This is a genomic window from Acuticoccus kandeliae (assembly GCF_003073115.1).
On the sequence record NZ_QBBV01000004.1, the window covers coordinates 172696 to 230366 of the forward strand.

Sequence of the window (57671 nt, forward strand, 5' to 3'; positions counted from 1 at the left end):
AAACTTGGAAACGGATATGACAAGGCATTCGGGGACGAAGATGACGACATTTTAGATGGAGGGAAAGGGAATGACACACTTTATGGTGACGATGGTGGCGAATTTAGCCGATATGGACGTGATACTTTAAGTGGAGGTCCAGGACACGACCACCTTGACGGAGATCTAAACAACGATGTTCTCGATGGTGGGCCGGGAGATGACTATATCTACGGAAACGGGGGAGAGGACCGGATTTCGGATCCGTCAGGTGACAATATCTTGTATGGCGGCTCCGGAAACGACAACATACTTGGCGGTGTCGGCGCTGATCTAATCGCAGCAGGCCTTGCGGACGACTTCCGTACAGAGAATCGAGACACTCTCGCTGGCGGCGATGGAAATGATACAATCTGGGGTGACAATGGGGACGACATCATCAATGGGGGGAACGGCAACGACATTGTTTATGTGGGCCGCGGTGACGACAAAATAACACTTGGATCAGGGAACGACACTGTCGCTGGTACCGATTACCCCGGAAATTCTTTCTATGCCGGTGGAAACGGAAGAAATATTGTCAATGCCGGTGCGGGCAATGACGTCATTACTACTGTATCCGGAAACCTAAAAGGTGGCAGTGGTAATGATACGATCATTGGCCACGGTGACTTCGCTGACAAGTTGTTGGGTGGAAAGGGGGCCGATCTATTGTATTTCGGCCGCAACGATGAGGACACTCTTATCGGAGGCGGCGGCAAAGATACGTTCCAATACAACAATGGAGACGGCACACGTTATAAAACCGAAGTTGACGTGATCCAAGATTTTTCTCATCCTCAAGATACCATTTCGTTTGATGGTACTAAAATTGAAGGATTTGATCGACTTAATTTTGAGAGAGGTCCAGGAGGTACATATATTCTTGACTACTATGACCGCTACCTGGTTCTCGTTAAAGGCGTCGGGCTCGCCGATATTCATGAAGGTATGTTTGATTTTTGAAAATCACTTCTTAACAATCAAACGCAACAAGCAACCGAATATAGACGCGGGGCCTGGCTATTGCCAGCCCCGCTTACAACGGCCTCATTCTGATTGCGAAGTGCTCCATTGGTACCGAGGCCCCATTCCCTTTCTCGACGGCTCAGTCCCGATCCGCCGGCCAAATGCACGCAGCACTTGGCTGACCGACGCCGAGCTCGATGCCGTAGTCGCCTTTCTCCGCACTCGAAGGTGACGACATCCCTGTCTGTAGTGCGGCGATCACGCCGCTCGTCCTCGTGTTCTATGCGCTCTGCACCAACGCGACTAAATACGGTGGGTTGGGTCAGTAGAGCGGCAGCCCCTCAGTTGCTGTCCGCACGGACAATTGCTCATCCGATGGGTGGAAACCGCCGATTTCGTTGTGACGAAGAGCGATGTGTCCAGCGGCTTTGTCACCGGATGTGCGAGTGGGCGATCAGACAGTCGCTAGGCGGCACCTTCGGGCGGGTGGTCGCTACAAGCGGCTCGACAGCGTTGCTCAACCTGGATTTGGCGAAAGCCACCGGTGGCGCATTGAAGCAAAAACAAGAACGACCCTAGAACGGACAAACTGGCGACGAGATAGGCGGCGTCACCTCTCGACTGAGCCCCGTCGAAGCTTGAGACGAACCTGGAGTGCCCGCGTGCCGGAGATTTCGGGTGCAATCCGGGCGAGCGGCCAAATCGGAGTAGAAGATGGATTTTGCGGGTGCAGCGGGTCGGGGGGGCGCAGCCGGCGGATCAGGCGCATCATTGTGATGCCCTTCCTCACCGATTGAGTGACGCGAACCTGCGGCACACTGACGGGCGAATTGAAGTCCGGCATGGTGTTCATGCCAAACAACCTACGGAATCTACCCCTTAACCAACGATTTCAGCCTCTCGGAGGCGTTTCGCAATCTTTGCGACGGTAGCTCGGGAGCATCGGGCGCCGTCCTGGATTTCCGTCCAGCTCATGCCTTTCTTGAGCATCTTCGCGATCGACGCGTTTCGGTTGGCATCCTCTGGCCGACCTTTGTAGCGGCCCTCCGACTTCGCCTTCGCTTGGCCCTGCGCCTGTCGCCGACGCCGGTCTTCGTAGTCCTTCCGCGCCACAGCTGCCAAGACATCGAACATCATGCTGTTGACCGCGGCAAAAATTCGGCCCGTGAAGTCATCTGCACGGAGGCTGAGCTGCGTCCAGCTCGTCGGAAGGTCAAGAGCAACCACCCGGAGCTGCCGAGCATCGATCTCTGTTCGAAGCTTCTGCCAATCGTCCGTCGTCAAACGCGAAAGGCGATCGACTTGTTCTACTAATAGAACATCGCCAGGGCGCGCGTCACTGAGGAGGCGGAACAGCTCAGGACGGGCTAGGGTCGCTCCAGATGCGCTCTCGACATACCAGGCGACGATGTCGACCTCATGCTCGGCGGCGAATGCGATGAGATCGGCTCGCGCCCGTTCGGCATTCTGATCTTCGGTCGATGCTCTGAGGTATCCCCTTACCGACATGTGCCACCTGGTTCATTTTGGATGGTAAGGAAATAGTCGGTCTGGTTTGGATGGTCAAGTATCTATATTGAGGATGGCCAGGGCCTGGTCTCCGAAGGGCATACCCAAATTGGACCGGGATTTTTGACATCGCTCGCCGGTTCTCGACACCCACCCCACAGTTCGGGGCACACTAGGCGGAGGATGGCAGATCGGCGTTCGTGCGGAACCCATCGTAGCGCTCGAAAACATGGTGGAACGCCGATGCGACCTTCTCTTCAAAGAGCGCCTCATCGTAGACGTCAGGGAGGCCGTCATCGAAGACCTGCTTGATCGCGACTTCCACCTGTCCTCGTGCTTGTGGCTTTAGTCGCCAGTTGGGAACGAGCTTGTCGCCTAAAAGCGACCTCAGGAGATCTCTCGCCACGAGCTTCACTTGCCGAGTGTCCGCGTCGGACAGGCTCGGGCCTGGGCGCGTCAGAATATCGAAGACCGCGAGCTCGTCCTCCGAGAGGCCCTCCCGGGATGCGCGTTGCTGCTCGTCGTCCAACGAGGCGGTGAACCTGAGCAGCTCGGCGAAGAATGCCTCGATGTTGACGCTTCCTTCGTTGTAGCGAGCGATCAGCGCCTGAAAGCGTTCCAGCAACTCCTTCCGGGCAGGGTTGCGCTTGACCATCGAATCGAGCTTCAGGTCGAGGAGGGCGCGAAGACGCTCTGCCTGCGTTCGCTTGCGGCCGTTCTCGAACTCCTTCTTCAGCTTGTCGAAGTCGATCTGGTTGAGGTCGAACGGTTCAGGTTCCTCGTCAGGTGGGAGCAAGTAAGGTTCCGGCGCAATGGATCGATCAAGGAGTGCCTCCACGTCTTCCATGACGCCGGAGATGTCTACCGGATCAATCCGTGCGCGGATCCGTTTTGCGATCTCTGCAATGATGATGGCGTCGTGCGCCACATAGTTGGCTGCAGGGTCGGGCAGCACCGCTTTGAAGAGCCGGCCCACCACGCTAGCGGCGGTCAGAAACTCCTTCTTGATCTCCGGAGTCTCAAGAAGGATCTCAACAGCGTCATCGACTTTGATGCTCTTTTCTGGCCAAGACGGCATCGTCGCAATGGTCTCAATGTCGATCTCATGTTTCGAGCAGAACGCCTTTGCTTCGGCGACGCAGCGCTTCAGGTGCTCCACAAGCTCGGATTTGTCCTCAATAGGAGCCGACCCTCCTGTACCACCTCCATATATAGCCAATGCATCTTGCAGGCTGCGGAACACCCCAAAATAGTCGACGATTAGGCCGGCAGCCTTGCCCGGGTAGACTCGATTTGCCCGAGCGATCGTCTGCATCAAAGTGTGGTTCTTCAGCGGCTTGTCGAGATAGATCGTCGAACAGCTAGGCACATCGAACCCGGTGATCCACATCGCGCAGACGAACACCAGCCGAAGTGGATCCTCCGGGTTCTTGAACCTCTCGTCGATCTTCTCGGCCTTCATCCGCTTTCGGTGAGGCGTGATGTTGAGCCCCTTTGCGGCGAGCTTCTCGCCCTCGTTCTGCTCTTCGGATACGACAACCGCCATGTCGAGCCGCTTCATGTCCGCCAGCTGGGCCTCGGCCGACTTTAGCTCGTCGTCCTCAAGCGCTTCGAGTTCGTCTTTGCGGCGACGGATCTCGGCATCCCACTTTGTGCGGACGCGGTCATACATTGCGACGGTGGTCGGCTTGTCGATGGCGACGAACATCGCCTTGCCCCGGAATCCGCGACCCATGAAATGCCGCACGAGATCTTCGGCAATGGCATCGAGTCGCTCGGGGCGGACGACGAGGTGGTACTGCCTGGCAAATTGGCGCTGGAGCTTCTCCTCCTGTGCCTCGTCGAGACCAGCGTCTTCGACGATCTCGGCCAACTCCTCGGCGAAATCGTCGTTCGTCAATTGGAGTTCGGGGATCCGGTTCTCATAATAGAGCGGGACAGTCGCGCCGTCCTGGATTGAGCGGCCGAAGTCGTAGATGGACACGTAGTCGCCGAACACCTCCTTGGTGCGCTCCTCGCCGGCGATCAGTGGTGTGCCCGTGAAACCGATGAAAGCGGCCTGGGGCAGGGCGTTGCGCATGTTGAGCGCCAGCGTGTCATATTGGCTCCGGTGAGCCTCATCAGTCAGCACGATCACGTCCCTGCGGTCGGAAAGCTTGGGGTACGCCTCGCCCTTTTCCGTGTTGAACTTGTGGATCAGGGTGAAGACGTAGCGGTCGTTCCGTTGAAGGAGCTCGCGGAGATGTGCACCGCTGGTGGCGACCGTGCGGTTGTCGCTCACCGCATCCACTGCGGCGAAGGTGCGGTAGATCTGCTCGTCCAGCTCCTGCCGGTCGGTGACGATCACGAACGTCCAGTTGCCCGGCACTTTCCTCAGGATCTTCTGGCAGAAGAACACCATCGAGAGCGACTTGCCGCTACCCTGCGTATGCCAAAAGACACCCAGGCGGCCAGCCTCTCCCTCAGGGCGCTGCTGGACGTCCGCGAGCGATGCGATGGCCTTGTTGACGCCGAGAACCTGGTGGTTCTTGCCAACCTTCTTCACGAGGCCGCCGCGGGCTTTCTCGAACACGGTGAAATTCTCAACGATGTCGAGTAGCCGGGACGGTTCGCAGGTGCCCCGGATCAACGTTTCCTGCCGGATCGAGCCCGTCTCGGCTTCGTCTGTCGCACGCTTCCAGTGTGCGTAGTGCTCCCATTCGGCGGTGAAGCTGCCGATCTTCGCCTCCGAGTCATTCGAGAGGACGACGAAGGCGTTGAAGGGGAAGAGCTGCGGTATAGCCCCACGGTAGTCGCGGATGTTGTCGTCTAGGGCAGACCGTAGCGTCTGGGACGGCCGTTTGAATTCGAAGACGACCAACGGCAGGCCGTTGACGAAGGCAACGACATCGCAGCGGCGCTTGTACAACTCCCCTTCAACTGTGAATTGGCGCGCCGCGAAGAAGTCGTTCTGGTCCGGATTCTGCCAGTCGATCACACGGGCTGCGACGGTTCGCAGTCGACCGGTCGCTTCGCGGACGTCAACTTTCACGCCGTCCTTTAGAAGGTTGTAGACGTCCTGATTGGCGCTGACGGGGATGTGCTTTGTGCGCGGCTCGGTGAGTTTGTCGATTACCTCGACGATGGCCGCGTCCGGAAGGTCCGGGTTCAGTCGACGGATGGCTGCTTCAAGGCGCCGGGGGATATGAACCTGCTTGCATGACTTCCGCCCCGTTATCCCGGGTGTTCCGTACTGCTCCGCGCTGAAGTCGCCGGTCTCCCATCCGAGCGCGCCAAGGAGTTCAAGCGCGGGAAGTTCGACCACCGAGTCCTCGTTGAAGCCACCGTAGGTGGACGGACCGGGTTCCGGGAAGCCACTGCCTGTCACGTGTCCTCCGGTTCGACTTCTTCGTCGTCGATCTCAACGGAGAGGTCTAGACGCTTCACGCGTTCTCCGAAGACTCTGCGCATGCGAGTGATGCGATCAAGCATCCAGGCATGGAGGTCGGGGTAAGTCGCGACGTTGGAGGGATCGACGTCGTGTCGGTAGACCACGACCCGGCTGGCGCGCTTTCCGGGCAGCTCCTGCCATTCGAGCGGTTCGCCGAACTCGGCCTCTATTGCGGTTCTTTCGGCCTCAAGCGCGCGTATCCCGGTCTTGTTGGCGTCATTGCGCAGATAGAGCTCAACCCCGATGCGCCGCTTGTCCGTGCTGACCGTCGCGCTGATGACGACGCCGCTCCGACCAATAGCAAAGGTATGCCACATCGTTTTGGTGTTCGGTCGGACTCTGAAACGTCCACCGGCGTCCTTCACGTAGTCAGCAAATGAGGTCCAGTAGCCGATGCGGACTTTGTGGCGCTCCGCAAGCTCACCGGCCGTGGCGGCTCGGGAGAGGGCGCCTACGCTGCGCGTCCAGTCATTGGGTTTCGCGACGAGTGAGAAGCGTGGGGCAGGAGGGCTGTCGCCGATCCTGAGGACCTCGATCTCGATGCCAACGAAGTTGAAGCGGTCGTTGGTGTTGGCGTTGAGCCAGTCGATGGCGGCGCGGTGCTCCTCGTGGAAGTGTGTCGCGATCCAGACGACAAGGGCGTCGCTCTGAAGGCCGGCAAGGTAGGTGATCACCTGGCCGAGGTGGCGGTGGTCGGTCGCCTCCAGCTGGTTCTCGATGAGGACGAGCATGCCGCTCGTGTCGCGGGCAACGATATCGGCGGAGAAGCGGCCGACATCGCGCTCCATCGCCTCGACCTCCACTTCGTCGAGGCTCAGCGCTTCGGCTAGGAGGGCGATGTTGTCCGGTTGAGCGAGCCAAGGGGTGAACTCCAACGCCTCATGGCGCCAGATCTCGCGCGGCGGCACGGAGGTGATGCGCGACAGAACCGTCATTCGGCGGCGACCGGGAGCGCCTCTTCCGTGGCGGCAACGTCGATCTCTCCGGAGATGAGCTTGGGGAGGAGGAGGTCGCGCTGAGCGCGGAGGTTGGCGTTCTGCTTGGCGAGATTTATGCACGCGAGGCGGTTTCGCTCGACGTTCGCCGCGAACGTCATCTGAATATTCCGCTGTGGCACGACGATGTCCACCTCGCCAATCCGAGTGCGCGACAATTCGGTCTGCCCGGTCGAGCCGACACCCGCGTCCTCGAAGAATGGCTGTAGAGCCAGCAGCGCAGCGCCGAAGTACCAGTGATCCACGTCGGCACGCGGCCGGACAATGGTAACGTGGGTGTCAACGGTCGTCTCCGGCAGCTCCTCCCAGACCTGCGCAACACGCCCGAGCGTCCCAACGCCGGTTGAGTTGATCAGCACGTCTCCCAGGCAGACCTGCTTCGCGTCGGGAATCGCGCGCTGCTGCCGCCGCGCAGGCCCGAGGCTCAATCTTTGATCCCGGATGCACTTCTGATTGATGACGAGTGACGGCCCATTTTCGGCGTACTTCGGCGCAATGCCGCGGTTCACGTACTCGGCGGCTTCTGAGACCTTACAGCGCTCCCACCCCTCCGGCAGAGGGCCGTTGCGGGTGTCGAGGATGGGGGTGCTCTCGTGGCCGGGGAAGCGGAAGTGGACGAACCACTCCTCGTAGAGCCGGCGGGCCATCTCCTCCAGGATCGCGATCCGCCGCGTGTTGTTCTCGATCAGGTCATCATAGGCCGACAGGATCCCCGCAATCCGCCGCTGCACGTCGAGCGGGGGGATGCGCACCGGCAATCCATGCACGTGGTTGCGGTTCAGCGTCGGGTTCGACGCACCTACGTCGTATTGCTCGAACCCCATTGTCTTCAGAAAATAGAAGCAGAAGCGGGGATCGTTCCCATGGAACGCCTTAACCCACAAAGTCGTATCGTGTGGCCAAAAAGGGGTTGCTGAATAGAAGACTGTTCCGAGACTGCCCTTACGGCCGATGATGACACCGGGACCCTCGACTTTGTATTCGGCGTGTGTGCTTTTGACGCCAGAGGAGGAGATGACCGGGTACGGCCCATCTCGCTGCTCCGCCTTCGTGATGTCGAAGCCACGTTGCAGCGTGACGAGCTCATTCAGCGTGCGTTCGTGCCACTGGGCGAACATTATCGCGCGCCTCCTAAGACGGCGGCCGAGTTCGCCGCGATCTCGTCCTCCAGCCCCCGCGCCTCCAGCGTCAGCTGCACCAGCTCCTCGTTCAGCGCCTCGAACCGCTCCACAAAGTCCACGTCCTCGTCCGCCCGGCTCGCCGCGCCGACATAGCGGCCCGGATTGAGGCTCCAGCCCTGCGCCTCGATCTCCGCCCGCGAGGCGATCTTGCAGAGGCCGGGGACGTCAACGTACCCCTCCCACAGTGCAAACTCCTTCATCAGCGCCTCGGCTCCGGCGACCAGCTCCGGCTCCTCGCCGCGCCACTGCCGCACGATGTTGGCGAGGAACTCGATCTGCGCCGGGGTGAAGTCGCGGTGCGCCCGGTCGATCTGGCGGAAGATCGCCCGCGCGTCGATGAACAGCACCTCGTCGCCCCGCGCCGTCCCCGCCTTGCCGCGGTCGAGGAACCACAGCGTGCAGGGCAGCGTCACCGTGTAGAAGAAGTTGGGGCCGACCGAGACGATCACGTCCACCGCTCCGTCCTCGATCAGCTTCTTGCGGATCTCCAATTCCGACCCGCGCGCATCACCGGCCGAGTTCGCCATCACGAACCCCGCCCGTCCGGTCTCGTTGAGCGCGGCGTAGAACTGCTGGATCCAGAGGTAGTTCGCGTTGTCGGGCTTCGGCATCCCGAACGGGAAGCGCGGGTCCTTCGTCAGCCGCTCCTTGTCCACCCCGGAGACGTTGAAGGGCGGATTGGCCATCACGAAGTCGAACCGCCCGCCGCTCTTCGTCACCGCCCGGTGCGGGTCCTCGTAGTACGAGTTCGCCACGACGACGTTGCCCGACAGCCCGTGAACCGCGAGGTTCATCTTGTTGAGGTTGACGGTGGTGTTGTCCTTCTCGACCCCGAAGATCGAGAGGCGCTCGTTGGCCGTCTCGTTGTGCCGCCGCACGAACTCGGCCGACTGCACGAACATGCCGCCAGAGCCGCACGCCGGGTCGAAGATCTCCCCGTGGAACGGCTCCATGATCTCGACGATCAGCCGGACGATGGCCTCAGGTGTGTAGAAGACGCCGCCCTTCTGCCCCTCGCGGAGGGCGAACTCGCCGAGGAAGTACTCATACACCTTGCCGAAGGCGTCGCCCGACAGCTCAACCGGGGCGAGGAGGCGGAGCAGCTCGTCGAGGACGCGGTTCTCGATCTGCGTGTAGTTGGTTGGCAACGCCCCGGCGAGGTCCTCGTTCTCCTCCTCGATGGCCTCCATGGCGGTGTTGATCGCCTTGCCGAGGTCCTCACCGGCCGGGAGGTTCTGGAGATGGGAGAACCGCGCCTCCGGCCGAAGGAAGATGACGCCCTTCGCCATGTAGTCGGCCTTGCCGATCTTGCGCCGGTTGCCGGACCCGACCGGCCCGATCTCCGCCTCGACGTCCGCGAACTTCTTCTCAGCGTAGCGCAGGAAGACCAAGCCGAGGACGGGGCCGGAGAACTCGGCGGGCTTCAACCCCGTGTTGGCCCAAAGCTGATCGGCTGCAGCCCACAGCCTCGTCGCGACATCCCCGGTGACCAATTCGCCCTCCCTGTCCGCTTCTCGTGCCAGAATGCACCGCTCGCACGGACAGGTGAAGGGGCGGTTGTGGTAGGGGTAAACGAGAGGCCGAAGTCCTAGAAAATTCGGCGATTTGCCGACCGGGGCCGTTTCACTGCCTCGAACCCATCCGCCATAGCCCCCACAATCACGTCGTTTATCGAGCTTGGCTGCTGCCTACCCGTGCGGCAGCAGTGAGCCCTGGCGCTCGATTTTCTGAACGACGACGTCGCCCGGCTAGTGGCCGCGACCTGGAGCGCCTTGGCGCTCAATAGCGTGATGACGCTCACGCTCCTGATTTTGCTGGTGCCGTGGCGAAACTTGTCTTGGAACCAGATTTTGCGGGGCTGCCTTGGGAAGGCCGTAACGCCGTGACCCATTGAGTTGTACTTGAATAGTATAAATTATAGATTTCTATGGATTTACTATGACTATCGAGATAGTCATCCAATTTATCCTTTGATCATGGAAAATATCACTTGACCCATATCTTCAAAATGGCCAGATATACGCCGCGATCAATTCCGATCGATTGAAGGATGATAATGACTAACCTTTCCGATTTAGCGTTCCAAGCTGCAACCCTTGCCCTCGCCGACGATTTCCGGCGCGTGACTGCCGAGCGTCTTGAAGCTTTGGGGCTCACGGCCTCGCCGGAGATGGAGGGCGAGATGAGCATCGCCGTGGAGGAGTTTGCGAGCGAGGCGATCGTCTGGCTGGGCGGCGTCTTTGTCGCCGAGCCTGATGACTCAGACGAAGACGCAATGGCACTGGCGGCCTGAGTGAAGTTGAAATGGCTCTCTCCGCCTCCGATGCCGCCGAATATCGTAGAACTAAGAAATTTTTCAATTGTATATCTGAAAATATATATTCACATAGTGAGCCGAATTTTACCAATGAAATGCGCAACAAGCACCGAAAAGGGAGACTCAAGTGACTAATTCTATTTCATCAAAGCTTCTTACCGAAAGTATTTCTAACGTGCTTCAACATCCGATTACGTTTACGACCCTCGAAAATTTGCCCGTTTGGGTTGCGTGTCGCGGTAAGGTGCCGATGAACCCGCACACCGGCAAACCGGCATCTACCACCGACCCCTCGACCTGGGGCACCCGGCGCGAGGTTCTCGGCCGCATCAACGCGTATGACGGTCTCGACGGTGTCGGCTTCGTCTTCCGCCAGGAGGACAACATCTTCGGGATCGATCTCGATGGTGTCGCAACATGGTCCGACGAGGGCGGCTGTAAGGTGATTGAGGTGCCCGATTGGGTGGACGAGATACTCGACCTCAACGAGACTGTAATAGAGCTGTCCAGCTCAGGCACTGGGCTGCACATCTATGCCCTCGGCAGTCACGAGACCGTCACCGTTGCCAATCCCGAGACGCCCGGCGGCACCAAACGCCAGGCGATCGAGATCTACAGCTCCGGCCGATACTTCCGAAACACTTTCGTCCCACCACGCAAGGGAATGACCGACGTTTTCGGCCCGGCGCCCCGGACAATGGAAATCATCCACCGCCAGCTCGCGAAATGGCGCGGGCCTGAGCCGGTGCGGCGGCCTAGGGGTGACCGCGAGTATAAGCCGGTCACCAGAGCGCAGGTGGAATCCGCCCTTCGGTACCTTGACCCCGACATGCCTTACCCCGAGTGGCGCGACATCGGCTTCGCGATCCACGAAAACTTTGGCGGCGATGATGATGGTTTCGACGCCTTCGAGAGATGGTCGAGCGCTGGGCGGTCATTCGAACCCGGGGCCTGCGAACGGATCTGGGGATCCGCTGCGAAGAAGCGCAATCACTCCAGCCCTGTGACGATCGGGACCCTCCTAGGCAGGGCGAAAGACGCCGGGTGGACCTGGCACGAGGGGCAGGAAGAGCAAGAGCGCGCAACCGTCGACGCGGTGCGCGCGGCACTGGCTGAGATCCAGGCGAGTGCGACGAAGGACGTCAGCACCGAGGTGCCCGAGCTTGCCGTCGCCCCCCTGGACGAAGAGCCGTACAGTTGGCGCGACCCGAGGACTCTACCCCTCACGCCCTGGCTCTATGGCGACAAGTTGCTTCGGGGCAAGGCGAGCCTGCTACTGGCACCCGGCGGCGTCGGTAAGACGTTCTTCACCGTCGCCTCAGGGCTCGCACTCGCGTCAGGGCATAACCTTCTGCACGATCACGTCTTTGACCGCCCCCAGCGCGTTCGCTTCTGGTCGCTTGAGGAAGACCGCGGAACGCTCGATCGCCGCTTACACGCCGCCGCGCTGCACTACGGCCTGCATGGCGATGATGCTGTCGCGGGGAACCTCTTCGTTACGACCGGGCAGCGCACCAACATCCGCATTGTCAGGCAAGGTAAGCACGGCGAGGTGGAGGTGGACGCGCCGGCGACGGACGCACTCATTGCGTCGCTGAAGCGCCAGAGGATCGACGTGCTGATCGTCGATCCCTTCGTGAAGTCACACGCTGTTGGCGAGAATGACAACGGCGCGATCGACGTGGTGGTGACCGAATGGAATCGGATTGCTGATGAGGCCAATTGCGCCGTCTGGCTTGTGCACCACACCTCGAAGCTCCGGGGAGATGAGGCCAACGTCGAATCAGCGCGCGGGGCGAAGGCGCTCGCCGATGGCGTCCGGGCGGCCCATGCGCTCAATCCCATGAGCGAGCGGACGGCGACCGACTACGGGCTTGCCAACCACTTCGGCTATCTGCGATGCGACAACGTCAAAGCTAACTACGGCAGGCGCACCCAGGCGGCTGAATGGTACGCGTTCGGCGAGGTTGACCTTGGCAACGGTGACCTGCCGGTCGGCGTCCTGACGCCCTTTAAAGTGGAGGGGCCACCGGACCTGGGCGCCGTGGACCTAGACATGGGCGCGGTCTGGGCTGACGTAGAGCGGACCGGGCATCGGGCAGAGAATGCGCAAGCGCGAGATTGGATCGGGCATGTCCTCGCTCAGCACCTTGGCGCCGACATCACCACGCCGGTTGGCAAGCGAGCCGTCAGGGAGAAACTGAGCGCCATGATCGCCGCCAGGCATGTCGTGGTGGTAGACGAGCAGAAGAATGGGCGGGCGCGCAAAGTTTGTCAGCGGCCGCACCAGAACGACAACACCAATGACGTAGAGGCGGCGACTGCATGAGTTCGGCGCGCACCACAAACGCTTGATGCTACCGACACCATCCCGGAGACACCGGCGCAGTCGAGCCCCATATAAACACCACCTTGGTGTTATATAGGGGGCGAGGTGGTGGTGTCGGTAGCGGCGAGTGGCTAGGGACCTGATTTCCTATTTTTCCCAACAACTCCGCACCACTACCAACACCTCGTCTCCCTCTTCCTCGAATTCCATCGCCACCGAGAAGGCACCAGCGCGGTCGATTCCACGCCCGCTTTCCGGCTTGTCGTTTATTGGGCAACGAAAGCCGTTGAGTGAAATTGAGCGTTCACCGGCTCCCCCTCAGGTGGCCCTAAGCGTCATGGCTCGCCTCTCCCGACGAGGGGTTGATGGAAAACCTGAGGCGGATGTCCGACCAGCGCTTTGTCGATGAAACCAATCGCAGCTCCATGAACAACACTCGATCGTTCTCGGTAAGACACATCGCAATGAAGCATGGAGAAGGAAGCACAGACAGAGGAGCCCAAGGCAATCCGGAGCAACATTGAAGGGTGAGAGCCACCCGTCAGCGATTCTAGCCGCCTTGGAATCCCGAAGCGTCGGAGCCTCTCTGGTGCCTCCACCGCCTTCGTCACGTGTATTTCAGCGACGCCCGCTAACGAAATTGCTAAAGCGAACTGCTAATGTCGGGCTCGTCCGAAAAGCGATAAGCAGTTGATTTAATTAGACTTGAGGCAAATGGCTGGGGCGGCTGGATTCGAACCAGCGCATGGCGGTACCAAAAACCGCTGCCTTACCGCTTGGCTACGCCCCAATGCACGGGTGATCTAAACGCTTCGGGGCGAGACGGCAACCGTGCGCGCGCGGTGCGGGCGCGGCTTCGCGCGACCCGGCCGGGTGGGAGGACGCGACCATGTGGACAACGACGACCATCGGGGGCGAGCCCGCCCTTTCGGTCGATGAGATGGGGCGCGGCCCGCTCGTCGTCTTCCTCCACGGGGTCGGCGGCAACAAGGCCAACTGGCACGACAATCTGCCCGCCTTCGCCCCCCACTTCCACGCCGTCGCCTGGGACGCGCGCGGCTATGGGGCGAGCGAGGATCCGCCCGCCCCCCTTGCCTTCAGCGATTTCCGCAAGGATCTCGCCCGCGTCATCGACCATTTCGGGGCCGAGAAGGCCCACCTCGTCGGCCTCTCGATGGGGGCGCGCATCGCCCTCTCCTATTGCGCGAATGCGCCCGAGCGCGTCGCCTCGCTCACCCTGTGCGACACCCATCTCGGCTTCCGCCACATGTCCCACGAGGACCGGCAGAAGTTCGTGTCGAAGCGCGCCGAGCCGTTGCTTGCGGGCAAGACCACGGCCGACATCGCCCCACGCCTCGCCCGCACCCTCATCGGCGACGAGGCCCACACCGAGGCGCTCGCCAAGCTCATCGCCTCGATGGAGCGGCTGCGCGCCAAGCCCTATATCGAGGCGATCCGGGCGACCACCGAGGAGGACCTCGACCCGCTGGTCGACACCGTCGCCGTGCCGACGCTCGTCCTCGTCGGCGCGCTCGACCGCGTGACCCCGCCGACGCTCGCCGCCGAGATCGCCGCGCGCATCGCCGGCGCGCAGTTCGCGATCATCCCCGACGCCGGCCACCTGTCGAACATCGAGCAGCCCGAGGCGTTCAACCGCGTGGTGCTCGAGTTCCTAAACGGCGTTCCCGCCTGAAGCGGGAGCCCCGTCCCCGCTATCCCCCCGCGAGGCGCGGCAGGAAGAGGGCGATGCCGGGGAAGGCCGTCAGGAGCGCGATCAGGATGAAGGTGCAGGCGATGTAGGGGGCTGCGGCGCGGGCGACCTCGCCGAGCGTCGTCCCCGGCGGGCCCACCCCCATCATCACGAAGAGGAGCATCCCGAAGGGCGGCGTCGCGAGGCTCAATTCCAGCGCCAGAAGCATGATGACGCCGAACCAGATCGGGTCGAACCCCAGCGAGCCAACGAGCGGGATGAAGACCGGCAGCGTCAGCATCATCATCGAGAGCTGGTCCATGAACATGCCGAGCACGATCAGGATCAGAAGCATCGCGAGGAGCATCATGTAGGGGCTGACGTCGAAGCCCATCGCGAAGCCGAGGAGGCCGGAGGTCGCGCCGGAGAAGGCGAGGACCTGGCTGAAGGTCGACGAGCCGAGGATGATCATGAACATCATCGCCGTCACGGCGAGCGAGCCGGTCAGCGCCTTCACGATCGCCTCGAGGGTGAGGCAGCGATAGAGCCCGGCGAGGATCACCACGGCGAGAACGCCGAAGGCCGCGCTCTCGGTCGGCGTCGCCCAGCCGAGGAGGATGAGCCCGATGACGGCGAACACCACGAGCCCCATCGGCGCGACGTTGACGAGGAGCGCGCGCGCCATCTCCCCCGCGCTCGCGCGCTCGGCCGCGTAGCCGGGCGCGGCGTCCGGGTCGCGCGCGATCTGGATGCGGATCACCGCGATATAGAAGGCGGCGAGGATGATGCCGGGGACGAGCCCGGCGATGAGGAGCGCGCCGACATCAAGGCGCGCGAGCGAGCCGAGGAGGACGGCGAGCGTCGAGGGCGGGATGATCATGGCGAGGCCGCCGGTCGACAGGATCGGCCCCATGATCATGTGCTTCTTGTAGCCCCGGCGCGTCATCTCCGGGACCATCAGCGAGCCGAGCATCGCCGTGTTCGCCATCGACGAGCCGGAGAGGGTCGCGAACAGGGTGCCGCCGCCGACCGTCATGTAGGAGAGGCGGCCCGGCACCGCGCCGAGACATTTGTCGAGCGCATCGAAGACGCGCATCGCGAGCCCGGTGTGGAAGAAGAGCTCGCCCATGATCATGAAGAGCGGGACCGGCACCAGCGTGAAGGTGGTGAGCGCCCCGCTCGCATTGTCGACGAGCTGGTCCACCCCGGCCATCCCGCCCATGAAGACGACGACGCCGACAATGTTGATGCCGAGAAAGGCGAAGGCGACCGGCAGGCCGAGCGCCATCAGGACAAGGATGCCGCCGACGAGGAGGCCCGCCGCCTCCCACCATTCCATCATCATGCGCCGGACCCGTGGGCCGAGCGCGGCAGCTCCCGGCGCAGGACGAGGAGGCGCAGGAACTCGGTGGCGCAGAGCCCGAGCGCGAGCGCTAGCAGCGCCGGGGCGAGCCAGCCCGGCAGGTCGATCGAGCGGATGTCGACCGCGCCGCGCATCGCCGCCTCGACCGCAATGACGCCCGCGCGCCAGGCGAGGAAGGCGGCGATCGCGAGGGGGAGGGCGAGCGTCGCGCGGCTCACCATGAAGCGCGCACCGGCCGGGAGGCGGACGACGAAGCTGTCGATCGCCACATGCCCGCCGCGCCGCACGAGCCAGGGCGCGCCGAACGCCGTCGCCGCCAGCATCGCATATTCGACGAGAGCGCTCGCCGCGCGCACCGGCGGAAGGGCCGTGTTGCGCGCGACGACGTCGACGATGATGAGCACCGTCGCGCCGAGAAGGATCGCGCCGCCGAGAACGGCGAGCGCGACGATGAGCCATTCATAGGCGCGAAGGAGAGCCCGCATCACGAGGGATCGCGACCCGCCTCAACGGTTGTAGTAGGCGGCGCGGAGCGCGTCATATTGGGGGCTGCCGCTCGCCTTGAGGCGCGCCCAGGCGGTCTCGAACGCGGAATCGAGCCAGGCCTGCGCGGCCGCGCCCTCCAGCGTCACCACTTCCATGCCCGCGTCCCGCACGGCCTTGTCGGTCTCGACGATGTTCGCCTGGTAGTAGTCGTAGGATTCCTGTTCGTACTCCGCGGCGGCCTTCGTGAGGATCGCCTTCGCCTCGTCCGACAGCCCCTCCCACTTCTCCTCGTTGAGAATGATGACGAGGTCGGTCTGGAAGAAGGGCGGATCGATCCGGACCTTCAGGAACTTGTCCCAGGAGAGATCCTGGATGCCGACGAGCGGCCAGCCGATGCCGTCGACGACGCCGCGCTCCAGCGCCGTGTAGACCTCCGGCACGGGAACCGAGACGCTGGTCGCGCCCAGCGAATCGAAGAACTCGCGATAGATCGGCTGGCTGCGCAGCTTCACGCCCGTGAGGTCGACGCCGCCATCGGCGGTCATCTTCGGCTCTTCGGTGAGGTAGATGTGGAAGGTGATGCCGGTGTCGACATGGCCGAGGAGATAGGCGCCGAGCTTCTCCTTGTAGACCTCGCGCATCGCCTCGAGGCCGCCATTCTCGCGCGCCTCCATGGCGGTCACGGTCGACCCGACCCAGGCGTCCACCTCCGGCACGTCGCCGAGATAGTAGGTGCCGGGGCCGTATTGCATATCGACCACGCCGCGGCGCACGGCCTGCGCCTGCTGCGGCGGCGGGATGACTTCCGGCCCGCCCATATATTGGATGCGGACAACGCCCTCACCCATGGCGTTCACCTTGTCGACGAAGCGCAGGAAGCTCTTCGCGAACTCCACGGGCGCCGGAAAGGCGGTGACCGCCCGGAGCACCTCTTCGGCCGAAACGGGGCCGGACAGGGCCACGCCGGCAGCGATCGCCAGCACGGTCGACTTCATCGGAATGCGCATCCACGTCCCTCCAGATTCTGGTCTCGTTGCGGCGATCGTCCCGTCACCGCGGGGGCTTCGCAAGTCCCGTCAGGCGCAATTGTGCAAGCATCGCGCCGAGGCGCGCCTTCCGGTAGGCCGCGATGTCGCGGTCGCGATAGTCGAAGAAGCCGGCCCCGTCCTTGAGGCCGTTGCGCCCCTCTTCCATCATGCGGTTCACGATGTCGGGCGCGGCGAACCGGGGTTCACCCGTCGCCTTCTCCATGTAGCGGCTCGCATAATAGAGGATGTCGTTGCCGCCCCAGTCGATGAATTCGAGGTGGCCGAGCACGGCGAAACGGAATCCGAGGCCGTAGATCAGCGCCTTGTCGATATCCTCCGGCGTCGCGACGCCCTCCTCCACCATGCGCGCCGCCTCGTTCATCGCGAGCATCTGCACGCGCGGCACGATGTAGCCGGGCGAGGCCTTCAGCCGGACCGGGACCTTGCCGACATCGGTCAGCAGCGCCTCGAGCGCGGCCGTCGCCGCCTCCTCGGTCGCCGCCGATGGGCTGAGCTCCACGAGGGGGACAAGATAGGCGGGGTTCAGCCAGTGGGCATTGAGGAAGCGCTTCGCGTGCCGCGTCAGCGGGGCGAGATCGTCGACGAGGATGGTCGAGGTCGTGGAGGTGACGATCGCGTCCGGCGCGACGAACGGGTCGATGAGCGCGAACGCCTCCGCCTTCGCCTCGAGCGTCTCGGGCACGCCCTCGAAGAGGACGGCGGCGTCGCCGACGGCGCCTTCCGCCTCCGCGCGGGGTAGAACCTCGATGCGCGCCATGATCCGCGCGATCGCCTCCGCCTCGAAGAGGCCGAGCTCGGCGAGCATCGCAAGGCTCGCCCGGATCTCGCCGAGCGCGTCCGCCTTCAGCGCCTCGAACGCCTCCGCCGACCGCGCCTTGGCGTCGAGCAGGCGCACGGGGTGGCCGGCATAGGCGAAGACGTGGGCGATGCCGCGCCCCATGCGGCCCGCGCCGATGGCGGCGATGGGGGCCGCCATCTCAGAACCCCTCGGTCAGAAGGGCGGCGAGCGCGTCGCGCGAGGCGATGTCCGGCAGGACCGCCGACAGCGGACGCCCGGTGACGCGGAAATCCTCCCCGCAGATCGCCGATCCGATGGCGAGGAGCCCCGCCGCGACCGGCGTCTCGACGCCGACGAACGCCCCCATCGACACGATGAAGGAGAGGCCGAGCGCCACGTCCTCGCGCATATAGCGGTGGGAGGTCAGCACCAGGCGCTCGCGCCAGTCGCCGCTGTCCGTCAGCTTCTCGTGGGCGAGGTTGCCGTACATCCACTCGTCCCCGTCGGCGCTGTAGTGGTCGGCGAGGGGGAAGTGCGGCGCGCCATAGCCGAGCGCCTCGCGCACGGCGACGCGCTCCGCGTCGAGCGCGTCAGTCACGCGGCGGATCGCGGGCTGCGTGCCTTCATTGTGAATGTCCCAGTGCGGGAAATGCTCGATCGGCCCGGCATTCATGATGATGAGCGGCGGGTGGATGATCGGCCCGGCGTTCATCAGCGCGGCCGACAGCGCGTCCTCGATCGGCTCGATCGCGCCGGGAAAGGCCGCATCGAGGCGCGCGAAGGCGTGCGCCTCGAGACGCTTCGGGAAGACGCCGGTCGGCAGGCGCGTCGCCCGCGTGGTGATCGCGATCTTCGCCGGCCCATGCTTGCGGCAGAGCCAGGGCAAGGTGCCCGTTTCGGCGATCGCGATATCGGCGGTGCAGCCCGCCTCGCGCAGGACACGCACCATGAGGACGCTGCCGAAGGTGCCGGGCGGCAGGAAGATGACCTGCCCGTCCGACAGGTGCGGTGCGAGCGCGCGGGCGAGATCGGCCTGCGCGAAGGCAGGGGACGGCGAGACGATGAGGTCGGCCCCGCGCACCGCCGCGCCGAGATCGCTCTCGACGGCCGCGATCGGGACGAGGCGCTCGCCCTCATAGTCCTTCAGGATGATGCCGCCGGCGTCCCGGACAGGGCCGAGCGCCTCTCGGTCCCGCCGCCAATAGCGCACGCGCGCGCCGCGCAAGGTGATGTCCACCGCCGCGGCATACGCCCCGTTGCCGCCGCCCAAAACCGCTACGTCCATCCGCCCCACGCCGTCTCGCTCGATCGCATGGGCATTGGTGCCGACCGGGCCGCTCCCGTCAACCGGGCCGCGGACCCCTTACACGCCGAGGTCGGCGCGGCGGGGGAGATCGGCCCCACGCCGGCTGCAGGTGATCGCGGCGGCGCGGCTCGCGAAGGCCATCGCGCGACCCGCCGCCTCCGCCGATATCGCGCCCAGCGCGGTGCGGTTGATCCGCCCGTCGTCGGACAGCGCGGTGAGGAGCGCGGCGAGGAAGCTGTCCCCCGCCCCCACCGTGTCAACGAGGTCGACCGCCTCGGCCGCCACCTCGAACGCGCCGGACGGCAGGAACGCGCGCGCCCCGCGCCCGCCCTCGGTGATCACCACCATCCGCACGCCGAGCCCCAGCCAGTGCGCGGCGACGTCGGCGACGGGCTCGGTGTAGAGCGCCGCCATGTCGTCGCTGCTCGCCTTGATGAGGTCGGCATGCTCGGCGAACGCCTCGACGCGGTTGCGCCACAGCCCCATGTCGGGCTCCACGGTCGGGCGCACATTGGGGTCGAGGACCACGAGCGGCCCGCCCGCGGCACGGCGCGCGAGGGTTAGGAAGCTGTCCCCGGTCGGCCGCGTCATCATCGAGAAGCAGCCGAAGACGAGCGCGTCGAGCCCCTCGATGGCGGGAAGGTCCGCGGCCGTCACCTGCCGGTCGGCCGCCCCCTCGCCATAGAACTGGTAGTGAGCGGCGCCCGCCGCATCGAGCGCGACGAGGGCGAGGGTCGTCGGTGCGTCGGGCCGCGTCAGGAACCGCGTCGCGACCCCCTCCCCCTCCAGCGCGCGCACGAGCTTGTCGCCGAGCGCGTCGGTCGACATGCCGGTGAGGAGGCCCACCGGCATGTCGAGGCGGGCAAGGCCGATCGCCACATTGAAGGCGGAGCCGCCGATGCGCGCATCGAGCGCGAAGCCGCCCGCCGTCTCCTCCCCCACGAACACGTCGTAAAGCGCTTCACCGCAGACGAGGATGGTCATGACGATCGATCCGGGATCACTTGAACATGTCGAGCTGGCCGAACTTCTCGGCCAGGAGATAATAGAAGGTCACGCGATGCTTCTGCCGCGTGTCTTTCATGGCCTGGCACACTTCCAGGATCGCCTCGTCGAGGGAAGCATCCGCCTCCGTGCGGCCAAGCTTCTTGCGCAGAAAACTGTCCCTCACGCGGTTTCTTTCAGACTCGTCGGAGCAGGAGACCATCGACGCATCGCGCGAGCGCAGCGCAATGCCGAGATGGCGCACGATTCCCGCCACGCAAGCTTCGTCACAATGCTTGGCGTATTTTTTGACGTCTTCTGAATAGTCCGTCGTCATCGTCGTTCCCTCCGTTTTCCTTTTTTGTGCAGCGATCGAACGAGGCACATCACACATGCCCAGAAAATAGACTACCGTCGAACGTAACGAAAATGCGACTGTCGGGTTTGATCCCGGAAGTTTGCGTGTCCGGATCGAGGACGAACACGGGTGTGCGGGCGCGATCGGCCTGGGCATCCCGCGAATCGGAGCCGAAATGTCGACCGCCCGCCAGGTGCTTATCGCCACCATCGCCGCGATCCTCATCATCGTCGCCACCGGCGTCGCGATCTGGCAGATGGAATCCCTCGACAACTCGCCGCTGCGCATCAGCGCCGGCACGCCGGGCGGCACCTATGACGCCTTCGCCTCGGCGCTCATCAAGACGGTCGGCGGCGGCGACCCGCTCAACATCGAGACGCTGACCTCCGCCGGCGCGAGCCAGAACGCGTCCCGCCTCAGCGACCGGACGGCCGAGCTCGCCCTCATCCAGAGCGACACCGCGGTCACGCCGAACACGTTGATCGTCGCGCGCCTCTTCCCGGAGGCCTTCCACCTCATCGCGCGGATCGATTCAGGGATCACCAGCGTCAACGAATTGCGCGGCCACAAGGTCGGCCTCCTGCCCGAGGGGGCGGGGTCGAACGCCCTCTTCGAACGCCTCCTGCGCCACTACGAGATCCAGGCGGACGAGGTGACGATCGTCCACGGCGACCTCAAGACCCAGGCCGAGGCGATCCGCACCGGCGCGATCGACGCCTTCTTCATGGTCATTGCGCTGGGCAACGGCACGATGGAGAGCATCATCAAGTCGACGCCGACGCAGCTCATCCCGATCGAGCAGGCCGAGGCGATGGCGATGTTCGACCCGGCGCTGAGCGCGAGCGTCGTCCCCGTCGGCGCCTATTCGGGCGAGCGGCCGGTGCCCGCCCAGCCCATCTCGATCGTCACCGTGCAGAGCCTGCTGGCGGTGCGGCGGGACGTGTCGAACACCACGGTCGAGGTGCTGACGCGCGGCCTCTTCGAGAACCGCCAGGCGATGGTCCGCCTCCTGCCGCAGGCCGCCTTCATCAGCGCGCCGACCGATCAGGACCGCCTCGCCTTCGGCATCCATCCGGGCGCGGAGCTCTACTACCGGCAGGACGATCCGCTCTTCATCGTGGAATATGCCGAGCCGATGGCGCTTGGCGTGACCGCCCTCGCCCTCCTCCTCTCGGCCCTCTGGCAGGCGCGGATCTGGCTCTCGAACGCGCGCAAGAATCGCGCGGACCACTACAATCTCGAGATCGTCGACATCCTCGCCCAGCTCGAAAACGCCTCGACCCATCAGGAGATCGAGGCGATCCGCCGGCATCTCTTCGAGATCTTCGAGAAGGTGATCGTCGACCTCGACAATGACCGGATCGAGGAGAAGTCACTCCTCTCCTTCTCCTTCGCCTGGCAGGTCGCGGCCTCGACGCTGAACCACAAGCAGCTCGTCGCGAAGGGGTCGGACCAGCGGCCGGGCTCGAACGCGGCGGCCTAGGCTCCGTCGGGGACGGCCTCCGCCTCGGCGACGAGCGCCCGCGTCGCCGGATGTTGCGGCGCGTCGAAGATCGCGGCCACCGGCCCCTCCTCCACGATCGTCCCGTCCGCCATTACCGCGATGCGGTCGGCGAGGCGACGCACGAGGCCGAGATCGTGCGCGATGAAGACGAGCGCGATCCCCTCCTCGCGGGTGAGCTGATCGAGGAGGCGGACGATGTCGGCCTTGATCGCGGCGTCGAGCGCGGAGACCGCCTCGTCCGCGATGAGAAGCTCCGGCTCGGCGACGAGGGCGCGGGCGATCGCGATCCGCTGGCGCTGCCCACCCGAGAAGGCGTGCGGCTTCTTGCGGAGCGAATCGGCCCCGAGGCCGACCTTTTCGAGCGCTGCGGCCGCGCGCGCGGTCTTCTCCCGGCGCGAGAGGCGCCGCCCGTAGAGCGGTTCGGTCACGATCCGGCGCACCGAATGGCGCGGGTTGAAGCTCGTCGCCGGGTCCTGGAAAACCATCTGCGCGCAGGCGCGGAGCGGGTGCGGGTCGGCCGGATCGATGGCGCGGCCATGCACCGCGACGGTGCCGGTGTGCGGCAGGAGGCCGAGAATGGCGCGCATCAGCGTGGTCTTGCCCGAGCCGGAACCGCCGACGAGGGCGAGCCGCTCCCCGGCCGCGACCGAGAGCGAGGCCTCGCGCACGATCGGCCGCCCGCCGCGCGCGACGCCGACCCTCTCGGCCGCGAGCACCGGCGGTGCACCCGCCGGCGGCGGGGCGTGCGGGCGCAGGGCGACGACCGTGTTCGCGACGAGCGCCTTCGCCGCCGCGCTTTCGGGGGCGCGGAGCACGCGCTCGGACGGACCGTCCTCCACGATGCGGCCGGCCTCCATCACCGCGATCCGCGCCGCGCGCCGTGCGACGGCGAGATCGTGGGTGATGAGGACGAGGCCGGCATTCTCCTCCGCCGTGAGGCGGACGAGGAGATCGAGGACGAGCGCGGCCGAAACCGCATCGAGCGCGCTCGTCGGCTCGTCGGCGATGACGAGGCGGGGCGAGAGGGCAAGCGCGATCGCGACGGCGACGCGCTGGCGCTGCCCGCCCGAGAGCTGGTGCGGGAAGCGCTCCGGCCCCACCCCGACGGCCGCGAGACCCGTCCGCTCTAGCATTTCGGCAACGCGCGCGGCGCGCGCGCGGCGGCCGAGATCGGTGTGGATGCGGAGCGTCTCGTCGATCTGGTCGCCGATGCGCTTCACCGGATTGAGCGCCGTCGCGGGCTCCTGGAAGATCATCGCGATGTCCTTGCCGCGGATCGCGGTGAGGTCGCGCTCGGGAAGTTCGAGGAGCGTCTTGCCGTCGAAATCGACAGTGCCGCCATAGACGATCCCGGCGGGCGGAAGGGCGAGAAGGGCCCGCGCCGTCAGGGACTTGCCGGAGCCAGACGCGCCGACAATGGCGAGCCGCTCGCCGGCCGCGAGGTCGAAATCGACGCCGGCGAGAAGTGGTCCGCGCGGGGTGTGCGCCGTCAGCGCGCGCACGCTCAGCACGGGACGGCGCGCCCCTCTTGCCCGCGCGGATCGAGGCGGCGGCGCAGCGCCTCGCCGAGCGTCGTGACGGTGAGGACGGAGAGCGCGATCGCGACGCCCGGCCAGATCGCGAGCTGCGGCGCGATCGCGACCAGCGTTTGCGCCTCGTTCAGCATCCGCCCCCAGGAGACGGCCGGCGGCTGCGCGCCGAGCCCCACATAGCTGAGCCCCGCCTCGGCGAGCACGGCGACGGCGAACTGGGTCGCGGCCTGGGTGAGGACGATCGGCGCGACGTTGGGGGCGACATGCTCGATCGCGATCCGCGCCGGGCCCTTGCCGGAGAGGCGGGCGGCGTCGATGAAGTCGAGCGAGAGGATCCGCCGCGCGCTCGACGCGGTGAGGCGGGCGAAGACCGGGATGTTGAAGACGCCGATCGCGACCACCGCGTTCATCGCGCCGGGGCCGAACGAGGTGGTGAGGATCACGGCGACGATCAGCGCTGGGAAGGCGAAAATAATGTCGCTCGTGCGCATGACGAGCGCGGCGGCGAGCCCATTCGAGGCGGCGGCGAGGAGGCCGAGCGGCGCCCCGATCGCAACGCCGATCGCGATCGCGGCGGCCGCGACGCCGAGCGAGGTTCGGGCCCCCGCCATTAGCATTGAGACAAGATCCCGCCCGTACTGGTCGGTGCCGAGCGGATGGGCGAGCGAGGGCGGGGCGAACCGCGCGCTGATCTCGATCGTGTCGACGGGATAGGGCGTCCACCAGATGGCGACGACCGCCGCCGCACCGAGAAGGAAGGCGACGCTCGCTGCGAGGGTGAGCCTCATGACCCGCCGCCCAAATCGGCGCGCTGGCGCGGATTCAGCCAGGCCGCGAGGAGGTCGCAGAGCGAGTTGATGACCACCACGGCCGCGACGAGGACGAAGACCACCCCCGCGACGACCATGAGATCGCGCTGGCTGACGGCCTGGAAGAGAAGCCGGCCGATGCCGGGAAGGGAGAAGACGGTCTCGATCACCACCGCGCCGGAGACGAGGAAGCCGAACTGGAGGCCGATGATCGTGAGGATCGGCGCCCAGGCGTTCGGCAGCGCGTGGCGGATCACGGCGCCCGCGACCGAGCGGCCCTTCGCGCGGGCGAGCGCCACATAATCCTCGTCCATCGCCTCGACGACACTGGTGCGCACGATGCGGGTGAGGATCGCCGCCTGGGGCAAGGCGAGCGCGACGGCCGGCATCCAGAGCGCGCCGAACGCGCGGCCGATTCCGACCTCCCAGCCGGGAAATCCGCCGGCGGGCGAGACCCCGAGGAGGACGGCGAAGACGTAGATCAGCATGAGGCCGAGCCACATGTTGGGGACCGAAAGGCCGATGAGCGCGGCGCCCATCGCGGCCCGGTCCGCTCCCCTCCCCCTCCGGACGGCGGCGAAGATGCCGACCGGCAGGGCGAGCCCGATCGAGATCGTGACGGCGAGGAGGGCAAGCGGCACCGAGACCACCGCCCGCTCCACGATCAGCGAGGAGACCGGCACCTCATAGGTCGCGCTGACGCCGAAATCGCCGGTCAGCACGCCGCCGAGCCAGGAGGTGAACTGGACGACGAGGGGCCGGTCGAGCCCCATTTCGGTGCGCAATGCAGCGATCGCGGCCGGGTCGGCGTTCATGCCGAGGAGCACCTCGGCCGGGTCGCCCGGCAGCACCTGCATCGCCACGAAGATCAGGACGCTCGCCACGAACAGCGTCGTGACGAGCTGGCCGAGGCGCCCGAGCGCGCTCATTCGCTCCAGGAAACGCCCGTCACGTCGTTCGCCTGGATCGGCGAGCTCGTCCACATGCCCTGGACGCGCTTGTCCCAGACCCCGATCTTCGCGAGCTGGAAGAGGAAGACGTTGACGGCATCGTCGGCGATCAGGCGCTGTGCTTCCTGGAGGAGCGTGACGCGCTTGTCGGGGTCGGATTCGACGGCGAGCTCGGCGATCACCTCGTTGAAGCGCTTGTCCTCGACGTGGAAATAATAGTCCGGCCGCGCGTAGATGCCGATATCGGCGGGCTCGGTGTGGGCGACGATGCTGAAATCGTAGTCCTTGCCGCGGAAGACGCGGGAGAGCCAGTCGGCCCACTCGACCGGCTCCAGCGAGACGTCGATGCCGACTTCGCGCAGCTGCGCGGCGATGATCTCGCCCGAGCGGCGGGCATATTGGGTCGGCGGCAGCGTGAGCGTCGCGGAGAGATTCTCGACGCCCGCCTCCTTCAGCAGCGCCCGCGCGCTCTCCGGGTCGTAGGCGTTGACCGCGGTCAGGTCGACATAGGCCTTGTCGTGCGGCGGGAAGTGCGAGCCGATCGGGGTCGCGGTGCCGTACATCGCGCCGTCGATGATGGCCTTGCGGTCGATCGCGCGCGCGATGGCGCGGCGCACATTGATATTGTCGAACGGCGCGCGGGCGGAGTTGATCGCCATGATCGTCTCACCCTCGGTCGTGCCGATCGCGACCGTGAAGCGGGGGTCGGCCTCCAGAACCGGCAGCGATTCGGGAGCCGGGAAGTTCGGATAGGCCTGGATGTCACCGGCGAGCAGCGAGGCGAGCGCGACCGTCGGGTCGGAGACGAAGGCGAACTCGACGCGCGGCAGCTTCACCGCCTCCCCCCAATAATCGTCGTTGCGGGTGAGAACGATCCGGTCGCCCCGGCGCCAACGGTCGAACCGGAAGGGGCCGGTGCCGATCGGGGTCTGCTTGTTTTCCTCGGCGCTGTCGGGGTGAACCATGACCGCGTCGCCCCAGCCGAGTGAATAGGCGAGATCGCCATCCGGCTGCTTCAGCGTGAGGGTGAGCGTCGTCGGATCCGTCGCCTCGACATTTTCGATCGCCGCGAAGAGCTGGGGCTGCGCGTTCTCGGCCCCTTCCGCGCGGGCGCGGTCGAGGGTGAACTTGGCGACCGACGCGTCGAACGGCTTGCCGTCATGGAAGGTCACGCCTTCGCGCAGGTGGAAGACGACGGTGAGCCCGTCCTCGGTGACGTCCCAATCGGTGGCGAGGGCCGGGACGACCGAGCCGTCCTCGGTGATTCGGGTCAGCCCCTCGAACACATTGGCGTAGAGCACCTCGTCGATCGCGGCGGCGGCGCCGGCGGTCGGGTCGAGATGCGGCGGCTCGAGCCCCATTCCGATCACGAGCGGTCGATCGACCGGCTCGGCGTGCGCGGCGGTGAGGCCGGCGAAGGCGAGAAGAAGCGTGAGAAGGATGCGGACCATAGGGGGCTCTTACCGGTGATCGGGGGACTTTGCCGAGGAGAAGACCCGCATGGGCCGTTCGGCCGTCGGGACACTCTGCTCTTCGGTCGAACGAACAGGCGGTGCACGGCGGCTCGTCCCGTTCGGGTGCGCCGCACAAATATTGCATTAGCGTGAATGAGCCACTGCGGCCAGCACCTGCCCCTTCTTTGGGCATCGCCGGAAATCGCATCCTCTGGAGTCACAAACGAAAAAAGCGCCACCCTTTCGGATGGCGCTTCTTGAAAAGAAGAAGCCCGGCGGTTGGACCGCCGGGCTTCCCTCATCCGATAGAGAGGATCGGATTAGAAGGTGCGCTGAGCGCGGAAGAAGGTCGAGAGAGCCGAACCCGAACCGAAGTCGTCGGTGTCGACATACTTGAACTCGGCGCCGACGCCCAGGACGAAGCCGGAGACCGGCGAGTAGCCAAGGAAGCCCTGGATGTCGAGGTTCGAGAAGTCGTAGCTGACGCCAGCAACTTCCTTCTGGTCAACCCAAGCGTAACCAGCCTGCATCGCCAGAGAGATGGTCGGCGTGAAGGAGGTCGAGAAACCACCCGACACGTTGAAGGAGTTGGCGAGCTCGAGGTTGCCAGCACCGTCCACGATCGCGTCCACAACGCCCGGGCCGACAAGCGACTCAGAGGTGTAGAGGAGAGCGCCGTGAGCGTAACCGCCCTGGATACCAACCTGGGTGCCCGTGCCGAACGGAACGTTGACGTTCACGCCACCGCCGACAGCGAAGCCGTACTCTTCGTCACCCGTCACGATGTCTTCGACATAGTGACCAGCAGCCATCAACTGAGCCGAACCCCAACCCTGGTCGACGCGGATGTTACCCACGATGTCCGGGATGCGCGAGCCCTGGTAGATGCCGAAGCCGATGTCCGTGCGGCGGGACAGCGAGTCTTCGAGCGAGATCGACGCGGAGAAGCCGTTGCCGAACGCGAAGGTGTAAGCCAACACGTTGGTCGTGACGTCCGAGAGGTTCGCGTTGAAGAACTGAGCCGCCGAGTAGGACGCGTCCAGGAAGTCAAAGAAGGACTGCGTACGACCGAAGGTCAGGCCACCGAACTGGATGAAAGCGCGGTTCAGGGTCGTGCTGAGGCTACCACCATACTGGCTGGTGAAGTAGACTTCAGTGAAGGTGCGGAGCAGGCCGAACTCGGTGTTCGTACGGCTGTCCATGTAGATGTAAGCACGAGCGCGGAACCGGTAACCGTTGCCGCCATCAACGCCGTAAGCATCGCCCAGGACGTCGAAGTCGTCGTCGTCGAGGTTGAAGAAGGCATTGTAGTCAGCGCGGATACGGCCAGCGACCCGAAGGCAGGTTTCCGTACCCGGGATGTAGTAGAAGCCCGTCCCGAAGGCGTCGCAGATGCGCACATAATCGACAGGCTCGACGACGACCGGAAGGTCCGCCGCCTGCGCCCCGGTCACCGCGAGAGCACCCGCAGCCGTGCCGAGGACAAGACGCTTGATGTTCATGTCTCGATCTCCAAAGAGGTTCACAACAGAAATCCTTCGACTTTCATTCCGGCGGTGACCATCGGGCCGAAAGTCGCCGGATCTCTAACTCGATTTGAGAAGCCGCTGCGGCCCGCCCAAACCTACGACCGGTTTGTGTTCCGCCCCGCTCGTGAGGTGACATTGCGCAGGCACCCGGCTCACGGCAACGGAAAGCGTGCACCGCAAGCCCCTAAACCCCCGCACTCCGTCTGCGATGTTGCACGGACAACACGTTTTCGAGCCAGACCGGGAGAAATTCGCCCGTTTGGGCAAGGACTCGTTAGGATCTACGGGCCTTGGAGGGGTGGGGGGTGTGGATAAAAATCGACCGATCCGCCGCCCGATCGGCCAGATAGCCCCCTCGCGAATCCCCTGGAAGCCCTTTTGGGGGAATCGGATCCCCCCGGCCTCACCAGCTCGTCGCGAAAAGCACCGGAAATCTTGAGAAATGCGGGGCAAGCGGAGATTCGCCGGGTGCAAGGGTGAGCCCAGTGACGCGCGCAACGAGCAGCCGATCGACCGCGATCGCCAGCGAATCCAGCGATTCCTCGCGCAGAATCAGCCCGCCTGAGCCGAGGAATTGCAGCGGGCGGACCGGCACCACCACGAGCGCGACGTCTTCGCCAAGGGTTCGGGTGAAGGCGTAGACCGGCACGGGTGAGGCCCAATCCTCGCCCCCCTCCCCCGGCGCGAAGCCCAGAATCGGAACGCTCTCCAGCCGGCCGCGCGTGAAGAGGTCCGGCTTCTCGCGCCTTTCGGCCAGTCCCTCGAGGAGGATTCGCGCCTTGATCCGCCCGTCCGTCCAGTCGGTGACGAGCGATTGCGCGTCGGCCGCAAGCGCCGCTTCGCACAGCCGCGCCTCGGCGGCGAAGTCGACCGGGCGGCGATTGTCAGGGTCCACCATCGAGAAATCCCAGCCGAACGTCCCCTGGTAGATGTCCGGGGCGGGACGGGTCGTCGTCTTGAGGAGGGCCTGTGCGAGGCCGATCACGGCGCCAGACCGGGCAACCTCAGAGAGTGGCATCAGCCGTTCGGCGTGGACCTCGGTCATCGCGTCGGCCGTCGCGATCACCCGCGCCTCGAAGTCGGCGTCGGTACGGGTCCAGCTCGTGTCCTCCATCGCCTCGCGGACGGTCTTGAGGGCGGCCTCGCGGAACCGGTCCGGAAAGGCCGGATCCGCCGTCAAGGGGGCGGAGGCGAACAGCATCTGGCCGAACGCCCAGCGCCAGCGCAGCGACACCTCGCAAGGGAGCTGCGGCCATACGTCCTCCCAGAGCGACACGGCGACGGGGTCGGACAGCGCATAGAGGCGGGCGCGGGCATCCTCGCCGCGCTTGGTGTCGTGGGTCTGGGTAGCCGCAAGCCCGTCCACCTGGGCAACGCGCAGGAAGCGTTCGGGGCCGAGTTCGGGCGCGAGATCGCCGCCCACCTCGTTCAGCGCCAGCAACCGGTGATGGCGGAAGAACAGCGTGTCCTCGACCGCCTTCGCCATCAGGGGGCCGGTCAATTGCTGAAAGCGGCTCACGAATTCGCGGGCGTACGGGTCCTCGCCGGGGTCGTGGAGGAGCGCGATCAGCGCGTCGAGGATCGAAGAATCTTCGAGCTTTTCGGCGAGCGCCCCGTCCCGGCGTGCGATCGCCAGCGTCTCGCGATCGCCGGGGCCGGCCTCGGCGGTCACGTAGGTGCGATAGACCGGCATCCCCTCGGCCAGCGCCGCGATGCCCTCGCGCACGGTGACGGGGCCGAAATCGCGCGCGTCGAGATCGTCGGCGAAGACGGTCCGCGCGAGGCTCGCGAGGCGGCGCAGCTCGCCGGAGAGGTTGCGGTTGATGATCTCGCGCTTGGCGCGGCGGGTGAGGAGCGCGATGTCGTCCTCCCCGATCGCCTGGTAGTCGCTCGCGAGGCGGGCAAGCCCGTCCCCGTCGACGAAGAGCGCGGCCATCGCCGCCATGAATTCGTAGCCGGTCGTGCCGACCACCGGCCAGGACGGCAGCGCCTCGTGCCCCTCGAGAATCTTCTCGACGAGGATCGGCACGCCGAGCCGGGCGGCGAGATGATCGAGATAGGCGGCCGGGTCGGCGAGCCCGTCGACATGGTCGACGCGCACGGCCGTGACCTTCCCCTCATCGACGAGGCGCTGGATGAGGGCGTGGACGTCGTCGAAGACCGCCTCGTCCTCGACGCGGACGCCGACGAGGCCGGTCACCTCGAAGAAGCGGCGGAAGCTGATCCCGTCACGCCCGAGGCGCCAGTGGGCAAGCCGGTAGGGCTGGGCCTCGTGGCATTCGTGGACGTCCGCGATCGTCTCGGTGCCCGGCATCAGCGGGAGGTCGTGCCCCGGCACGGAGAGGACGGGCCCCCACTCCGGATGGTCGCGGCGCACGATGTCACCATCGGCGAGCGCGCGCCCATAAGGTTTGCCGAGGATCGGCAAGATCAGTTTCTCGGCCGTCCAGTCGATGTCGAAGTGATCGGAATATTGCGATTTCGCCCCGTGCTTCACCACGTCCCGCCACCAGGGATTCTCGGTGGAGGCGGCCATGTGGTTGGGGACGATGTCGAGGAGGAGGCCGACACCGTGTTCGCGCAGCGCCGCGACGAGGCGCTCGAACGCGGCCTCGTCGCCGAGGCTCGGGTCGAGGCGCTGGTGGTCGGTAACGTCGTAGCCGTGGGTGGAACCGGCTGTCGCCGCGAAGATCGGCGAGGCGTAGAGGTGGGAGAAGCCGGCCCTGGCGAGATGGGGGACGATCGCGCAGGCCTCGTCGAAGCCGACGCCGGCGCGGAATTGGAGGCGGTAGGTCGCCCCGATCATGGCGCCCTGTCCCGCTCCCGGCTGACGGCGCGAAGGGTGCGCGCAAGACGCTCGGAGGCGGCGATGTCCTCCACGTCGAGCGGCAGGGTGTGGCGCCAGTTCGGGTGCTCGCGGTCGGTGCCCGGAAGGTTCACGAGACGCCGCCCGCCGACGACATCCTCGAGCCGCACCGCGAGGAGGCGTGAGGCGGTGCGCGCGGCGACCTTGTGGAAGGCGACGACGATATCGTCCCCGAGCGGGTCCTCGGCGAGGCGCGGCGGCAGCCCGGCAAGGCCGAGGATCGCCTCCTTCTCGCCGCGACGGACGGCATATTCGTGGCGCGCGACCGCCTCGCTGATGCGGCCGAGGCGGAAGCGGATGTCGATCTCGTCGCCCACCCACCATGCGGCGAGCGGGGCCATGTCGTGCGTGGAGATGCAGGCGAGCGCGTCCTTCGGATAGCGGGACGGCGCGTTCATCATCCCGCGCGGACCGCGCTCGAAGGAGAGGATGCGCGTCGAGAAGATGCGCCGCGCGGCCATGCGCTCGCGGAAGCCGGGGGGCACGACGCCGAGATCCTCGCCGATCGCGATCGCCTTGTGATGATGGGTGGCGTCGACGACCTGATCGGTGAGGCCGGGCTGGCGGACATAGGCGCCGCCGGACGCGGTCGCACCGTCCGGGATGAGGAAGAGCCGCTCCAGTCCCATCGCATGGTCGATCCTGACGGCGCCCCCGTGACGCATCACTGCCGACATAACGGCGCGATAGGGGGCGAAGTTCCGCGCGATGAGCTCGGTCGGGGAGAACGGGGCGAGGCCCCAATCCTGCCCGTCGAGGGAGAAGAGGTCGGGCGGCGCGCCGACGCGCACGCCGCGCATGGTGAGGCCGGGATCGGCCCAGGTGGCGGCCCCGTCCGGCGCGGTGCCGACCGCGAGATCGAGATAGAGGCCGATCCGCATCCCCGCCGCGACGGCCGCCGCTTGTGTGCGGCGCAACTGATCGTCGGCAATGAATTGAAGCCAGCGGTGAAACTCGACCTCACCCGCGTGCGCGAGCGCGAAGGCGTGGACGGTCTCGCTCGTCCGGTCGCGATAGGAGGCGGGCCAGTCGATCCACCCCGCCGTGTGCCCCTCGCGGAAGAGCGCGTTCGAGAGCGCCTCGAAGAGGGCGAAGTCGGCGAGCGCGTCGCCGCCATCCTCGGCGTGGCGGGCGGCCGCCGCGCGATCGGCATCGGGCACGGCGGCGCCGCCCGCGGTCCAGACGGCGTGGATCTCTTTCAGGATCGCGAGCTTCGCGGCGGTCACGGCCGGATAGTCGACGAGTTCCGATGCGTCGGGGACGCTGACGCGCGCGCGCATCTCGGGCCTGTAGCCCGGCACCTTGTCGACCGCGATGATCAGCGGGTTGAGGAAGCGCCGGTCGGACGGCGAGAAGGGCGAGGCCCGCTCCGGATCGGCGGTGAAGAGGGCGTGGAGCGGGTTCATCCCCACGAAATCCGCCCCGGCGGCGGCGAAGGTTGGGATCAGCGCCTCGAGATCGGCGAGGTCGCCGACGCCGAGATTGCGCCGCGAGCGGAGCTGGTAGAGCTGGAGGGCGATGCCGAAGGTGCGCGTGTCGTCGAGCCACTCCGGCACATAGGCGGGACGCCCGTCGCTCGGCGGCGGCTCGGGCGCGGGGCCGAGCATCGCCGTCAGCGCTTCCTTGGTGGAATCGGGGACGGGTGGCGCGTGCTCGCCCGGCCGGTCGAGAACGATGCCGGCCGCGCGTGCCGCCCTGTCGAGCGCGCTCTCGCTCAAGCGGACACCAGCGTGACGATGACCGAGTGGGGCGTGCGCGTCTCGGGCGTGGCGAGCTTGCCGGCGGCGACGGCGGCGACGAGCGCCCCCTCCGGAACCGGCCCCGCGTCCTCCGTGCCGAGATTGATGGCCATCGTCAGGACCGACCCGTCGGCGAGGGTCCACGCGACGTCGACGATCCCGTCATCGGCCTTCAGCACCGTGCCGTGGCCGGACTTCAGCCCGACGAGGCGCGGCGCGATGAACTCGGCCCGCGCCTTCAGGAGCGTCCTGTAGATCTCCATCCAGGCGGCACCGTCGGGCGTGCCTGGCTTCTCCCAGTCGATGCGCGAGGCCTCGAACGTCGACAACTCGTTGGGGTCCGGAATGTCCTCGCGCGTGTCGGGGTCGATGAACGCGTCGAACTTCGAGAACTCGTTGCGCCGGCCCTTGCGCACCGCCGCCGCGAGCTCGCCGTCGAAGTCGGTGAAGTAGCAGAAGGGCCGCGTCTCGCCCCACTCCTCCCCCATCCACAGAAGCGGGATCTGCGGGGTGAGGAGGAGGACCGCCGTCAGCGCGACCACGACGTCGTGCTCGGACAGGTCGATGAGGCGCTCGCCGAAGGCACGGTTGCCGACCTGGTCGTGGTTCTGGTTGAAGATCACGAACGCGGTCAGCGGCTGATCGGTCGTCAGCTCGCCGCGCGGCGTGTTGCCGTGGATCTTCGAGCTCTCGCCCTGGAAGATGAACCCTTCCGACAGCGCCCGACCGAGCTTCGTCCAATGATCGGTGACGAAGTCCATGTAGTAGCCTTCGTTGTCACCGGTCGCGATCGGGTGGATGACGTTGTGATAGTCGTCGTTCCACTCGGCCGTGAAGTATGTCGGCTTCCCGTCCACGTAGGGATGCAGGCTGACGACGTTGCGCTCGTCTTCCGTGCACAGGTGAACCGGGCGGTCGAAGGTTTCGCGGATGCGGCGCGCCATCGCGTTGAGGATCGCCTCGTCCGAGCCGTCGCGAATATGGTCGATCGCGTCGAAGCGAAGACCGTCGAGATTGTATTCGCCGATCCAGTAGAGCGGGTTCTCGATGAAGTAGCTGCGCACCGCCGGATTCTCGAAGGCGATCGCCGCGCCCCAAGGCGTGTGCTTCTCCGGATGGAAGAACTTGCTGGCATACATGCCGAGATAGTTCCCGTCCGGTCCGAAGTGATTGTAGACGACGTCGAGGAAGACCATCATCCCGAGCGCGTGGGCGGCGTCGACGAAGGCCTTGAAGCCCTCCGGCCCGCCATAGGCGGCGTGGGGGGCGTAGAGCAGCACACCGTCATAGCCCCAGCCGCGATTGCCGCCGAAATGGGCGAGCGGCAGCACCTCCACCACGGTGATCCCGAGATCCTTGAGATGCGGCAGCTTCTCGATCGCCGCCGCGAAGGTTCCCTCGGTCGTGAAGGTGCCGACGTGCATCTCGTAGATCACGGCCTCTTCCCAGGGACGCCCGGTCCAGGGCGTCTTCCAGTCGAAGGCGTTCGGGTCGACGAGGCGCGAGGGGCCATGCACGCTGTCGACCTGGGCGCGCGCGCCGGGATCGGGCACCACGAACCCGTTGTCGAGCACGTAGGCGTAGGCGCCGCCGACCGGCACGCGATCGGTCGTCAATTCGAACCACCCCTCCCCGGCCCGCTCCATCGGGAGGTCGCCGGAATCGGTGCGGAGCTTCAGCGTCGTCTGGTCCGGTGCCCAAAGGCGGAACCGGGCGCTTGCGTCAGCGAGGACATTCGCGCCCCAGGTGGTGGGGAAAGCGGATTTCGTCACAATTCCTCTCGGCCTGGCGTGAGCGGTCGCGGGATCGCAGGACACGGGTCGGCGGACGCCGCCCGCGTGTCGTGTGGTTCATGTGAGAAAACCTGCACGCGTCGCCCTGCGCAAGGCTAACCCGCGCGGTGCGACGCATGGCTGTGATGTGCCGAACCGCACCCCTCGCGCGGTTCAGCCCTTGCGGGCGACGATGGCCAGCATCGACTGCTTGGCGACGCCGCAGGGGAAGGTCACGACGTCCCCCTCATAGGCCGTGAAGGTCATGCCGTCGGCGGTGTTGAAGAGCTGGGTCCAGCCCATCCCGGCGAGCGGGTCGGTGAGGTTGTAGGTCACGTCCTCGGTCGAGCCGTTGAAGAGCACGATGATGCGCGCACTCTCGTCGGCGAGCACCATCGCGACGACCTTCGGCTCCCCCTCCAGCCAGTCCTCCGGCGCCATCTCCTGCCCGTCCGGCCGCAACCAGCAGACATCCTTCGCGCCGTTGGCGTCGAGCGGGTCGCCGTGGAGGAAGCGGCGCTGGCGCAGGAGCGCCACCTCGCGCCGCGCTTTCAGGAGGCCGATCACGAACGCGAGGAAGGCCTCGTCGCGCCCGTCATGCTTGCCCCAGGACAGCCAGCTCATCTCGGTGTCCTGGCAGTATGCGTTGTTGTTGCCGTACTGCGTGCGGCCGATCTCGTCCCCCATCAGGAGCATCGGGGTGCCCTGGGAGACGAGGAGCGTCGCCATCAGATTGCGCCGCATCCGGTCGCGCAGCTCCAGGATCGCCGGGTCGTCGGTGTCGCCTTCGACGCCCCAGTTGGACGAGCGGTTGTCGCCGTGCCCGTCGCGATTGTCCTCGCCGTTCGCCTCGTTGTGCTTCTCGTTGTAGCTGACGAGGTCGATGAGGGTGAAACCGTCGTGCGCGGTCACGAAGTTGACCGACGCCCAGGCCTTGCGCCCGGCATGGTCGAAGATGTCGGCCGAGCCGAGCAGGTTGCGGCCGAGCGCGGGAAGATAGCCGCCATCGCCCTTCCAGAAGGAGCGGATGTCGTCGCGATAGCGCCCGTTCCACTCGGCCCATCCGGGCGGGAAGTTGCCGACCTGGTAGCCGTCATGGCCAAGGTCCCAGGGCTCGGCGATCAGCTTCACCTTGGAGAGGATCGGATCCTGCAGCACGGCGTCGAGCCAGGCGGAGGAGCGGTCGAAGCCCGCCCCCTCGCGTGCCATCGCGGGAGCGAGGTCGAAGCGGAACCCGTCGACCCGGCACACCTCGACCCAGTAGCGCAGGCTGTCCATCACCATCTGCATCACGCGCGGGTGCGCGACGTTCACCGTGTTCCCGGTGCCGGTGGTGTCGTGATAATAGCGCTTGTGCTCGGCAAGGACGTAGTAGCTCGCATTGTCGATGCCGCGGAAAGACAGTGTCGGGCCGAGCTGGTTGCCCTCCGCCGTGTGGTTGTACACGACGTCGAGGATCACCTCGATCCCCGCATCATGGAGCCGCCGCACGAGATGCTTGAACTCGTGATGGTTCGGCCCGTACGACAAGTATCGCGCGGCGGGCGCGAAGAAGCTGAGGGTGTTGTAGCCCCAATAATTCCGCAAATTCTTTTGGAGAAGATGCCGATCGTCGATGAAATAGTGGATCGGCATCAGCTCGATCGACGTGACGCCAAGCTTGACGAAATGGTCGATCACGCGCGGGTCGGCGAGGCCCGCGAAGGTGCCGCGCAGATGGTCGGGCACGTCCGGGTGCATCGCGGTGATGCCCTTCACGTGCGCCTCGTAGATCACGGTGTCGCTCCAGCGCACCTTCGGCTTGCGGTGGGTGCCCCAAGTGGTTGCCTCGTCCACCACGATGCATTTCGGCATCGCGGGACCGGAGTCGCGGCGGTCGAAGGAGAGGTCCTCGCGGCTCGATCCGAGGCGGTAGCCGAACATCGAATCGTGCCAGCGAAGCTCACCACTGAGCGCACGCGCGTAAGGATCGATCAGAAGCTTGTTCGGATTGAACCGGTGTCCGGCCTCGGGCTCGTAAGGGCCGTAGACGCGGTAGCCATATTTCTGGCCGGGCCAGATCTCCGGAAAATAGCCGTGCCACACATCGTGCGTGTGTTCCGGCATCTCGAATCGATCGGTCTCGCGCCGCCCGGTCGAGTCGAACAGGCACAGCTCCACCTTCGTGGCATTTGCCGAGAAGAGGGCGAAGTTGGTCCCCGAACCGTCCCAGTTCGCGCCGAGTGGCGTCGGCGACCCCGATTCAATTTTCATAGAGCCTTTATGCCGGCAGGAAGATGAGCGCACCGAGCGGTGGCAAGGTGATCTCCGCTGAATGGGAACGGCCGTGATAGGCGACATTCTCGGCGACGACATGGCCGGAATTGCCGACATTGCTGCCGCCATAGGCGCTCGCGTCCGTGTTGAGCGCCTCGCGCCAGCGCCCGCCGGTGGGCAGGCCGATGCGATAGCCCGCACGGACGATGGGCGTGAAGTTCACCACGACGACCGCCGGTGAGCGGTCCGCCGCGTAGCGCGCATAGACGAAGACGGAGCCTTCCGCATCCGAGGCGTCGATCCACTCGAACCCGTCCGCCTCGCAGTCGCGCTCGTGCAGCGCCGCGGTGCCGCTATAGATGCCGTTGAGATCGCGCACGAGCGACTGGATGCCCTGGTGGAAGGGGTCGGCGAGGAGGTGCCAGTCGAGGCTCTGGTCGTGGTTCCATTCACGGCCCTGCGCGAACTCCCCGCCCATGAAGAGGAGCTTCTTGCCGGGATGCGTCCACATAAAGGCATAGTAAGCCCTCAGGTTGGCAAACTTCTGCCACCGGTCGCCCGGCATCTTGCCGAGCATCGAACCCTTGCCGTGCACGACTTCGTCGTGACTCAACGGCAGGATGAAATTCTCCGAGAACGCGTAGTGCAGACCGAACGTAATATTGTCTTGATGATAACGACGGTACACCGAATCACGCTGGATGTATTCGAGCGTGTCGTGCATCCATCCCATATTCCACTTGAAATTAAAGCCGAGACCGCCCGATTCGACCGGGCGTGAGACCGACGGGAACGCCGTCGACTCCTCGGCCGCCATCATCGCGCCCTCCCCGTCCTCGGCGACGCGCTCGTTCAGCGAGCGCAGGAAGTCGATGGATTCGAGATTTTCGCGGCCGCCATAGATGTTCGGCACCCACTCATTGTGCTCGCGCGAATAGTCCCGGTAGAGCATCGAGGCGACGGCATCCACGCGCAGCCCGTCGACATGGTAGCGGTCGAGCCAGAAGAGGCCGTTCGCCTCCAGGAAGTTCGCGACCTCGCGCCGGCCGAGATTGTAGATCAGCGTGTTCCAGTCCCGATGGAAGCCCTCGCGCGGGTCGGCGTGCTCGTAGAGCGCCGTGCCGTCGAACTGGCCGAGGCCGTGCGCGTCGGTCGGGAAATGGGCCGGCACCCAGTCGATGATGACGCCGAGCTCGGCCTCGTGCGCGCGCTCCACGAAGCGGGCGAAACCTTCGGGCGAGCCGAAGCGGCTCGTCGGCGCGAAGAGGCCGATCGGCTGGTAGCCCCAGGAGCCCGAGAAGGGGTGCTCGGAGATCGGCAGGAGCTCGATATGGGTGAAGCCCATCTCCTTGGCGTAGGGGATGAGCTCGTTCGCGAGCGCATCATAGTCGAGCATCGTGTTGCCGTCGCCGCGGCGCCAGGAGCCGAGATGCACCTCGTAGATGGAGATCGGCGCGGCGCGGTCGTTGCGCGCGCCCCGCGCGCTCATCCAGGCCGAATCCTTCCAGTCATACTCGACGAGGCCGTGGATGACGGACGAGGTGTCGGGCGGCTGCTCCGTCGCGAAGGCGAACGGGTCCATTTTCAGCGGCAGCAAATTCCCGTGCGGGCCGACGATCTCGTACTTGTAGTAGAGGCCGCGCCCGATCCGGGGGACGAAGATCTCCCAGATCCCCGCTTCGAGACGGCGGCGCATGATGTGGCGCCGCCCGTCCCAGCCGTTGAAGTCGCCGACGACGGAGACGCGGCGCGCGTTCGGCGCCCAGACGGCGAAGGCGACGCCCTCCACCCCGTCGATCGTCATCGGATGGGCGCCGAGCTTCTCGTAGATCTTCCGGTGGCGCCCCTCGCCGATGAGGTACATGTCCAGTTCGCCGAGGATGGTCCCGAAACGGTAGGGATCGTCTTCCGTCCAGGTGTGGTCCCCGGCGCGCATCTTGAAGCGATAGGCGAACGGCTTTCCGCTCAGGATGGACGAGAAGAGGCCGTCCGGATGGATGCGCTCCATCTCGGCGACGACCTTCCCCTTCGCGTCGGTGAGGCTGACCGCCTCGGCGTGAGGCGCGAAGGCGCGCACGGTCAGCGGCGCCTCGCCCCCGCCGCCGTGCATCCCGAGCACGGCGAAGGGGTCGGAATGACGGCCGGTGACGATCGCCTCGGCTTCACCCGCGGCGAGTCGGTCGCGCAGACGCGTATCACTCATCAGCTCTCTCCCGTGTCCGGTCCATTGTTGGCGGGTGCCTCGATGACGGCATCCGCCCAGGCGGAGACGCCGCGCTCATCGGCCAGGACGTCCATGACGCCTGCGAGAGGGATGCGAACCCAGGTCGGCCGGTTCGCGAGCTCATACCCGATCTCGTAAATCGCCTTCTGGAGGGTAAAGAGGTCAAGAAGCGCGCCGGTCAAGGCCGGCGCGGGCGCGGCATCGCCGGTCGTCGCGAGATAGGCGGCGAGGAAATCGCGCCGCGTGTCGTCCCGCCAGGCGAGTGCCTTGGCCCGCGCCTCCTCGGCGTTGACCTCGTGCGTGTCGCGCCAGCGGGCGAGCGCCATCGCCGCCGCATAGTCGAACGAGCGCAGCATCCCGGCGACATCGCGCAGCGGCGAGGACTTCGCGCGCCGCTCCTCGAGCGGACGGGTCGGCTCGCCCTCGAAGTCGATGACGATGAGATCGTCCTGCGCGACCAGCACCTGGCCGAGATGATAGTCGCCGTGGATGCGCGACTTGTGGCCGGATGGCGCGGCCGAACGGACCGAGGCGAAGCGGGCCGCGAGCGTCTCCCGCTGGTCGATGAGGCGGCGGGCGTCGGCCGCGACATCCTCCGGCAGCTCGCCGATCCGGGCCTCGAGACGGGAGAGGAGCGCGTTCGCCTCCGCCGTCGCGTCGTCCGCCCAGGTCGACAGATCCTCGGCGGTGATCGGCTCGGGCCGGAAGGCCTCGCTCGCCTTGTCGGCGGCGAGCGCGAGGTGAAGCTCCGCCGTGCGCACGCCCGCGAGCCCGCCGATATCGAGCGGGAAGCTCAGCGTCGACGGCGCTTCCGCCTCGACGCCGGTGTCCGTCTCGATGAGGTCGGCCCGTTCGAGATACCGCTCCAGCGCGTCGAGCACCGCCTGCCACGCATCGCCCTGGTTCGGGACGAATGAGAAGGCGGCGGCGAGGACGGTATCATCCGTCCCGTCTTCCTTCAGCTCGATCGTGCCGACGAGGGCCGGCGTGTGGGCATAGTGCGCGACATCGGTGAGGTGGCGCGCGATCTCCACGTCCGGCTGCTCCCCTTCGCGCAGGCGGCGATAGATCTTCAGGATGATCTGCTCGCCGAACACGATGGAGACGTTCGACTGCTCGACGCCGAGCGGGCGCGGCGGGGCGAGCTCGCCGATCTCGACGAGCGCCGGGGACGCCTTGAAGGCGACCGTGTGCGGGCCGAAGCCGCGCGTCGCCCCCTCCTGCATGAGGCGCACGAGCTGTGCCGCGAGCGCCTCGTCATAGGTGCCGTCGGTCAGCGCGCCGACGCGGGGGCCGGAGCGGACCTTGGCGAGCGTGTAGGAGAGCTTCTGGGCGCCCGGCCGCAGATTCTCCTCGCCCCAGCGCACCGAGAGGGGCGCCAGATAGCGCTGGGTGCCGGAGGGGAGCGTCACTTCGAGCGTCGCGAGCGCATAAAGGCCCGCATCGTCGAGCATCGCGAGCGGCTCCAGCGAGACCTTGCGGATCCGCTCGTCCTTCGCCGCGAACCAGCGCTGCAACGGCAGGAATTGCGGCAGCGTGTTGTCTTCGAGCTGCACGCGCTCGCGCCCGCCGAGCGCCCCGTCGATGCGGCCATTGCGCGTCGTCAGCGTCACGAAATCGGGGAGCGGCTCCGGCGCCGGCTCATGCCAGAGCGGCGCCTCCTCCGGGCCCGCAAGGACGAACCAGAAGAAGCCGTAGGCCGGCAGCGTCAGCATGTAGGGCAGCTCGCCGATCGGCGGGAAGGGCGTGCGGCCGGTCAGCTCGATCGGCACGCGGGTGCGGTGCGCCGAGAGATCCAGCTCCACCGCCTGCGCCGAACGCGACAGGTTCGCGACGCACAGGATCGCCTCCCCCTCGTGCTCGCGGATATAGGCGATGATCTTGCGGTTGCGCGGATAGATGAACTGCATCGTCCCGCGCCCGAAGGCCGGGTGCTGCTTGCGCACCAGGATGATGCGCCGCATCCAGTTGAGGAGCGAGGAGGCGTCGCTGTCCTGCGCCTCCACGTTGATCGCCTGGAAGCCGTAGATCGGGTCCATGATCGGCGGCAGGAAGAGCTGCTGCGGGTTGGCCCGGCTGAAGCCGCCATTGCGGTCGGCCGACCACTGCATCGGCGTGCGCACACCGTCGCGGTCGCCGAGATAGTAGTTGTCGCCCATGCCGATCTCGTCGCCGTAATAGAGCACGGGCGTTCCGGGCATCGACAGGAGGAAGGCGTTCATCAATTCGATCTTGCGCCGGTCGTTCTGCATGAGCGGGGCAAGGCGGCGGCGGATGCCGAGATTGATGCGCGCGCGGCTGTCGGCGGCGTAGGTGCGCCAGAGATAGTCGCGCTCCTCCTCCGTCACCATTTCGAGCGTCAGCTCGTCATGATTGCGCAGGAAGATCGCCCACTGGCACTGGTCGGGGATCTCCGGCGTCTGGCGGATGATGTCGGTGATCGGATGCCGGTCCTCCTGCGCGAGCGCCATGTACATGCGCGGCATCAGGGGGAAGTGGAAGCCCATGTGGCACTCGTCGCCCTCGCCGAAATAGGGGCGCGTGTCTTCCGGCCACTGGTTCGCCTCGGCGAGCAGCATCCGGTCCGTGTAGCGCGTGTCGAGCGCGGCGCGGATCTTCTTCAGGACGTCGTGCGTCTCGGGCAGATTCTCGTTGTTGGTGCCGTCCCGCTCGACGAGATAGGGGATCGCATCGAGCCGCAGCCCGTCGACGCCCATATCGAGCCACTGGTTCATCACCGTGACGACCTCGTCGAGAACCTTCGGGTTGTCGAAGTTGAGGTCGGGCTGGTGCGAGTAGAAGCGGTGCCAGAAATACTGCTCGGCGACTGGATCCCACGTCCAGTTGGACTTCTCGGTGTCGAGGAAGATGATGCGCGTCAGCTCGTACTTCTCGTCCGTGTCGGACCAGACATAGAAGTCGCGCTCCGGCGAATCCTTCGGCGCGGCGCGCGCGGCCTGGAACCAGGGGTGCTGGTCCGATGTGTGGTTGATCACGAGCTCGGTGATCACCCTCAGCCCCCGCGCGTGCGCCTCCTTCACGAAGCGGGCGAAGATCTCGACGTCGCCATATTGCGGATTGACCGTCGTGTAGTCGGCGATGTCGTACCCGTCATCGCGCAGCGGCGAGGGGTAGAAGGGCAGGAGCCAGATGGCGGTGACGCCCAGCGCCTGGACATAGTCGAGCTTCTGGATGAGGCCCGCGAAGTCGCCCATGCCGTTGTTGTCGGCGTCCATGAACGCCTTCACATGGAGCTGGTAGATGATCGCGTCCTTGTACCAATCGGTCACGGAGCGATCGATGGCACCGTCCGGGCCGCTCGTCGCGGTCTCGGCGGTGTCCGTCACGGGGGCGACGGCGTCCATCAGCGTTGCCCCAGCGGAGAGATGATCCGCCAGATGAAGTAGGGTCTTTGGTGCGGGTCGATATACACGTGCTGTGCCTTGCCGTGCCAGGTGAAGGTGTAGTCCGCGGCCATGTCCTCGACCTCGATCGATGCGTCGTCCGAGAGGCCGAACTCCCAGAGCGGCACCTCGAAGTGCGCGCCCTGGCCGTGGTGGGGATCGAGACTGACGGCGAAGAGCAGGAAGGAGGAGAGGTCCTCGGTCCGCTTGCCGTAGTAGAGAATGTTGTCGTTCCACATGTTGTAGAACTTGAGATTGGCGAACTCCTGGAGCGCGGGCTGCGTGCGGCGCAGGCGATTCACCAGCGCGACATCCTCGCGGATGTGGCCCGGCCGGTCCCAGTCCCAGGCGCGCAGCTCGTACTTCTCGGAGTTGAGGTATTCTTCCTTGCCGGGGATCGCCGACCCCTCGCAAAGCTCGAACCCGTTATAGACGCCGTAATTGCCCGCGAGGGTCGCCGCGAGAACGAGGCGCGACTGGAAGCCCGCCCGGCCCGACGTCTGCAGGAAATACGGGTTGATGTCCGGCGTGTTGACGAAGAAATTCACCCGCATCGTGTGGCGCTTCTCGGTCGTGGTCAGCTCGGTCATGTATTCCATGAGCTCGTGCTTCGTGTTGCGCCAGGTGAAATACGAATAGGATTGCGTGAAGCCGATCTTCGCGAGCCGATGCATCACTTTCGGCCGGGTGAAGGCTTCGGCGAGGAAAATCACGTCGGGATGATCCGCCTGCACTTCCGCGATCATCCATTCCCAGAACGGGAAGGCCTTGGTGTGCGGGTTGTCCACCCGGAAGATCTTGACGCCATGGTCGACCCAGAAGAGCACGACATCCCGCTGCGCGCGCCACAGGTCCGGGATCGGCTCGTCGCCATCATAGAAGCGGACATTGACGATGTCTTCGTACTTCTTGGGCGGGTTCTCTGCGAACTTGATCGACCCGTCGGGGCGCCAGTCGAACCAGTCGTGGTGCGCCTTGATCCAGGGATGGTCGGGCGAGCACTGGATCGCGTAGTCGAGCGCGATCTCCAGCCCATGCTCCTTGGCGGCGGCGACGAGGCGCTTGAAATCGTCGAAATCGCCGAGTTCGGGGTGGAGCGCGTCGTGACCGCCCTCCTCCCCCCCGATCGCGTAGGGACTGCCCGGATCGCCGGCCTCGGCGACGAGGGAGTTGTTGCGCCCCTTCCGGTTCGTCTTCCCGATCGGGTGGATCGGCGTGAAATAGAGGACGTCGAAGCCGAGCCCCTCCACATAGGGAAGGCGCGCGATCACGTCGTCGAACGTGCCGTGGCGGTGGACGTCGCCGGACTGGGAGCGCGGCATCACCTCGTACCAGGCCGAGAAGGCGGCCGCCCGCCGGTCGACGGTGAGCGGCAGGACCCGCTCATAATAGGAGAGGTTCGCCCGGTGGCCGGCCCGCCGCATCAGGGCGGCGGTGTCGTCCGTCATCAGCGTGGCGAAGCGGTCGCCGTCGTGGGCGTCCTTCATCGCCTCGGCGAGCTTGGCGAGTTTGGCCTGGTCGGCCTGCGTGCCGCGCCCGCAGCCGACGGAGGCCGCGACGAGGCGCGCCCCCTCCTCCAACTCCAGCGTGATCGGCACGCCGGCATTGTGCTTCTTCGCGACCTCGCCGCGCCAGCTCTCGAACGTGTCGCGCCAAGCGATGATCGTGTACTCGTGCGGGAGATTGTCGAGCGGAGTGAAGTGGCCCGTCCAGCGGTCGTTGATGACGAAGCTGAGTGGCGACTCCTCCCAATTGTCGACGCCCTTCACGCGCCACAGGATGGCGCAGGCCACCTTGTCGTGGCCGTCACCGAAGACATCGACCGAGACCACGAAGGGCCGGTCCACGATGGTCTTGGCGGGAAAGCGGCCGCCGTCGATCTCAGGATCCACCCCCTCGATCGCGACGCGGTTGCTGGCGAGCTCCATCATCACCGCGCCTTCGGCAGGGGACGGGCGGGGGGTGGCGAGGGTGTGGTCGACAGTCGCGTCTGAAGTCGCAAGGTTTTCTTCGATCATGACGCTCTCGGCTCGGGTTCTCTGGCGGTCGGTCTCGTGCGCCGTCACGGTGCGCGGCACGGTTGGATGCGATCTGATCGTGACACGCGTACGCGCGGTGCCGATCAAATCGCGCAGGCGCAACATTATGCCGCGATGATCCCCATCGACCAACGTCTCACGCTCCGCTGACGCACGACCTCCTCAAAGGACTTATAAGAGCGCGCGCCGACGGCAACCCTTTCCATGCCCCGGCGCGCCTCGCCTCACCCCCGCCTTGCAAGCACCGCGCCGAGAACCACCGCGTAGATCACGTGCCCGATCAGCGCGACATAAGTGATCCCGGTGAAGCCCAGGAAGGGCGGATTTCCGGCGACGAGGTGCGCCATCACGTAGAGCGCGAACACCCACAGGACGACGCCATAGACGACGGCGACAACGAACCAGTGAATTGGCGGAATCAGCGTACGCGCGACCGGCAGCGCGATGAAGGCGTAGCCGATCGGATAGAAGAGGATGCCCGTCACCCAGTGGACGACGGTGCCGGCGAGGGAGGCATTGTCGAACGGGCCGAGGAGCGCTTCGAGCGACTGTGTCGCGAGCGGCACGGGAGCGAGGCGCGCATAACCGAGCGTCGGCGTCAGCCACTGGCCGAAGAGGTCGAACACGATCGTCGCGAGGAGCCCGCCGGCCAGCATCGCGACGGCGCCGGACAGGTTCACGACGGGAAAGCGTGCGGGGGTCATAGACAATGCCATCTCATCCTCCATCAAGCGGCATCTCGTCACGTGGGGCCGCCGCGCGAGCGGGACGATGGGCCGGCATTTCAGAAACCAACACGTCTCGGTAACATTATCGTTCAGGCAAGGTGATGTTTTCGCGATCCGCCGCGAACGAGGGGAGATGCTGGATGACCGACAAAGTCGATCGTACGCTGACGGGACAGTCCGCCGTGGTCACGGGCGGGAGCTCGGGCATCGGCCAGGCCTGCGCCATCGCGCTCGCCGAGCACGGCGCCAACGTGGCGGTGAACTTCTACGGCAGCCCCGAGGGCGCCGAGGAGACGGTCGCCGAGTGCGTGCGCCACGGTGTGAAGGCGATCGCGGTCGCGGGCGACACCTCGAAGGAGGAGGATGTCGCCACGATCTTCGCCGCCGCGGTCGACGCCTTCGGCTCGGTCGACATCGCCGTCGCCAATGCCGGCATCCAGAAAGATGCCGCCTTCACCGACCTCACCAAGGCGGACTGGGACCGGGTGATCGCCGTCAACCTCACCGGCCAGTTCCTGGTGATGCAGGCGGCCGTGCGACAGTTCCGCAAGCAGGGGATGCGCGTCTCCCGCGCGCTCGGCAAGATCGTCTCGATGAGCAGCGTGCACGACGTGATCCCCTGGGCGGGCCACGTGAATTACGCCGCCTCGAAGGGCGGCGTCTCGATGCTGGTGAAGACGGCCGCGCAGGAGCTCGCCTCCGAGCGGATCCGCGTCAACGCCGTCTCCCCCGGCGCCATCGCCACCGCGATCAACAAGGACGTATGGTCCGACCCCGTGAAGGCGGCCGAGCTCAACAAGCTGATCCCCTATGAGCGGATCGGCCAGCCGCGCGACGTCGCCGCCGCCGTCGCCTGGCTCGCCTCGGACGCGTCCGACTACGTCAACGGCCACACCCTGGTTGTCGACGGCGGCATGGAGCTCTATCCGGAATTCCGCGACAACGGCTGACCGACCCGCCCTATCGCTTCATCTCGATCTCGACGAAGACGATCTCGCTCTGCGTCTCGTTGATGACGTCGTGCTCGACGCCGGCCGGCCGCGAATAGCTCTGGCCGAGCGTCAGCGTCGACTGCTTCGAGGCCCCGGCCGCGTCCACCATGGTGAGGACGCCCCCGACCGTCGGCACGACGACATAGTCGTACTCGTGCCGATGGAAGCCCGTCGCGGCGCCCGGCGCGAAGCGCCACTCCGTCACGCGCACATGCGCCTCGTCGACCTGCACGGTGGATGTCGCGCTCGAACGGATCATCGTCGTCTCCTCAACACTCGATCGTCCGCCCATAGTGCGCCGGACGCCGTCCCGCGCAAGACGATGCCGAGTCGCGCCACGCCCCGAAAGCAAGGCATCGCCTATTCGCAAGGTGACGGAAGGTGAACCGGCGCCGGCGGACGTTCCATCCCGGCGCAAGCTTGGCCGCGCAAGATCGTCCTGCGCCATAGGACGCACGCTCGACAGATTTACGGGCAGCGAAGCCGCGCGACGACGATGAACGTCGCCGCCCGAACCGACGCGTCCCGATGGCCGACATTGCAACCGCTCTCATGACGGGAGGTCGAATTGGCTCGTGCTCGTGCCGTCGACGCGTCGAAGCTGCTCGTGGTCAACGCCCTCCTGTGCGGCACCGCCTGGAAGGGGCCGCTCGACTGGGCGGTCATGACCGCGCCCCCCACCGGCGAGGGGTACGCGCCGAACCCCGTGCTGAAGCCCTCCCCCGTCCTCACCGATGCCGTGACGGCCGCGATCGACATGATCGCCACCTTCACGCGGATCGACATCACCCGCGTCGGCGCGCGGGCGGCGGACGACGCGACGCTGCGGTTCGTCCAGGCCGACACCCTCTCCCTCTGGGATGGCCGGGCGGTTGAGACGGTGCGGCTCGGCGCGTACGCCTTCAATCCGGCGGCCGACGAATCCGGTGGCGACGCCTGGTTCGGCAGCGACATCGCCGCCACGGCCACCACCGGGACCTACGCCTTCCGCGCCGTCCTCCACGAGATCGCCCATGCGCTCGGCCTGAAGCACCCGGACGAGGCCGGCCCCTTCGGCCGCCTCCCGAGCGACATCGACGGGTCCGAATTCTCCGTCATGAGCAACCGCGCCTACCCGGACGCGGACCCCGCCGCCGGGCTCGGCATCGACCCAAGCGGCTATGCCGAGACCTACATGGTCTACGACATCGCCGCCCTCCAGCACCTCTACGGCGCGAACTACAGCGACCGGGGCGACGACCGCTACGTCTTCAACCCGGCGACGCGGGTGATGCAGCGCACGATCTGGGACGGGGGCGGCCACGACACCTACGATTTCAGCCGCTACATCACCCCGGTCACCATCGACTTGCGCCCCGGCCGCTGGTCGACGACCGGCCAGGAGGCGCAGCTGAACCGCACCGAGGCGCTCGGCACCGGCGCGACGGCGATCCTCGCGAACGGCGCGGTCCACAACGCCCTTCTCCACGAGGAAAGCTGGCGCTCCGGCATCGAGGACGCGCGCGGCGGCTCGGCCGGCGACACAATCACCGGAAACCGCCTCGCCAACACCCTCGACGGGCGCGACGGGAACGACGCGATCCACGCGGCCGAGGGCCCCGACACACTCGCAGGCGGGCCGGGCGCGGACACCCTCTCCGGCGGCGGGGGAAGCGACTCGATGGACGGCGGCGAGGACGCGGACACGCTCGACGGCGGCAGCGGGGACGACACGCTCGCGGGCGGGCCCGGCGGCGACAGCCTCTCGGGCGACGGTGGGAGCGACTCGATCGACGGCGGCGAAGACGCGGACACTCTCGACGGTGGCGGCGGAGAAGACACGCTCGCGGGCGGGCCGGGCGCAGACAGGCTCTCCGGCGGCGACTCGCCCGATTCACTCGTCGGCGGCGACGGCGACGACGCGATGCAGGGCGGGCGTGACGACGACACCCTCGCGGGCGGGCCGGGCAACGACACGCTGATGGGCAATTCCGGGGACGATCGCCTCCGCGGCGGGAACGGCGAGGACCGGATCGACGGCGGGCCCGGCAGCGACACCCTCCTCGGCGAGCGCGGGGCCGACTTCCTCCTCGGCGGCAGCGACGACGACGTGATCATCGGCGGCTTCGGCGACGACACGATGCGCGGCGGCCCCGGCGACGACGTGTTCCGCTTCGTCGGGCGGACGGGCGCCGACACGATCGGCGACTTCACCCCCGGCGAGGACGTGCTCGACGTCGCCGACCCCGTCGCCGCCTACGCGAGCGTCATCGCGGACGGCGGGGATATCGTGTTCGTCGCCGGCGACGGGGCGAGCGTGCGCCTCGTCGGCGTCGCGCTCGCGGACCTGATGGCCGGCGATTTCGTCTGAGCGGGCGGCGCGTCAGATCGGGGAGACGAAGGTGATCCCTTGCGAGACGCCGTCGTCGGCCTCGGGGTTGAGGTCGGTCGCGTCGGGCACATAGACCGACAGCGGATCGTCGAGGCCACGCACCTCGTGCGCGCCGCCTTCGCACATCAGCCGGCCGTTCTCGCGGCCCACCTTCGCGACCGCCTCGGAGACGAGATAGTTCTGGCCGAGGCGGCTACAGAGCGAGGCGAGCCGCGCGGCGACGTTCACGTCCCGCCCGATCACGGTGAAGTCCAGCCGGTCGCCCGAGCCCACATTGCCGTAGGCCGCGTTGCCGAGATGGACCGCGATGCCGAAGCGGATGTCGATCTCGCGCTCATCGACGATGAAGGGCTCGATCACGGTGTCGAGCGCCTCGCGCGCCGCGTCGAGCGCGGACAGCACCGCCGCCGAATCGCCCCGGTCGGCGACCGGGAAGATCGCGAGCACCGCGTCGCCGATGAACTTCAGCACCTCGCCGCCATGCTTCTCCACCGCCGGCACGACGATGTCGTAGTAGCGGTTGATGACGTCGGCGGTGGCCTTCGCCGGAAGCTGGGTCGACAGGTGCGTGAAGCCGCGAAGGTCCGACACGAAGATCGCCGCGCGCACCTTCGTGACCTGCCCGCGATGGACCGTCCCTTGGATGATCTCCCGCGAGGACGCGCGGCCGACATAGGCGGCGAGCACCTCCTGGAAGGTCGAGCGCAGGAGCTTGATCTCGGTGACGACGGAGAGGGCGGGCAGGATGTCGCGAATGAGGCGGCGCTGCTCGTCCGAGAAGCCGTGGGCCGACTTCGTCGCCATCGTCAGCGAGAAATTGTCGCCGTTCGAGGCCTTCATCGGCACGGCCGTGTAGTGGGCGATGCCCTCGGCCTTCAGGTCCGGCACGATGCCGTACGCGTCGTCCGGCGTGGTGCGCAGGTCGATATCGACCCAGTTCCCCGTCTCGTACGCCACCTTGAAGGGGCTGCGCTCATAGAGGCCGAGATCGCGGCGGGCATAGTCGTAGCGCGAGAATTCGGGCGGCTTGCCGGGCCGCCAGATTACCGCCCCGCCGAGAAGGGAGGGGTTCAGAAGGCTGAAGGAGACCGTGAACCGGTCGAGCGGCAGACCGAACGCGGAGAGGCGATGGCCGAGCGCCTCCACGATGGACCCGAGGTCCATCTTCACCGCCTCCGTCATCAGCCACAGCGACAGGCGCTGCTCGGCCGACGCCGGCTTCGGCCGCTGCGGGCGCGCGACCGCCTGGGACTCACCGCGATCCGCCATGAGTGAACTCACCATAATTTCCGCCTTTGGGACCATCGGGTCCGTCGTGCGCCAAGAGCAGAACTCGCGGAGCGAGGACGATCTGCTCGCTTTCACCGAACCCGTCGGGCCAACGCCCGACGATGCACCGGTGACGGGGTCGCCGCATCAACGCACAACCGTAACTCGTGTGCAAATCGGCAATTCGCCAGCCGGTGGACGATCAATCCGACGTCATCAGCGCGTCGGATTCGGGTCGCCCTTTGATTCGAGGAAGGCTACGCGAGGTGGGCCGGCAACCGGCGGACCCCGCGATCAGCGCTGGGGGATGCCCCCATGGGATGTCGTAGACAAAAAGATGCGGCACATTGCCGTGCCGCATCATTCTCATACTGCCTTGTGGCGATTTCGCGGCGGACGGATCGCCCGCCGCGTTCGTCCTCAGCTGTCGAGGAAGGAGCGCAGCTTGCGGCTCCGCGAGGGGTGCTTCAGCTTGCGCAGCGCCTTCGCCTCGATCTGGCGGATACGCTCGCGGGTGACCGAGAATTGCTGGCCGACCTCTTCGAGCGTGTGGTCCGTGTTCATGCCGATGCCGAACCGCATGCGCAGGACACGCTCCTCACGCGGGGTGAGCGAGGCGAGCACGCGCGTCGTGGTCTCGCGCAGGTTCGACTGGATCGCGGCGTCGATCGGCAGGACCGCGTTCTTGTCCTCGATGAAGTCGCCGAGATGCGAATCCTCCTCGTCGCCGATCGGCGTCTCGAGGCTGATCGGCTCCTTGGCGATCTTGAGGACCTTGCGGACCTTCTCGAGCGGCATCGCGAGCTTCTCGGCCAGCTCCTCCGGGGTCGGCTCGCGGCCGATCTCGTGAAGCATCTGGCGGCTCGTGCGCACGATCTTGTTGATCGTCTCGATCATGTGGACCGGGATGCGGATGGTGCGCGCCTGGTCCGCGATCGAACGGGTGATCGCCTGGCGAATCCACCACGTCGCGTAGGTCGAGAACTTGTAGCCGCGGCGATACTCGAACTTATCGACTGCCTTCATGAGGCCGATATTGCCCTCCTGGATCAGGTCCAGGAACTGAAGGCCGCGGTTCGTGTACTTCTTCGCGATCGAGATCACGAGGCGCAGGTTCGCCTCGACCATCTCCTTCTTCGCGCGCCGCGCCTCACGCTCGCCCTTCTGGACCTTCTGGACCAGCTGGCGGAACTCGGTGATCTCGAGACCCGTCTGCGTCGCGAGATCCTGGATCTCCAGGCGCAGGCCGTTGATCGTGTCGCTCTCGTGCTTGCAGAATTCCGACCAGCCGCGGCCGGACAGGCCGCCGACGCGCCCGGTCCAGTTCGGATCGAGCTCGTAGCCCTGATAGTGGTTCAGGAAGTCGCCGCGATCGACGCCATAGGAATCGGCAAGACGCATCAGCCGGCCTTCACAGCCGATCAGACGCTTGTTGATGTCGTAGAGCTGCTCGACGAGGCTCTCGATGCGCTGCGGGTTGAGGAGGAGGCTCTTCACCGAGGTCACGATGTCCTCGCGCAGCTTGGCGTAGCGCTTCTGCTGCTGCGGGGTCAGCGGGCCTTCGTCGGTGAGGTGCTGCTCGACCACCTGCTCCTGGAGCTTGCGGAGCTTCTTGTAGTTCTCGGCGATCGCCTCGAACGTCTCGAGCACCTTCGGCTTCAGTTCCGCTTCCATCGCGGCGAGCGACATCGAGCTCTCGAAATCGTCCTCGTCGGACTCTTCCTCGCTCTCGCCGTTGGGGTTCGGCGCGCCGGGGTTCGCACGCCCGCTCGCGAGCGGGATGACGTTGCTCGGCCCGCGGCCTTCCTCGCCCTCTTCGCCCTCGCCGTCCTCTTCCGACTGGCCCTTGCCTTCGGGGTCGGCGTAGGTCGCCTCGAGATCGATGATCTCGCGCAGGAGGACCTTGCCCTCGAGCAGCTCGTCCCGCCAGATGATGATGGCCTGGAAGGTGAGCGGGCTCTCGCAGAGCCCGGCGATCATGAAGTTGCGGCCGGCCTCGATGCGCTTCGCGATCGCGATCTCGCCCTCGCGGGAGAGAAGCTCGACCGAGCCCATCTCGCGCAGGTACATGCGGACCGGATCGTCCGTCCGCTCCGCAGGCTCGCGCGTCGAGGTCTTGGCGACAGCCTTCGTCCCGGTCGACTCGGTGAGTTCGCGGGCCTCGCTGTCGTCCTGCTCGGCTTCTTCCTGTTCTTCATGCTCCACGACGTTGATGCCCATGTCGTTGAGCATCGCCATCGTGTCTTCGATCTGCTCGGAGGTCACCTCTTCGGAGGGCAGGACCTCGTTCAGCTCATCGTGCGTCACGTAGCCGCGACGCTTCGCCGTCTTGATGAGCTTTTTGACAGCCGCGTCGTTGAGATCAAGGAGGGGACCGTCGGAGCTCTCTGCTGACGTGTCCTTGTCTTCCGCCGCGTTTGCCTTCGTCGCCATCGAGCCTCCAACACATGCTTCAGAGCGCAGTGAGCGCGTTAATGCATTCGACGGACGCCGCCTTCAGCGATGCCCACAGGCCAACTGCAAATGCAGGGCCCTACGCGCCTAGCCAACGGGTAGGTCTATTGTCGATCCGAAACTAGATAACGCGCGCGGCGAAAGGCGCAAGGATCCCCGAACCATTAAAGCGACTCAGTCGCCTTTTGGTTTCGTTGGCATTGCCTTTTTTCGCCGCAGGGTCGCCGCCTCGTCGGCTAACGCGCGTTCCGCGTCCTGCAGCGCATTGCTGTGTTCCTGTACCGCCACGGACAGAGATAGGAGACGGGCCTCGCCATCACCACCCCCCGCGGCAAATCGTTTTGGCTCCTGTGCCAATTCTGCCATCTCCGCCCGCAAATTGAGGCGGTTCAGGAAAAGGTCCATGCAGCGGCCGAGAAAATCGTCGTCCGGGTCGCAGGCGAGGATCGAGAAACGCTGTGCGAGTCGCGGCCCGACCGCGTGCGTCCCCTCCCCCCACACCTCGCTGAGGCACATGCGCGCGCTCGCCGGCAGCGCCTCGGTCAGCGTCTCCGGATTTTCCGGCAGGCACTGGGCGTAGGTCTCGGCGAGGAGCGCGGCAAAGCCCGCGTGGGCCTCGCTGATGAAGGTCGCCGCCGTCAGCCGCTCCCCGTAGCGCTCGATGAAATGGGGCCGCAGCACCAGGAGTCCGAGCGCCAGGCGCTCGAGGTCGAGGAGCGAGCGGTCCATGGCGGCCGGCGCCGAGATCGCCGCCGCGGCGGGCTTCGGCGGCGTCGGGATCGAGGGGCGGCTGCGGCGAAGCGCGAAGACGCGGTCGCGGAAGGCGTTGCGGTAGAGCTTGCCGAGCCGCTCGTCGGCGATCGAGGCGGCGAGCGCTTCGAGCCGCTGCTCCAGCGCCGCGATCCGCTCGGGCGTGTCCGCCCCCTTGTCGGCCTCGCGCTGGAAGAGCGCGTCGACGAGGGGGCTCGCCTGGGCGGCCAGCGCCTCGAAGGCCGCGCGCCCGCCGTCCCGCACGAGATCGTCGGGGTCCTGCCCTTCCGGCATCGCGAGGAACTGGAAGGAGCGCCCGCCCGACAGGAGCGGCACGATCCGGTCCATCGCCCGGTGCGCGGCGGCGCGGCCCGCGCGATCGCCGTCGAAGCACAGGATCGGCTCGTCGGCGAACTGCCAGGCAAGCTGGATCTGCGCCTCGGTGAGCGCGGTGCCGAGGCTCGCGACCGTCTCCTCCACCCCCGCCTGCGACAGCGCCACGGCGTCGAGATAGCCCTCCACGATCACGAGGCGGCCATTGCGGTGGGCGGCCCCCCGCGCGCGGTGGGCGTTGAAAAGAAGGGAGGATTTGTCGAAGAGCGGCGTCTCGGGCGAGTTCAGATATTTCGGCTCGCGCCCGTCGAGCGTGCGTCCGCCGAAGCCGACGATCCGCCCGCGCGGGTCATGGATCGGCACCATGAGGCGGCCGCGAAAACGGTCGCGCAGGCCCCGCTGGTCGGTGCGCACGGCAAGGCCTGTGCGCTCGAGCTCACGCTCCGCGACGCCCTCTCCGGTGAGGTGGCGCGTCAGGAATCCCTGCATGTTCGGAGCGAGGCCGAAGCCGAAATGGCGCAGCGTCTCCTCGGTGAAGCCGCGATCGATCGCGTAGCGCCGCGCCGCCGCGCCGCCGGTTCCCCACAGGGTCGATTCGTAGAGGGCGGTCGCCGCCTCCAGCGCGCCGCGCTCGACGCGCCGGCGGCGCGCCGCCTCGGTCTCGCGCTCGCTCTCGCCCGATTCGGGAAGGGAGACGCCCGCCCGGTCGGCGAGCTGCTTCACGGCGTCGACGAAATCGAGGCCGTCATGCTCGGTCAGGAAGCCGAGATGGTCGCCGGACGCGTGGCAACCGAAACAGTGAAAGAAGCCCTTGCGATCGTCGACGTGGAAGGACGGGGTCTTCTCTTCGTGGAAGGGGCAGCAGCCCCAGAAATCCCCACGGCCCGGCTGCGATTTGCGCCGGTCCCACGTGACGACGCGCCCGACGATTTCCGACAGCGGAACCCGTTCACGCAGCGAGGCCAGGAAGTCTTTTGAGAAGCGCACCGATCAGGGTCTCCGATGTGCCGGAGACAGTGGCGCCGATCGCAGTTAATTAGATGTGAATAAAGTGTGAATAAAATGAATTTCCACAAGGGAAATTGGTTAACGCAGCATTCCCTTCACCACGCAGCTCGCGCGGCCGAGATCCAGCTGGCCCGGATATCGCTTTTTGAGCGCGGCTACGGTGCGTCCCACGTCGCGGAGGCCTGCGGCGCCGATCTCTTTCACGACCTGCGCGCAGGCGGTACGCATCGACGTCTCGTCCATGAGCGCCGGCATAAACTCGCGGATGGTGTCGACCTCACGCTGGGTCTGGGCGACGCTTTCTGCGTTGCCGGCCTCGCGGTCGGCGCCGATCTGCTCTTCACGCTGCTTGATCATCTTCTGAAGCAGCAGCGCGATTTCGTTCTGCGAGATCTTCTCGCCGTTGCCGATACAATGCGCCTGGTCACGGTCACGAATGGCCGTCTGAACAAGGCGAAGCGTACAGAGACGACGACGGTCGTCCCGGTCGGCAGCTTCACGAATCGCGTCTTGCAGTTGCTCTCGTACAGTCATGATCATACCTGGCTGACAGCTCACGCGTAACTCGGCGCTTAACACTATCGCACACCGTCCGCCAACCGCCCGGTTGGCCTTTCCAGTGCCAAACAGCACCGAATGCGCCCATTGAGTGGCCTCAATGCACTAGCACACGGTTTGGTTCGGGTGGTTAACGACACAGATGGCACATAGGCGGCGAACTTAAATCCCTCTTTGAATGCGGTCCAGGGCTGCCACTGCTGCATGGCTGGGCACAAGCAAGCTTGACCGGGGTGTTCAACCCTCTAGTGGCTGATTAAATTTCTCCAGCTTACATCTGATCCAAGGACACCATCATGACCGTCGCCCCCTGGGCCGAGCCAAAACCGACTGCTTGTCTGGTGCTTGCGGACGGGTTGGTGCTGATGGGTGACGGCGCCGGCGCCACGGGGACCGCCGTCGGCGAGCTCTGCTTCAACACAGCCATGACGGGTTATCAGGAAATCCTGACCGATCCGTCCTACGCCGGCCAGATCGTCACCTTCACCTTCCCGCATATCGGTAATGTGGGGGCAAACCCCGACGATGTGGAGACCGTGGCCGCCGAGGCTGAGCGCGCCGCGCTCGGCTGCGTCCTGCGCGCCCCCATCACCACGCCCCAGAACTGGCGCGCCACCGAGGATTTCGGCGCCTGGCTCGCCGAGCGCGGCATCGTCGGCATCACCGGCGTCGACACCCGCGCCATCACCGCGCGCATCCGCGATGGCGGCATGATGAATTGCGCGATCGCCCACAACCCCGACGGCGTGTTCGACGTCCCGGCCCTCCTGGCGCTCGCCAAGGGCGCGCCCGACATGGCGGGCGCCGAGATCGCGACCACCGTGTCCGGCCGCAAGACGGTCAACTGGACCGCCGGCACCTGGCAGTGGGGCGAGGGCTTCGAGGACCCGAAGGGCGGCAACGGGCCGCGAATCGTCGCCCTCGACTACGGCATCAAGGGCAACATCCTGCGCCTCCTCGCCTCGCGCGGCGCGCAGGTGACGGTGCTTCCGGCCGACGCCAGCGTCGAGGAAGTGCTCTCGGTGAACCCGGACGGGCTCTTCCTGTCCAACGGCCCCGGCGACCCCGGCGCGACGAGCCTCGTCGTCGGCGACACGCTGCGCGCCCTCCTCGCCCGCGGGCTGCCGACCTTCGGCATCTGCCTCGGCCATCAACTCCTCGGCCTCGCGATCGGCGCGCGCACGAAGAAGATGCGCCAGGGCCATCACGGCGCGAATCATCCGGTGCTCGACCTCGACACCGGCACCGTCTCGATCGTCTCGATGAACCACGGCTTCACCGTGGACGGGGCGACGCTGCCGGCGAACGCGCGCGAGACCCACCGCTCGCTGTTCGACGGGACGAATTGCGGTCTCGCGCTGACCGACCGGCCGGCCTTCTCGGTGCAGTACCACCCAGAGGCCTCGCCCGGCCCGCACGACAGCCACAACCTGTTCGACCGCTTCCTCGCGATGGTGATGGAAGCCAAGGCCGCCGTCGCACCCTGATGGCCGGGCATGTGGTCGAGGACGCGGACCTTTCCCGCCACGGCGAGGCGATCCGCGTCCTGAACAACGCGGCGGTCCCGGCGGTGAACGAACTCGACATGGACGAGGTCGTGGAGCTCGCCGAGATCGGCCGGATGCGCGTCATCCTCGGCGATTCGCAGGACGCCCCCGTCGCGGGCGTCCTCGTGACGGTGCCGCCGGGGACGATCTACAAGAGCCAGAATTATCGCTGGTTCAGCGAGCAGTTCGACGATTTCGTCTACATCGACCGCGTCATCGTCTCGCCGCTGGCGCGTGGGACCGGGGTCGGCCGCGCCCTTTATGACGACGCGATCGCCTTCGCCACCGGCGAGGGCCGCCCGCGAATCGTCAGCGAGGTGAATGTCGATCCGCCGAACCCCGAATCGATGGCCTTCCACGCCCGCCTCGGCTTCACGCCGATCCTGGAGCGGCTGAACGAATCGGCCGGCAAAGTCGTCTCGATGATGGTGCGCGACCTCAAACGCGGCGCCTGACGCCCCTCTCGCGCACGAAAAAGGTGGCCGAAGCCGCCTCTCTCCACCACCCGAAAGGCCGGCGCGCCGGCCTTTTTTCGTGTCGCCCGCCTCAGAGGCGCGCGGTGTTGAAGGTGTCGCAATCGTCCGGGTTGCCGGACTGATAGCCGACGCGGAACCAGCGGGCGCGCTGCTCGGCCGTGCCGTGGTTGAAGCTCTCGGGCACGACATAGCCCTGGGTGCGGCGCTGGAGCGTGTCGTCGCCGACGGCGGAGGCGGCGCGAATCGCCTCCTCAATGTCGCCATCCTCGACGATGCCACTGCGGTCGGCGCGATTCGCCCAGATGCCGGCATAGCAGTCGGCCTGAAGCTCGACGCGGATGCTCA

General features: G+C 66.1%; 40 protein-coding genes and 1 tRNA gene (2 of these 41 only partly in view). 9 read left to right on the top strand and 32 right to left on the bottom strand.

Annotation, left to right across the window (positions count from 1 at the left end; genetic code table 11):
* Positions 1-984, top strand: the 3' portion of a protein-coding gene (locus DBV35_RS24115; RefSeq protein ID WP_108662953.1) for a calcium-binding protein. 141 nt of this gene lie to the left of the window's left edge; only the last 984 of its 1125 coding nucleotides appear in the window; the start codon falls outside the window, past its left edge; it ends in the stop codon at positions 982-984.
* 882 nt (positions 985-1866) lie between these two features.
* Here DBV35_RS24115 and DBV35_RS24120 read toward each other — a convergent pair.
* The 5 genes from DBV35_RS24120 to DBV35_RS24140 all read right to left on the bottom strand — a co-directional run bounded on the left by DBV35_RS24120 (position 1867) and on the right by DBV35_RS24140 (position 9595).
* Positions 1867-2496 carry a recombinase family protein gene (locus DBV35_RS24120; protein WP_108662954.1) on the bottom strand — a complete coding sequence of 210 codons (630 nt, stop codon included), beginning with the start codon at positions 2494-2496 and terminating at the stop codon, positions 1867-1869.
* Positions 2497-2668: 172 nt separating this feature from the next.
* Positions 2669-5863: a type I restriction endonuclease subunit R gene (locus DBV35_RS24125; protein WP_108662955.1), complete on the bottom strand. Its 3195-nt coding sequence runs from the start codon at positions 5861-5863 to the stop codon at positions 2669-2671.
* Positions 5860-6861: a DUF4268 domain-containing protein gene (locus DBV35_RS24130; protein WP_108662956.1), complete on the bottom strand. Its 1002-nt coding sequence runs from the start codon at positions 6859-6861 to the stop codon at positions 5860-5862. Before DBV35_RS24130 ends, DBV35_RS24125 begins: the two co-directional genes overlap by 4 nt.
* On the bottom strand, positions 6858-8039 hold the full coding sequence (locus DBV35_RS24135; RefSeq protein ID WP_108662957.1) for a restriction endonuclease subunit S: 1182 nt from the start codon (positions 8037-8039) through the stop codon (positions 6858-6860). Before DBV35_RS24135 ends, DBV35_RS24130 begins: the two co-directional genes overlap by 4 nt.
* Complete coding sequence (locus DBV35_RS24140; protein ID WP_108662958.1) at positions 8039-9595, bottom strand: type I restriction-modification system subunit M; 1557 nt, start codon at positions 9593-9595, stop codon at positions 8039-8041. The genes DBV35_RS24135 and DBV35_RS24140 overlap by 1 nt, the downstream gene beginning before the upstream one ends.
* A gap of 563 nt (positions 9596-10158) precedes the next feature.
* On the opposite strand from DBV35_RS24140, the gene DBV35_RS24145 reads away from it, so the two are divergent.
* Together DBV35_RS24145 and DBV35_RS24150 are read left to right on the top strand one after the other, a co-directional pair.
* The gene (locus DBV35_RS24145) at positions 10159-10395 is read left to right on the top strand and encodes a hypothetical protein (protein ID WP_157961949.1); all 237 of its coding nucleotides are present in this window, start codon (positions 10159-10161) and stop codon (positions 10393-10395) included.
* Between the two features lie 274 nt (positions 10396-10669).
* Positions 10670-12748, top strand: a complete 2079-nt coding sequence (locus DBV35_RS24150) for an AAA family ATPase (RefSeq protein WP_157961950.1) — start codon at positions 10670-10672, stop codon at positions 12746-12748.
* A gap of 715 nt (positions 12749-13463) precedes the next feature.
* On the opposite strand, the gene DBV35_RS24155 is transcribed toward DBV35_RS24150, so the two are convergent.
* Positions 13464-13538 (bottom strand) — tRNA-Gln (locus DBV35_RS24155).
* Between the two features lie 99 nt (positions 13539-13637).
* On the opposite strand from DBV35_RS24155, the gene DBV35_RS24160 reads away from it, so the two are divergent.
* A complete protein-coding gene (locus tag DBV35_RS24160; RefSeq protein ID WP_108662961.1) occupies positions 13638-14441 on the top strand; it encodes an alpha/beta fold hydrolase in 804 nt (267 codons plus the stop codon).
* Positions 14442-14460: 19 nt separating this feature from the next.
* Here DBV35_RS24160 and DBV35_RS24165 read toward each other — a convergent pair whose 3' ends face one another.
* From DBV35_RS24165 to DBV35_RS24195, 7 genes are all read right to left on the bottom strand, one after another.
* Entirely contained in the window at positions 14461-15777 is a 1317-nt protein-coding gene (locus DBV35_RS24165; RefSeq protein ID WP_108662962.1) for a TRAP transporter large permease, read from the bottom strand.
* Between the two features lie 2 nt (positions 15778-15779).
* Positions 15780-16286 carry a TRAP transporter small permease gene (locus DBV35_RS24170; RefSeq protein ID WP_108662963.1) on the bottom strand — a complete coding sequence of 169 codons (507 nt, stop codon included), beginning with the start codon at positions 16284-16286 and terminating at the stop codon, positions 15780-15782.
* A 21-nt stretch (positions 16287-16307) separates the two neighbouring features.
* Positions 16308-17294, bottom strand: a complete 987-nt coding sequence (gene dctP, locus DBV35_RS24175) for a TRAP transporter substrate-binding protein DctP (protein WP_108662964.1) — start codon at positions 17292-17294, stop codon at positions 16308-16310.
* Positions 17295-17337: 43 nt separating this feature from the next.
* Positions 17338-18312: a 3-hydroxybutyryl-CoA dehydrogenase gene (locus DBV35_RS24180; RefSeq protein ID WP_108662965.1), complete on the bottom strand. Its 975-nt coding sequence runs from the start codon at positions 18310-18312 to the stop codon at positions 17338-17340.
* Between the two features lies 1 nt (position 18313).
* The gene (locus tag DBV35_RS24185) at positions 18314-19399 is read right to left on the bottom strand and encodes an NAD/NADP octopine/nopaline dehydrogenase family protein (protein ID WP_108662966.1); all 1086 of its coding nucleotides are present in this window, start codon (positions 19397-19399) and stop codon (positions 18314-18316) included.
* Between the two features lie 78 nt (positions 19400-19477).
* A complete protein-coding gene (locus tag DBV35_RS24190; protein ID WP_108662967.1) occupies positions 19478-20404 on the bottom strand; it encodes a carbohydrate kinase family protein in 927 nt (308 codons plus the stop codon).
* Between the two features lie 16 nt (positions 20405-20420).
* Positions 20421-20741, bottom strand: a complete 321-nt coding sequence (locus tag DBV35_RS24195; protein ID WP_108662968.1) for a DUF2853 family protein — start codon at positions 20739-20741, stop codon at positions 20421-20423.
* A gap of 196 nt (positions 20742-20937) precedes the next feature.
* Between DBV35_RS24195 and DBV35_RS24200 the strand changes: the two genes are divergently transcribed.
* Positions 20938-22245 (top strand): TAXI family TRAP transporter solute-binding subunit, encoded by a 1308-nt coding sequence (locus tag DBV35_RS24200; RefSeq protein WP_157961951.1) that lies wholly within the window; start codon positions 20938-20940, stop codon positions 22243-22245.
* Here the strand turns inward: DBV35_RS24200 and nikE are convergent.
* The 13 genes from nikE to DBV35_RS24265 all read right to left on the bottom strand — a co-directional run bounded on the left by nikE (position 22242) and on the right by DBV35_RS24265 (position 45556).
* The gene (gene nikE / locus DBV35_RS24205) at positions 22242-23777 is read right to left on the bottom strand and encodes a nickel ABC transporter ATP-binding protein NikE (RefSeq protein WP_108662970.1); all 1536 of its coding nucleotides are present in this window, start codon (positions 23775-23777) and stop codon (positions 22242-22244) included. The two genes, DBV35_RS24200 and nikE, sit on opposite strands and share 4 nt — an antisense overlap.
* Positions 23771-24586 (bottom strand): ABC transporter permease, encoded by an 816-nt coding sequence (locus DBV35_RS24210; RefSeq protein WP_108662971.1) that lies wholly within the window; start codon positions 24584-24586, stop codon positions 23771-23773. The genes nikE and DBV35_RS24210 overlap by 7 nt, the downstream gene beginning before the upstream one ends.
* Complete coding sequence (locus DBV35_RS24215) at positions 24583-25536, bottom strand: ABC transporter permease (protein ID WP_108662972.1); 954 nt, start codon at positions 25534-25536, stop codon at positions 24583-24585. Before DBV35_RS24215 ends, DBV35_RS24210 begins: the two co-directional genes overlap by 4 nt.
* Positions 25533-27008, bottom strand: coding sequence for an ABC transporter substrate-binding protein (locus DBV35_RS24220; protein WP_108662973.1), 1476 nt, complete (start codon positions 27006-27008; stop codon positions 25533-25535). The genes DBV35_RS24215 and DBV35_RS24220 overlap by 4 nt, the downstream gene beginning before the upstream one ends.
* Before the next feature lie 323 nt (positions 27009-27331).
* Complete coding sequence (locus DBV35_RS24225) at positions 27332-28513, bottom strand: porin (RefSeq protein ID WP_108662974.1); 1182 nt, start codon at positions 28511-28513, stop codon at positions 27332-27334.
* Between the two features lie 430 nt (positions 28514-28943).
* The gene (treY, locus tag DBV35_RS24230) at positions 28944-31346 is read right to left on the bottom strand and encodes a malto-oligosyltrehalose synthase (protein WP_108662975.1); all 2403 of its coding nucleotides are present in this window, start codon (positions 31344-31346) and stop codon (positions 28944-28946) included.
* Positions 31343-33124 carry a 4-alpha-glucanotransferase gene (gene malQ / locus DBV35_RS24235; RefSeq protein WP_108662976.1) on the bottom strand — a complete coding sequence of 594 codons (1782 nt, stop codon included), beginning with the start codon at positions 33122-33124 and terminating at the stop codon, positions 31343-31345. The genes treY and malQ overlap by 4 nt, the downstream gene beginning before the upstream one ends.
* Positions 33121-34917, bottom strand: coding sequence for a malto-oligosyltrehalose trehalohydrolase (gene treZ / locus DBV35_RS24240; protein ID WP_108662977.1), 1797 nt, complete (start codon positions 34915-34917; stop codon positions 33121-33123). The genes malQ and treZ overlap by 4 nt, the downstream gene beginning before the upstream one ends.
* 174 nt (positions 34918-35091) lie before the next feature.
* Complete coding sequence (glgX, locus tag DBV35_RS24245; protein ID WP_108662978.1) at positions 35092-37170, bottom strand: glycogen debranching protein GlgX; 2079 nt, start codon at positions 37168-37170, stop codon at positions 35092-35094.
* Between the two features lie 7 nt (positions 37171-37177).
* Positions 37178-39376, bottom strand: coding sequence for a 1,4-alpha-glucan branching protein GlgB (gene glgB / locus DBV35_RS24250; protein ID WP_108662979.1), 2199 nt, complete (start codon positions 39374-39376; stop codon positions 37178-37180).
* Positions 39376-42762, bottom strand: a complete 3387-nt coding sequence (treS, locus tag DBV35_RS24255) for a maltose alpha-D-glucosyltransferase (protein WP_108662980.1) — start codon at positions 42760-42762, stop codon at positions 39376-39378. Before treS ends, glgB begins: the two co-directional genes overlap by 1 nt.
* Entirely contained in the window at positions 42762-44819 is a 2058-nt protein-coding gene (locus DBV35_RS24260) for an alpha-1,4-glucan--maltose-1-phosphate maltosyltransferase (RefSeq protein WP_211100043.1), read from the bottom strand. The genes treS and DBV35_RS24260 overlap by 1 nt, the downstream gene beginning before the upstream one ends.
* Before the next feature lie 245 nt (positions 44820-45064).
* Entirely contained in the window at positions 45065-45556 is a 492-nt protein-coding gene (locus DBV35_RS24265; RefSeq protein WP_211100044.1) for a hypothetical protein, read from the bottom strand.
* A 152-nt stretch (positions 45557-45708) separates the two neighbouring features.
* Here DBV35_RS24265 and DBV35_RS24270 point away from each other — a divergent pair, with 152 nt between their 5' ends.
* On the top strand, positions 45709-46518 hold the full coding sequence (locus DBV35_RS24270; RefSeq protein WP_108662982.1) for a glucose 1-dehydrogenase: 810 nt from the start codon (positions 45709-45711) through the stop codon (positions 46516-46518).
* 10 nt (positions 46519-46528) lie between these two features.
* On the opposite strand, the gene DBV35_RS24275 is transcribed toward DBV35_RS24270, so the two are convergent.
* Positions 46529-46819 carry a cupin domain-containing protein gene (locus DBV35_RS24275; protein ID WP_108662983.1) on the bottom strand — a complete coding sequence of 97 codons (291 nt, stop codon included), beginning with the start codon at positions 46817-46819 and terminating at the stop codon, positions 46529-46531.
* 309 nt (positions 46820-47128) lie between these two features.
* Between DBV35_RS24275 and DBV35_RS24280 the strand changes: the two genes are divergently transcribed.
* Positions 47129-48910: a M10 family metallopeptidase C-terminal domain-containing protein gene (locus DBV35_RS24280; protein WP_157961952.1), complete on the top strand. Its 1782-nt coding sequence runs from the start codon at positions 47129-47131 to the stop codon at positions 48908-48910.
* 12 nt (positions 48911-48922) lie between these two features.
* On the opposite strand, the gene DBV35_RS24285 is transcribed toward DBV35_RS24280, so the two are convergent.
* The 4 genes from DBV35_RS24285 to DBV35_RS24300 all read right to left on the bottom strand — a co-directional run bounded on the left by DBV35_RS24285 (position 48923) and on the right by DBV35_RS24300 (position 55285).
* A complete protein-coding gene (locus DBV35_RS24285) occupies positions 48923-50212 on the bottom strand; it encodes an adenylate/guanylate cyclase domain-containing protein (RefSeq protein ID WP_205648849.1) in 1290 nt (429 codons plus the stop codon).
* Between the two features lie 408 nt (positions 50213-50620).
* Positions 50621-52633: an RNA polymerase sigma factor RpoD gene (rpoD, locus tag DBV35_RS24290; RefSeq protein ID WP_108662986.1), complete on the bottom strand. Its 2013-nt coding sequence runs from the start codon at positions 52631-52633 to the stop codon at positions 50621-50623.
* A gap of 195 nt (positions 52634-52828) precedes the next feature.
* Positions 52829-54724 (bottom strand): DNA primase, encoded by a 1896-nt coding sequence (dnaG, locus tag DBV35_RS24295; protein WP_108662987.1) that lies wholly within the window; start codon positions 54722-54724, stop codon positions 52829-52831.
* Positions 54725-54823: 99 nt separating this feature from the next.
* The gene (locus DBV35_RS24300; protein ID WP_108662988.1) at positions 54824-55285 is read right to left on the bottom strand and encodes a GatB/YqeY domain-containing protein; all 462 of its coding nucleotides are present in this window, start codon (positions 55283-55285) and stop codon (positions 54824-54826) included.
* A gap of 314 nt (positions 55286-55599) precedes the next feature.
* Between DBV35_RS24300 and carA the strand changes: the two genes are divergently transcribed.
* Complete coding sequence (carA, locus tag DBV35_RS24305) at positions 55600-56790, top strand: glutamine-hydrolyzing carbamoyl-phosphate synthase small subunit (protein ID WP_108662989.1); 1191 nt, start codon at positions 55600-55602, stop codon at positions 56788-56790.
* Positions 56790-57305, top strand: a complete 516-nt coding sequence (locus DBV35_RS24310; protein WP_108662990.1) for a GNAT family N-acetyltransferase — start codon at positions 56790-56792, stop codon at positions 57303-57305. Before carA ends, DBV35_RS24310 begins: the two co-directional genes overlap by 1 nt.
* A 91-nt stretch (positions 57306-57396) precedes the next feature.
* Here DBV35_RS24310 and ypfJ read toward each other — a convergent pair whose 3' ends face one another.
* Positions 57397-57671, bottom strand: partial view of a KPN_02809 family neutral zinc metallopeptidase gene (gene ypfJ, locus DBV35_RS24315; RefSeq protein WP_108662991.1) — the 3' portion only. The gene runs 670 nt beyond the window's last position; 275 of the gene's 945 nt are visible here — the last part of the coding sequence; its start codon lies beyond the right edge, outside the window; its stop codon occupies positions 57397-57399.

Excerpts from the sequence above, each read along its gene's own strand:
- DBV35_RS24310 (WP_108662990.1), top strand. The coding sequence starts at position 56,790 with ATGGCCGGGCATGTGGTCGAGGACGCGGACCTTTCCCGCCACGGCGAG.
- treY (WP_108662975.1), bottom strand. The coding sequence starts at position 31,346 with ATGATCGGGGCGACCTACCGCCTCCAATTCCGCGCCGGCGTCGGCTTC.
- DBV35_RS24135 (WP_108662957.1), bottom strand. The coding sequence starts at position 8,039 with ATGTTCGCCCAGTGGCACGAACGCACGCTGAATGAGCTCGTCACGCTG.
- dctP (WP_108662964.1), bottom strand. The coding sequence starts at position 17,294 with ATGCGCATTCCGATGAAGTCGACCGTGCTGGCGATCGCTGCCGGCGTG.
- carA (WP_108662989.1), top strand. The coding sequence starts at position 55,600 with ATGACCGTCGCCCCCTGGGCCGAGCCAAAACCGACTGCTTGTCTGGTG.
- DBV35_RS24180 (WP_108662965.1), bottom strand. The coding sequence starts at position 18,312 with ATGGCGGCCCCCATCGCCGCCATCGGCGCGGGCCGCATGGGGCGCGGC.
- DBV35_RS24130 (WP_108662956.1), bottom strand. The coding sequence starts at position 6,861 with ATGACGGTTCTGTCGCGCATCACCTCCGTGCCGCCGCGCGAGATCTGG.
- DBV35_RS24160 (WP_108662961.1), top strand. The coding sequence starts at position 13,638 with ATGTGGACAACGACGACCATCGGGGGCGAGCCCGCCCTTTCGGTCGAT.
- DBV35_RS24165 (WP_108662962.1), bottom strand. The coding sequence starts at position 15,777 with ATGGAATGGTGGGAGGCGGCGGGCCTCCTCGTCGGCGGCATCCTTGTC.
- DBV35_RS24195 (WP_108662968.1), bottom strand. The coding sequence starts at position 20,741 with ATGACGACGGACTATTCAGAAGACGTCAAAAAATACGCCAAGCATTGT.
- DBV35_RS24120 (WP_108662954.1), bottom strand. The coding sequence starts at position 2,496 with ATGTCGGTAAGGGGATACCTCAGAGCATCGACCGAAGATCAGAATGCC.
- DBV35_RS24185 (WP_108662966.1), bottom strand. The coding sequence starts at position 19,399 with ATGGACGTAGCGGTTTTGGGCGGCGGCAACGGGGCGTATGCCGCGGCG.
- DBV35_RS24270 (WP_108662982.1), top strand. The coding sequence starts at position 45,709 with ATGACCGACAAAGTCGATCGTACGCTGACGGGACAGTCCGCCGTGGTC.
- glgB (WP_108662979.1), bottom strand. The coding sequence starts at position 39,376 with ATGAGTGATACGCGTCTGCGCGACCGACTCGCCGCGGGTGAAGCCGAG.
- rpoD (WP_108662986.1), bottom strand. The coding sequence starts at position 52,633 with ATGGCGACGAAGGCAAACGCGGCGGAAGACAAGGACACGTCAGCAGAG.
- DBV35_RS24225 (WP_108662974.1), bottom strand. The coding sequence starts at position 28,513 with ATGAACATCAAGCGTCTTGTCCTCGGCACGGCTGCGGGTGCTCTCGCG.
- DBV35_RS24265 (WP_211100044.1), bottom strand. The coding sequence starts at position 45,556 with ATGGCATTGTCTATGACCCCCGCACGCTTTCCCGTCGTGAACCTGTCC.
- glgX (WP_108662978.1), bottom strand. The coding sequence starts at position 37,170 with ATGAAAATTGAATCGGGGTCGCCGACGCCACTCGGCGCGAACTGGGAC.
- DBV35_RS24145 (WP_157961949.1), top strand. The coding sequence starts at position 10,159 with ATGACTAACCTTTCCGATTTAGCGTTCCAAGCTGCAACCCTTGCCCTC.
- DBV35_RS24220 (WP_108662973.1), bottom strand. The coding sequence starts at position 27,008 with ATGGTCCGCATCCTTCTCACGCTTCTTCTCGCCTTCGCCGGCCTCACC.
- DBV35_RS24150 (WP_157961950.1), top strand. The coding sequence starts at position 10,670 with ATGAACCCGCACACCGGCAAACCGGCATCTACCACCGACCCCTCGACC.
- DBV35_RS24215 (WP_108662972.1), bottom strand. The coding sequence starts at position 25,536 with ATGAGCGCGCTCGGGCGCCTCGGCCAGCTCGTCACGACGCTGTTCGTG.
- DBV35_RS24275 (WP_108662983.1), bottom strand. The coding sequence starts at position 46,819 with ATGATCCGTTCGAGCGCGACATCCACCGTGCAGGTCGACGAGGCGCAT.
- DBV35_RS24190 (WP_108662967.1), bottom strand. The coding sequence starts at position 20,404 with ATGACCATCCTCGTCTGCGGTGAAGCGCTTTACGACGTGTTCGTGGGG.
- treS (WP_108662980.1), bottom strand. The coding sequence starts at position 42,762 with ATGGACGCCGTCGCCCCCGTGACGGACACCGCCGAGACCGCGACGAGC.
- DBV35_RS24260 (WP_211100043.1), bottom strand. The coding sequence starts at position 44,819 with ATGATCGAAGAAAACCTTGCGACTTCAGACGCGACTGTCGACCACACC.
- DBV35_RS24170 (WP_108662963.1), bottom strand. The coding sequence starts at position 16,286 with ATGCGGGCTCTCCTTCGCGCCTATGAATGGCTCATCGTCGCGCTCGCC.
- DBV35_RS24200 (WP_157961951.1), top strand. The coding sequence starts at position 20,938 with ATGTCGACCGCCCGCCAGGTGCTTATCGCCACCATCGCCGCGATCCTC.
- DBV35_RS24300 (WP_108662988.1), bottom strand. The coding sequence starts at position 55,285 with ATGATCATGACTGTACGAGAGCAACTGCAAGACGCGATTCGTGAAGCT.
- DBV35_RS24210 (WP_108662971.1), bottom strand. The coding sequence starts at position 24,586 with ATGAGGCTCACCCTCGCAGCGAGCGTCGCCTTCCTTCTCGGTGCGGCG.